This is a genomic window from Lysinibacillus sp. RS10, assembly GCF_041956855.1.
In the GTDB taxonomy this organism is placed as follows: Bacteria; Bacillota; Bacilli; order Bacillales_A; family Planococcaceae; genus Lysinibacillus; species Lysinibacillus xylanilyticus_A.
In genome coordinates this window covers 4,723,996-4,781,666 of the sequence record NZ_CP167122.1, presented here as the reverse complement: position 1 = coordinate 4,781,666, position 57,671 = coordinate 4,723,996, and the positions used below count along the sequence as shown (strand labels likewise).

Here is a 57,671-nt window from a genome sequence, read left to right as displayed (position 1 = left end):
AGAAATATTATCTCCTGATCGAAGTCTTACTACTTCACCCATATTTCAAGTATTGTTTACATTTCAAAATACGATTTCAGTAGAGGAAGAATTATTAGGACTAGATGTGACTCCTTTAGAAGTAGTAAATGAAAAAGCAAAATATGATTTATCACTATTTATGGCTGATGACAAAGAAGGGTTGAGAGGAGAAATTCAATACAATCAAGACATCTTTGACCCTTCCACTATTGAAAGAATGGCTCATCACTTTTTAAATATCTTAGATAAATTTTCTATAGACTCATCGTTTAAAGTTACATCTGTGGATTTTTTGACAAAACAAGAGAAGTTTCTATATAAAGAATTGGGTGAAGGGGGACAAATGGCGCAAAAAATTTCAGATAAGTCATTGTCTAAAATATTTGAAGAAATTGTTGAACTTCATTCTGAAAAAGTAGCAATAAAACATGGTGAAACACAAATATCTTATAAGGAAATGAATATTCAGGCAAATAGATGGGCGAGAGAATTTATTCGGTTAGGTGTAAATAAAACAAATTCAGTGGCCTTATTTATGGAACGTGGAATCGATATGATGATTGCAATGATGGCAATCGTAAAGACTGGAAGTTCTTATATTCCTCTAGATATAAAATCACCAGGCGAACGTATTGAAATAATATTAGATGATTGTAAACCCAAATTAATATTATCTAGCTCAAATTTTGAAAAGAGATTCAAGTTAAATCAGAAAAGCGTTGTAACAATTGAAGAGTTAAAAAGAGATACAGTTTCTATGGAAGTAGCTAATTTACGAATCGATTCTCATAATGAAGATCAGGTTTATGTTATTTATACCTCTGGAACAACAGGAAAGCCTAAAGGGGTATGCGCTAAACAAAAGGGAGTTAAGAGATTAGTTTTAAATATTGAGTATGTAAACCTTGGAAAAGATGATAATGTAGCCCAGATATCAAATGCCGCTTTTGATGCAATGACTTTTGAATATTGGGGAGCGCTATTGAATGGAGCCACCCTTCATATAGCAGAAAACGATACTATCCTTTCAACAATAGACTTTGAAAAGTGGCTAAAAAATAGCGAAATTTCTGTCATGTTCTCGACAGTAGGACTATTCAATAAAATTGCAAAAGAAAGACCTAAGTCATTTTCTCAAGTTCGTGAACTACTAATAGGAGGCGAGATATGTAGCGTAGAGTCCATAAATCGTGTTTTAATAAATAATCCTCCAAAAATGCTCATTAATGTATATGGACCTACTGAAACAACGACCTTTGCCCTTTCATATAAAATTGACTGTTCTGTTACAAAGAGCGTACAAAATTTCCCTATCGGAAAACCTATTGATAATACATTTGTATATGTATTAGATGAAAATATGGTTCAGACTCCGATTGGTGTTCAGGGGGAATTGTTTATTGGTGGATATGGAGTTGCCAAGGGCTACTTAAATAGAGATGAATTAACAGAAAGAGTGTTTTTGAAAAATCCTTTTTCATCTAATCCGGGCGATATAATTTATAAAACGGGCGATATAGTTAAACTTTCAGCTGATGGTAATATAAATATCGTTGGAAGAAATGATAATCAAGTAAAAATTCGCGGATTCCGTATCGAATTAGGAGAGATACAAGATGCACTACGAAAAATAGAGTCTATTTCAGAAGCGTTCGTAGTGTTCAAAGAAGTTGAAGATGGAGAGAAACGTTTAATAGCTTATTATGAATTAGATGGATTATTAAACAAAAAAGAGATTAGAAAGCAGCTTGCTTCCAAGATTCCTGATTATATGATTCCTAGCATTTTTATTGAAGTAGATACTTTCCATTTGAATGAAAACGGAAAAGTAGATATGCATTCCCTACCGTCACCCACTAAATCTGATTATTTATTTGAAGAATTTACTCCAGCAAATTCATTAATGGAAGAAATTCTAGTGGAGATTTGGCGCGATGTATTAGGTAATCAAATAATTGGGATTGACGAGAACTTTTTCGAAATTGGAGGGCATTCGCTTCTAGCTGCTCGAGTCACTACTAGAATAAATGAAGTATTAGAGTGTGAGGTAGGAGTGAGATTAATTTTTGACAATCCAACCATTAGACAAATTTCCCGATATTTAGAAACGATTTTTTTAAAAGAAGAATCGTTAGTATAGGATTAACCAATGAATATTTCTTCTAGCAAACTAATCATTTATTATACTTTTCTCTCCGAGTATATGGACACAGAAATATATAAGATATGTAAAAAGCTTTTTAAAAATGAAGATTACAATAGTATAAAACATCAATCCCAAAATCGTAAGAAGGAAAGAGCAGTAGGTAGAGAGTTATTAGGAAAAGTACTATTTACAGAAATGGGAATTAAATTAGATGATTGTAAAATTGCTAAAAATGAATATGGAAAACCTTATATAAAAAATTATAAGGGTATTTACTACAATATTTCTCACTCAAACGATATTATTGTGCTTGCATTTTCAACATGCGGTCCTGTTGGGATAGATGTTGAATTATTAAAAACAGATTATTTAGATGTAATGAATGAAGTTTTTACATTACAAGAAATAAATTGGATAAATTCGTGTAATGAGGAACAAAGATTAGAGCGATTTTTTATTGTTTGGACTAGAAAAGAGGCTGTAATAAAAGCTATAGGTAAAGGCTTCTCATTCCCGGTAAAAAACTTTTCTGTCTCTAGAGATCAGGTTAATGGGCAAGTAATTAAAGACTTGAAATACTCTACATTTTTTTTGGAGAAAGACTATGTATTATCTATTGCAGTCTGTAATTCCTCCATATCTTTTGATGGAGTTAATATCGAAAAATGGAAAGGTAGGTAGTTGTAACAATGCAATCATGGATCTTTTCATCCCCTATAGAGAAGAGAAAAAATTCTGGGAAGGTAAGGATTTTTTGTTTTCCCTGGGCAGGTGGGGGAGCCAGCTTCTATAAAGAATATTTTAGTAATATTCATCATGAAATAGAAATTTGTCCAGTTCAATTACCAGGGAGAGAGAATCGGTATGGTGAAAACTTTTATGAGAATATGGAATCTCTTTGTGAGGATTTTTTAGAAGAAATGGGAGCAATCTTAGAGGAGAAACCTTATATTTTTTGGGGACATAGTATGGGAGGGATTATTTCCTACTACTTAGTTCAAATGATTGCAAAAAGAGGTGGGAATCTACCTATTCATTTGTTTCTATCAGCTAGTGCACCTCCTAAAAAGAAAGTAATGCAAAATAAACGATCGATAAATCAACTTTTAAGAGAGAACGGCACTCAAGAGGAGATTATAAAGAATCAAGAGTTGCTAGATATTTATTTACCAATCCTTTTAGCTGATTTAAAACTTTTAGAGTCAATTAATATAAATCATTTGAATCGAGAGTTAGCAGTCCCTACAACTATATTTGGTGGAAAGAATGATTCTATGTTGCCTACTGAGGAATTAATTGACTGGAGGAACTTTGTAAAAGAGGTTAGAGATATACTCGTTTACAGTGGAGGACATATGTATATTAGAAACAATCGAGAACAGCTATTAAGGGATATTGAAGAAATATTATTGAAAACTGGTTTTTAATTGAAGAATAATATAATGAAATTTTACCTTAAAGATTTTATTTCGAATTAAGGTTAAAGGGTTAAAAGGATCACTTATTTCCTTTTTAATGAAAAATTAGATAAATAGGGATGTTGATGAAAAGTTAATGAAAAAAACTTTTCACTATCCCTATTCGATGAATGGAATAGATGAATAGGAAATTATGGTGAATGATTGTGATTGGAAGTGTTGTCTGTGATAAATATAAATTATAGTTCCAGGTTGATTGAATAATAAAATGGGGTGAGGATTTGAATTTATTGTTAAGAAATAGTAATTTTTTAAAACTTTTCATAGGAAGAATTGTTACAAATATTGGTGATAGTATATATTATATAGCTTCAATGTGGTTAGTATATGAGCTTGGAGGTAATGCATTCTATACTGGATTAGCGGGCTTTTTAATACTGTTACCTAAAGCATTACAGTTTCTAACAGGACCGTTTATTGACCGTTGCAGTATTAAAAAAATATTAGTAACGACACAGATTCTCCAATGTATTCTTGTTTTATTTATCCCGATTGCTTATTTATATGATTTTCTGAGCATACAACTAATTTTGATAGTAATGCCCCTTATTGCATTTATTGAAGAGTTTGCATATCCGGCACAGACGAAGGCTTTGCCATTAATTCTTGAGAAAGATGATTTAATAAATGGGAATTCTCTATTTGCATTTGCATATCAAGGGGTTGATATCGTTTTTAATGCTATTGCAGGGATACTTGTCGCCATGTTTGGAGTAATGGTACTTTATATTGCAGATTCAATTACTTTTGCAGTAGCTACTCTTTGTTTCGGTTTATTGAAGGTAACTCAGAGTCCGGATTCGAACCAAATAAAACCTCCTCAAAAGAGTATTATAGGTTTTGTTAAAATATACCTAATGGAAATAAAAGAAGGTTTTAAAGTAGTTTTCGGATCGCTACTATGGGCCATTCTCATAGGTACATTAATAGCGAATTTTTCAATAGGAGTAGCGATGGCAGTACTTCCCTCTTTTGCAGATCAAATTGGTGGAGTTAAAATGTATGGAATCTTTTTGGCTGCGCTTTCCATAGGTTCTTTAATAGGAGCATTAACAGGACCTTTGATAGGAAAGTTTCGTTTGGGGTATGCAACAATTATTGCTTTCACATTAGGTGGAATATGTTGGACTTTATCTGGAATCACATCAATACCTTTACTCTCTGCAATATTATTTGGACTTGCTTGGATTCCAATAGGATCAATAAATGTCCTATTTGCAGGAGTAGCCCAAGCAGTTATACCAAATTATTTATTAGGTCGTGTATCCTCTGTAATATCTAGCGTAAGTGTTGGTGTGATGCCAATTGGTTCTTTAGTAGGTGGATATTTAGCAGTGTCATTAGGAAGTAAAACGATCTTCTCTTTTACAGGTATTGGAATGCTGTGTATAACCATAATTTGGATAATTCATCCGGTATTAAGGAGATTGCCAGTTATAAATAGTATCAATGTAGAAACATTAAAAATTAAAATAAATGAAGATAATAGATAAATATCTAAGAGTGGTATTTACAATTAATGACTGATTTAACTAGGTACATATTAATATTGGATAAAGTAAGAGTTCTTTCTTAAGGAAAAAATGATGGGCTATGATAACAACTAACCCCATGTACTGGCAGTTCTTAAGTAGATAGTTAGTTAAAAATGAAGCTTCTCATGAGGTTAATTTTTGTGAGAAGCTTCTACTTGGTAAAATAAAGTATGTATTAACCACAAACAGTTTCGAGATTTTTTGTTTTAAATATTCTTCTTGAATTACTTTGAAAAGGTGGGTTCGTATCCTTCGGAAATCTTAATTTTTAAAATGTCAGGATGTTTGCACGCTGAAATGAGAAATACATTCGAAGGAGAAGAGGGAATTTCTTGAAAGATAAATTCTGTTAAAAGGTCAGTCAAAAGTTGTTAAAAGAATGTTACCAGTAAACTCTGTATTTGATGGTGGAAAAACTTTATTAAGGGATTTGATCAGGTATAAAGATTGCTAAAGACTAATAAAGGAACTAATTCCTCTGAAAAAGTTCTGTTTATAAAGAAATTATTTATTGTTTAAAGAGTTTTAAATCTTAATAAGATCGTTGGATTACCTAATTGTTTAAGGCATTGCAATGGGTTTTTTTTATGGGATATTATGTATAAAATTAAGAAATTCTTAAGGAACAGTTAATAAAAAAGTGAATTTCATTGAATATACTTTTATAGAAAGATGTAAAACGAAAGGAAAGTGGCACAATGAATAACATAATACAGACTAATAATTTAACAAAAATTTACAAGGGTAAAGAAGTTGTATCAAATGTGAACATGAATGTTAGAAAGGGTGAGATTTATGGTTTTCTAGGACCGAATGGTGCAGGAAAAACAACAGTCATGAGAATGATTACAAACTTAATAAAACCGACTAAAGGAGAAATAATGGTCTGTGGACAAAAGTTGACACCAACCTCTTATGAAATATGTAAGAGAATAGGAAATATTATCGAATATCCAGTATTTTATGAAAAAATGACTGCTCGCGAAAATTTAAAGCTTCATTGTGAATATATGGGATATTATAACAAAGAAGCTATTGATTCTGCCCTAGATATGGTCTATTTAAAGAATTTTGAAGGAAAACAAGTAAAGGATTTTTCTTTAGGGATGAGACAGCGACTTGGTATTGCGAGGGCAATCATAACGAAACCAGATCTTTTAATTCTTGATGAACCATTAAATGGCCTTGATCCAGTAGGAATTAAACAGCTTCGAACTCTGTTTAAGATTTTGAGAGACGATTATGGAATTACTTTAGTGATATCTAGTCATATTCTAGGGGAAATAGAGCAAATCGCTGATACAATTGGTATCATTAAGGATGGAAAGCTAATTAAGGAAGTATTAATGGGTAGTATTAAGTCAGAGAAAATGGAGTATATTGAGATAAAAACAGATGATATTAAGAGATCTTCATATGTAATTAATGAAATCATAAAAATTAACAACTTCAAGGTTATTGATGATCATACTATTCGTATTTATGAACTAGAAATATCTCAAGGAGAAATTTCTAAAGCACTTATTTTAAATGGAGTCCTTGTCAACGAAATTAACAAAAGAGAACATACATTAGAAGATTACTTTATGAAAATTATCAATGGAGGTGAAATAAGTGCTTAAACTAATTCAACTTGAAATAAAGAAATTCAGGCTGTTTGATTATTGGCCAGGTGTTTTGATAGCGAATGTTGGTTTTATCGCTTTTCTCAGTATGATATTTTTTATAGAAAAAAACGATGGGAATATCCCATTTGAAAATTTTGATATGGTAATGAGTATCGGTAATTCTATAATTCGGGCTACGTTTTTAATTTTTTCCTCGATTATAATGGTCAAGTTAGTAATAGATGAATATAAGAACAAGTCAATTGATATCATGTTTACCTACCCAATTAGCCGAAAAAAAATTATGTGGGCCAAGTTAATTATTATTGTATTCTTCACTTTTATAACGATTATGCTTTCTACACTGTTTATTGGAGCTTTAATTTATTTACTGGATACTATGTACAATATTATTCCTGGAGGTATTAGTGTTGAGGATATTTATAGAAATTTAATGGCGAGCTTTCTCGGTGCATTGGCCTCAGCCGGATTAAGCCTCATTCCTCTATTTTTTGGAATGCGTAAGAAGTCAGCCCCGGCTACAATTGTTTCATCAATTATTTTAGTAACATTATCAAATTCTACTGGTAATAACTTCACTTTGTTTTCATTTATTGCAATTCCTATATCGCTTGGGCTTATTGGAATCCTGATTGGATATCTAACAGTTAGAAATATTGAATACGTAGATATATAAAAATTGAATGAGTATGAAGGGAGAAATAGGGCATGAGAAAGATGCTAATAGGAGTAGTAATTTGTTTACTACTTGCAGTTGTGTATGTCGGAACATCCATTTATAAGTCTGTTTATGCAACTGTAAAAGTAGAGGAAGAAAAAATAATTGATGGTAATAAGATTGATTCCTTGAACATTAAAACATCTTCTGCAAATGTTCGAATCACATCGGATAAAACTGATCAAATAAAAGTTAAGTTGGATGGCAAGATTAAAAAAGATCTTAAAAAAGATTACAAGCTAAAAGTGGAAGAATTGAATGGTCAATTAGAAGTTCAGTATCTTTCAAATGAAAATTTAATTGGTATTAAATTAGGAAGTGAAAAGGATATAAATGTAAGTATTGTTTTACCTGAAAAAGTATATCGTAAGTTAAATGTGTCTACATCTTCTGGACTAATTGAGGTAGAAAACATAGTTGTAGATAATATGGAGTTAGCAACAACTTCGGGATCTCAAACACTTGTAGGTACCGAAACAAAAGGCGATGCTGTTTTTCAATCTACTAGTGGTGATATAAAATTGGATAGTAATATAATTACTTCATTTATAGTTAAAACAAAGAGTGGTAAGGTAGGGACCCAATTATTAGACTCTCAAAGTGGTCAAATTGAATCTTCTTCAGGGGATGTAACATTAAAAATGGGAAGTATGATTAAAGAATTAGATATAAACACAACAAGTGGTGATGTAATAGTGGATTTTGAAAAAAATCCAAATTCACTTAGTGTAATATTCAAGGGGGACTCGGGGGAATTAGATGTTAGTTTACCTGACATCATGTATAAGGACAAGGATAAAAACTCAGCTATCGGAGTAATCGGTGATGGGGAAAATTTATTGAATGTAAAAACTACTTCAGGCGATTTAATGGTCAAATAATTATTTTTCTGGAATTCATTTTCGAATTTTTATTTGAATGAGTAATATTTTCGAAAGGAGTTATCTATCATGAAAAGGGTAAGATACGCAACTGAATATAAAATCAAAATAGCTAAAGAAGCAATAGAATATGAAAATATCTCTTTAATTGCTAGGAAAAATAATTTAAGTCCGAATATGGCCAATAGATGGGTTCGTGAATATCGTGAAGGGAAATATATGAATGATGAAAAAAAAATAATGTTTTCTCAAACAGAACAATTAATCCTAGAGAATGATAGGTTAAAATTGTTACTAGGTGAAAAAAATTTAGAAATTGCTCTTTTAAAAGATCTCATAAACAAGTGAAATCCAAATGTTTATAAAAAAATAGTATTATCTAACTAAGCAGCTTTCTGAAAATGTTTACTTAAGGGATATCATAAAAAGAGGCTCTAGCTGGGAAGCAGTAGAGAAGAAGAGGTAGATATTTTAAACGTATTTTGGGAACAGCTAAACCTATGGAAGAAAGATTTCCCAAAGAGGTTCTGCAAACTTGGTTCACTTAAGCTGGAAGAGGATAACTACCAATTTTTGAAATGCTAAGCGCATTACGGGGAGTAAAGCGATGTAATCTGATTCTAATAAGGTACGTATTTATACAGAAACACTGACTGAAGGTGAGAAGGCTGTAGAAGGAATTTATTAAGTAGTGAAAATAGAGAGTTACTAGTTGCAACATAGTAACTCTCTTAAATGTGAGAAGCTAATTAAGTACTTTAAATTAAATGGATTATAGAGGAATGAAAGTTAACTCAATATAATTGAGGGCACGAGAAGAAAGTGTCCGACCATGAGTAAAAAAGTACTATGAAAAATTAATAGAAAGTGCGGTTGTCAGGCTTTTAAAAACCATGAGCTAGTACCACAGCTTTCTAAGCGCAGAACAAATCACTAGTTATAATGATGATTCGGATTAAAAGCTCATTTTATCCATATATATCCTCACCTAATAGTACACTATCAACTTTCTGTTTATAAATTCGCCATTCGGTAAGTAGCTCCAATAATCGAATACGCCCTAGTTCGGTAATACGATAATACCGCCTATTTCTTCCCTGAAATGAACAATCATACGTTGTTAATAAATCAGCCTTTTGCAAGCGGCGTAGTACAGGATAAAGCGTCGATTCTGATATATCCATAACAGATTGCACTTGTTGCGTCAACGAATAACCGTAAGCATCTTCTACTTCCACTATGGTAAGTACACAGGCGTCGAGTAAAGAAGAGCCAAGCTGAAACGTCATGTTATCTACCTCACATTCATATAAACACAAGGTTATATGTTAAATTTAGAACAAAATTAAAATGCTGTTGATGGGAACTAGTAATGACTATGACTATTAAGTTAAATACAGTTAAAGTGAAGTATTGGGCACCAATGCTTCACTTTGATAAAATTTCCTACATGTTATTAAAAACGTAAGAATATCCAAAATAGATCCACCTTTGAGCAATATTTAATACTTCCAATAAACTTTATCAGGCGTGTTGATTAAATAAAGATTTAATTGAGTGATAAAAGGGTTTTTTGTTGTCATTTCGCTAATATATTCCCACCTTTAACTGATTGTAGCGGAAGAATTGGGCTCGACGCTCGCCAGCAGGAAAGCGAGAGTATCACGTAGCGGAAATCAGCGTCTTTGAATTAACTTGAAGGATAAAAATGGCTAATCAACACACCTAAAACTTTATATTGATATGATAAAATTACAAATTCGAACTGTAGACACTTTAAATTTACTTAGAGAAAGAACTAATCGAATCTGAAAAAAATTATTTGAGAGTATACTAATAAAATTTATTATTATGTATTAGCTTACAAACAAGAATAATATTAATAATAAGTCTGAATAGATAGTTACAATAAAGAAGAATTATAGTTGAATAAATTCTAAAGGTTAAGATATTTCGTAATAACACTATAACTGCACTGTTATTATTTTAAATAAGCCGTTCTTCACAAGTTAAAATCCCTTTTTCTTCTACCGTTATTTAACTAATTTGAATTTACCATATTTCAATTTGTACTTTATCGCTCATTCATAAACGTCGTATTTTTTTCTTTAACGTTTTAAATAGGGAGGAGTACGTTGAGTGTGATTTAGGATTCATTGAGGCAGTAAGTGAACGTTTTGAAGAAATGGTGCGTGCAGTTGGCGAGATTACGGGTATATTGAGGGAAAAATGCTTCGACTGAGCAAATGTCTACTAATACTGAGGAAGTTTCAGTGTCGAAGGAGGAGATGGTGGCAACTACCAATGAAGCAAGGAAGTATGTATGTATGTATGTATGTATGTATGTATGTATGTATGTATGTATGTATGTATGTATGTATGTATGTGAGGTGACAGATGCTACAATAGAGCAGTTAAAAGCAGTAGAAACGATGAACGATCAATAGTTACAGTAAGTAATGTCGAAAGGTTTACACGGAGTAATGCAAAAGTTTAAGCTATAAACGAAGTGAGGAGTTATCTGAATAATTAGATAACTCCTATTTTGTCATTTGAAAGGTTAGTCAAGTACTTCATGCATAGCTTTAAATAATTGCTCGGTAGAGATAATATGCTCGCCACCGCCTTGTACCATCTGATCACTACCGCCACCTTTTCCATTAATGAGTGGCAGTGCCTTTGCAGCAATGTCCTTCATGCTTTTCTCAACTTTTGCACCACGAGCTGCGACAAACTGAAGCTTGTCTTCATTTTCTGAAACAAGTAATACGATAGCTTCTGTCTGCTCAGCGACAATAGTTCTTGCTAATTTTTGAAGCTCTTGCATAGTGCGCTGATTAAAGGCGGCAGTAATAATGCGCTCGTTACTTGAAACTAGCGCTGCTGCTTCATAATTTAGTAGCTCTTCTTTTGCCGCCAAAAGTGCTTTTTCTGTATTTTTCTGTGTTGTTAAGATTTTTGTAAGTGCTGTAGCGGATTCAGCTTCAGGTACGCTTAATTGTCTTGCCACGTCACCTAGTACTTTCTTTCGCATGGCAAGCTCTGCTAAAACTCGATGGCCACAAACAAAAGAAACACGAATATTGCCTTTCATTTTTTCCGTTCCAAGAATTTTTATCGCGCTGACTTGTCCTGTTGATGTTGGATGGGTACCGCCGCATCCGTTGTAATCAAAATCGGGAATGATCACTAGTCGGATGTCTCCTGTGACCGCTACCTCTTTACGTAGGTTATAGTTTTCAAGTTCCTTTTCTGTAATCCACTTCGTTTCAATTAGACGATTCTCTAAAATAATGTTATTGGCACGAGCTTCCGCGGCTACAAGCTGTTCTTCTGTAAGCGCGTCTACAGCAATATCAATTGTGACCTGCTCAGTGCCCAAGTGGAAGCTAACAGTTGGTGCATCGAAAAGCTCGACAAAAGACGCTGTTAAAATATGTTGACCTGCATGCTGCTGCATATGATCAAAGCGTCGTTGCCAATTTAATGTACCATGCACTTCTCCAGCTAAATTTGAAGCGTCGCCTTGAATATAATGACGAATTTCATCATTAATTTTCTCAACATCGATGACCTCGATATCATTTAAAGTACCCGTGTCATGAGGTTGTCCGCCTCCTGTTGGATAAAAAGCAGTGTTTGATAGCATCACGTAGTTACGGCCTTCTTCGTCAGTTCCTTTACTGACAACTGTTGCATCAAATTCTCGTAGCATAACATCTTGGTAATATAGTAGCTCTTTCAAGAAAAAAGCCTCCTTTATATGTAGAGTATCCTTAAGAGAAGCATGTCTCTAAATTAGTTCCATTTTATTGTGGCATAATTACTTATAGGTGTATATGAGTTTTCTAGTTGACCCATGCTGAATTTGATTTAATATATAAAAGAACAGGTTAACTTAAAAGGAGATAATACAATGGAAATTACACAATTCTCAGTGGAAGAAATTTTAGATCCAACAAACATTATTGAAGGTAAGCGTTATGAATTTATTTTAGATGTGGATATTGATGAGGAAGATGAGCTTTATCATGAAGCAGGAATTGAGATTCGAGTACTGATTGCTGAAAAAGGTGAAGAGTCGTTTATTTTAAATTACTTCATCATAGAAAAAGCTGAAGGTGAGTATTTAGATTTTGCATTAGAGGATGAGGAGCTAGAAGAAATTTTAGCCTTCTGCAAAGAAGAAATTACAAAAGCATAAGTGAATCGTGCAGGTAAAGAAAAATTTCTTTACCTGTTTTTTTATTAAGAATTATTTAAGCTTGCTGAAATATTAGTGTTGTGTTTAAAGGTTAAACTAAGTTATGGAATAAAATAGAGGATTTTAAACAAAGGGGTGCTTTATGTCAGTTTATACACATTCTATTATGGTAGCTTTTTTAATAACAATCATGCTATCCTTTGTGCTATTTGTACCTTGGCTGATTTATACGTATCGAAAATACGGCTACTTATCTTTTTCTAAAACAATTATTATGTTCTCATTTATTTTTTACTTTCTATCGGCACTGTGCCTAGTTTTGCTACCTTTCCCAGAAACAAGAGATACTTGCTCTCTACAATCTGCGGATACAGTTTATTATAATTTGCATCCTTTTCAATTTGTCACTGATATTTTAGAAGATAGTGGGATTGTTCTAACGAATCCATCTACATGGCTTTATATCGCGAAACAACCAGCTTTTTTTCAAGCCTTCTACAATTTCTTACTGCTCATGCCGTTTGGCGTATACTTGCGTTATTTTCTTAAAAAAAGAGAGTACTGGAAGCGTGCATTTCTATTTAGCTTTTTGCTAACATTGTTTTATGAGGTAACACAAGTTACAGGAATTTATGGCATCTTTAATTGTGCGTATCGAATTTTTGATGTGGATGATTTAATGCTTAACAGTGTTGGTGCACTACTAGGGTTCTTTTTAGCACCTGTTGTATGGGGGTTGTTTCCTTCTCATGCAGCGGTAGAGGCTAAAGCAGCAGAAATGGCCAAAAAAGATATCGTCAAGCCATTATCCATTTTGCTGGCACTAGCAATAGATCTATTTATTGCACATTGCATTTGGATGATCATAGGTGCTGTAATTGGTTATAGTAACACTTTAGAATTTTTAGTAAAAATTGCTTTGTACTTGTTGCTATTTGGCGTTGTCCCAAGCTTTACAAATGGTGCAACGTTAGGGATGAAATTTATGCGATTTACAATGGTCAGCGAAAACGGCAAAAGTATCATATATCAATCTTGGCGCCGTTGTGCGGCAATTCTCGTAGTAGTATGTATTTCTAAGATCATCGCAATTCTAGGCCATATTCAATTAGATATGGACTCACCATTCTATGTACTACAAATTGTCATTACCATGCTAGCCTTTATAGCGTCCCTTGCTCTAATGATGGTTATTGCTATTCATATAGTTCGTGTCATCATAAGTGGAGGGAGAAGACGTTTATTTATGGACCAGTATGCAGCCTTAATAGCAACGAGGAAAAAATAAGGGGGATTGTTGGATGAAATACGTAATCATCGGTGGAGATGCTGCCGGAATGTCAGCAGCAATGGAAATATATCGAAATGTACCAGGAGCAGAGATTACATCTGTAGAACGTGGATTTATTTATTCATATGGGCAGTGTGGTTTGCCCTATGTTGTAGATGGGCGTATTTCATCGACAAAGCGTCTTATCGCAAGAGACGTTGAAACATTTCGTGATAAGTATCGTATTGATGCCCGTGTTGGTCATGAGGTTAACGGAATTGATGTAGACAAGAAGCTTGTTCTTGGAACGCAGTCGTCTGGGGAAACATTTGAAATTCCCTACGATAAGCTACTTATTGCAACAGGTGCAGATCCTATTATGCCGGTGGAGAAGGGTTCAGATTTAACGGGTATACACACGGTGAAAACAATACCTCAGCTAGATGATTTACTAGCGGATTTAACGTCAGATATAGAAAATGTAACGATTATAGGTGCAGGTTATATTGGGCTTGAGATGGCCGAGACGATACATGCTTGCGGCAAAAAAGTAAGATTAATTCAACGAGGTAGCTATGTTGCAAGAATTCTAGATGAAGAACTTGCGCTACATGTTCATGAGGAAGCAAAAAAGAATGACATCGAGCTTGTGCTAAATACAAAAGTAGAGGCGTTTGAGGGAAATCAACGGGTTGAGCGTGTAATTACGGACAATGGCGAATTTGATACAGATTTAGTCATTATGGCTACAGGTATTAGACCGAATACACAGTTTTTAGAGGGAACAGGGATCGTGCTAGATAAAAATGGTGCCATTATTGTCAATCGACATTTAGAGACATCTGTCGAAAATATTTATGCTGCAGGAGATTGTGCTACCCATTTTAATATTGTGAAAGAGCGCTTAGATTATGTACCTCTTGGAACGACAGCTAATAAGCAAGGTCGTTTAGCGGGCCTTAATATGTCAGGTAAGTTTGCGCCGTTTCGTGGTATAGTGGGTACTTCAATCTTAAAGTTTTTCAATTTAACAATTGCCACGACAGGTATTAATGAGCATAATGCGAAAGAGTTAGGTTTTGAATATGAGGCATTTAAATTGTCTGCCCGTCATATTGCTGGTTATTATCCAGGTGCCCAACGGATATTTATTAAAATTGTTGTTCGTAAGCGAGATCAGCAGCTTTTAGGAGCACAAATTGTTGGACCGGCAGGAATTGATAAACGGATCGATGTGTTTGCAACAGCTTTATACAATAAAATGACGTTACCAGATTTACTAGATTTAGATTTAGCCTACGCGCCTCCATTCAATGGTGTTTGGGATCCTCTACAGCAGATTGCCAGAAAAAATGCGCGTTTATAACATAGGGGGAATAAGAAATGAGCATTTACGACATTCAAATTGCTTTAGAAGATGGTACTGAATATAGCTTAGAGCGTTATAAGGGCAGGGCAATGTTAATTGTTAATACGGCTTCAAAATGTGGTTTTACACCGCAATTTGAAGAGTTAGAAGGTTTATATAAAAAATATCAGGATGAGGGCCTTGTGATTCTTGGATTCCCATCAAATCAGTTTAAGCAGGAGGTAGCGACTGCTGAGGAAGCGTCGTCACAATGTCGCTTGACGTATGGTGTGACGTTCCCGATGCATGAAATTGTGAAGGTCAATGGCAAAGATGCACATCCTATTTTTGATTATCTGACATCTCATTCAAAAGGCTTTCTCGGCAACAGTGTAAAATGGAATTTCACAAAATTCCTTGTGAATCGTAACGGTGAGGTTGTTGGACGTTACGGATCAGCTGATAAGCCAAGTAGCTTTGAGGATGATATAAAAAAAGTATTAGCAGAATAAAGTTAGAGGATTCACGCACAATTTTGTGTGTGAATCTTTTTTAGCTCTTTGGAAGTTGGGTGTCGATAAAATTCAGAAGTTGGTTGATAAAACGTGAAAGTTAGTCGATAAAGATTAAAAGTTAATCGATAATTCATGAAAGTGCCCCGATAACTAAAAAGTTGAATGACATTTTGTTAAAACGCATGTCATGAGGATAGGTTGATCTTCGTTCTGACTGGGCGACATAATAAAGTAAAAGGATTCACCCACAATTTTGTGTGTGAATCCTTTTTTGCTTTTTGGCAGGTGGATGTCGATAAAATTTAAAAGTTAGGTGATAAAAGTAAAAAGTTGGTTGACATTTTGTTAGAACTTATGTCATGTAGATAGGTTGATTGGAGTGAAGACTGACGCCCCCAGGAAGCTTTGCTCTGTGCGAAAGCGAAGCAGTAGCAACAATGTTTTATCTGCGCGAAAGCGAAGCGTCAGCGGCAATGTTTTATCTGTGCGAAAGCGAAGCAGCAGCAACAATGTTTTATCTGCGCGAAAGCGAAGCGTCAGCGGCAATGTTTTATCTGCGCGAAAGCGAAGCGTCAGCGGCAATGTTTTATCTGCGCGAAAGCGAAGCGTCAGCGGCAAATGTTTAATCTGTAGCGAAAGCAAAGCGACAGCTACAAAGCGCCCAATCGGAACGGAAATCCACCCCACATTGTGCCTACGATTTAAGGTTGTTGTAAGCTTGCGTCAAATTTGCTGTAAGTTTGGGGTCGTATACTAAAGTCAGAAAGAAGAGGTGAGCGTTTATGACGCCATTATTAAAGGTACAAAATGTTGAAAAGACTTACGGCAAAGGCGCAAATACATTTACAGCGCTATCGAATATATCGTTTGAAGTAGAAAAAGGAGAGTTTGTTGGTGTAATGGGGCCTTCAGGGGCTGGGAAATCGACGCTACTAAATGTATTAGCCACGATTGATACGCCAACGACTGGTGAAATCGTTATTGGCGATGCAAACTTAGCACGCATGAAGGATGCAGAGTTAGCAGATTTTCGCCGTGATAATTTAGGGTTTATCTTCCAAGACTATAACTTACTTGATTCTTTAACAGTTCGTGAAAATATTGTTTTGCCGCTCGCGATTGCAAAAATGCCAACAAAGGTAATTAATGCAAGGGTGGAACGCATAGCCGCACTGTTTGGTATAAAAGAGTTACTCGATAAATATCCATATCAAATTTCAGGTGGGCAAAAGCAACGTACAGCTTCATCCCGTGCGTTAGTAACAGAGCCGAAATTAATTTTTGCGGATGAGCCGACTGGTGCTCTTGATTCAAAATCAGCAACAGACTTGCTTGAAAGTTTAAGTGATCTGAATCATTCTCAAGCTGCCACTATTATGATGGTTACGCATGATGCATTTGCAGCAAGCTTCTGTCAGCGCATACTATTCATTCAGGACGGACAGCTTTCTAAGGAAATTCATCGTGGTACTCAAACAAGAAAGCAGTTCTTCCAAGAGATTTTACAGGTGCTTGCTGGCATCGGAGGTGGAGTAAATGACGTTATTTAGTTTAGCGCGTAAAAATATTCAACGTAATTTGTCGAATTACTTTTTATATATCGCCTCGATGGTATTCAGTATCGTTATTTACTTTACATTTGTCACATTGAAATATAACGATGATCTTTCAGCCTTAAAACAATCGTCACAGCAAATTAAAGGTTTGATGAGTGCATCTTCTGTTGTGCTATTATTCTTTATCGTCATCTTTATGGCGTACTCCAACTCGTTTTTTATGAAGAAACGTAAAAAGGAAGTAGCTCTATACTCACTACTAGGTGTGCGTAAACAGAAAATCGGCTTAATGCTCTTTTTCGAGAACTTAGTAATAGGGCTTGTCTCTTTAGTATTTGGAATTATTCTAGGATTCTTTATGTCACAAGGTTTATTAATGATTTTAGTGCGTCTGATGGGCTATGAGGTTGTAGGTAGTTTAACATTTTCCTCGGAGGCACTAGTAAATACAACAGGGATTTTTACTTTACTATTTTTATTCACATCTTTACAGGGCTATCGTGTCATTTATCAATTTAAACTGATTGACCTGTTTCATGCTGAGAAGCAGGGGGAGCAAATTCCACGTGCATCGCTTTTAGTAGCTCTACTTGGGACGGCGCTAATTGCATTTGGATATTATACAGCGTCCTTAGATATTTTCACGAGTAAGATTTGGAGATTCTTCACAGTATTAGGTACTCCACTAATGGTGATAGGTGTGACAATTGCAGGGACATATCTGTTATTCCATAGTGTTAGCGTATTTGTGTTAATGACGTTGAAAAAAGCAACTTCTTGGTCGTGGAAAGGCTTGAATTTAATTGGTGTATCACAATTATTGTACCGTATTCGAGCAAATGCTAAATCGCTTTCGATCATCGCTATTTTAAGTGCGACAACGATCACAGCAGGTGGCGGCGTTTTCGGAATGTATTACAATGCGGAGGCCACTGTACGTCAAATGTTACCTAACACATTTATGTGGAAGGGCGATACGGTGAAATTTTCTCAAGAAGACGTCTTGTACAATGAATCGCTTGCCGTGAAAAATTTACGTGTCGATAATGAATTTTCATTTTTTGAATATACATTATTACAAGAATCCGATTATAATCGTTTAGCAAAATTACAGGGAAAAGATGAAGAACTGCACATTGCAGATGGTTCAACAGTTTTACTTGATGCAAGCTTCGATGAACGTTTTTCACATGATTTTACCGGCGAAGAGTTTAAATTGGAGAACGGGGAATCATTCCATGTTGCTAAAATGTATACAGAGAGTGTATTAAACTTTATGCCAGCTGGTACAGTACTCGTTGTTAATGATAAAGTGTTCGCTGCAACAAATGCAGAAGCTGTTAAAATGCAGGTAGTTGGTATGGATAATGACTTGAAGCAACAAGCCATTTCACAGGAGATTTACAATCAATTATCATCTGAACAGCAGGAAGGGTTTTCAAGTGTTCCGCAAAGTTATGAAGATAGTCTAGCTACTGTAGGATCGCTATTGTTTGTAGGAAGCTTTTTAGGATTAGTATTTTTAGCTGCGACAGGAAGTATTATTTACTTCAAAGTTTTAACAGAGGCAGAGGAAGATCAGTCTAAATATGCAATTTTAAATAAAATCGGTGTTAACAAAAAACAAATATTAAAAACAGTTGCAGGGCAGGTTGCAGTTATCTTTAGTGCACCACTCGTTGTTGGCATCGCACATAGTGCATTTGCGCTGCTAGCCTTTTCACAGCTATTTAGTATGGATATAACTAAACCAGTCGTACTGTGGATGATTGCTTATTCCGCAATTTACGGCATATATTATATCTTTACAGTTCGTTCATTCTATAAAATTGTTAGACAGGGGAATTAATATGAAAAAGGTTTTCTTAGGTATAGGAGCATTGTTCTTATTGTTTGTAGCAGGTCTTGTTGTCCTAATGACCGTGGATTTTAACCGTTTAAATAAAGAAGCATACTATGTTCATATCACTACTGATGGTGAAATAGAGGAATATAAGCTAGATAGTGGGGAAATTATGAAAATGTATTGGTACGAGATACCTGCTTATGACGAAAACGGTAAAGAGCAAACATTAAAGTTTTCAGCTCAGAAAAATTTACGCCATGATGCATACATGAAGCTTTATGTAAAAAAAGAAACGGAAGTTACATCATATGATGAAGTAAAATTCCATGAGCTACCTAAAAAAGTTCAGGAGCTAATGAAGAAATAAGAAAAAGGGGTAGTCCGCATAGGGGCTACTCCTTTTTTTCTACTGGTAATCGAATAATGACAGTTGTACCTTTTTGTTCTTCGGAGGTCATCGTTACAGTTCCTCCATGCGCTTCAATAATATCTCTAGCGATAGCAGTACCTAACCCAGTGCCAAGTGTTTGTTCAGTATTTGTACCTCGGTAATAGCGTTCAAAAATATGTTCAAGGTCTTCAGCAGAAATGCCGCTACCATTATCAGAAATCGTAATAGAATGATCATCAACATGAATATTGACTGCAACATCTGAAGGATTATGAAGCAATGCATTGTGTAAAAAATTCATCACGGCTCGTCGCATAAAGTGTTCGTCGATGTGATGCTTGATGACTTCTTCAGTTGCATTAAATTCAATATTGGCCTGCTCATATTGTGGTGTATTGAGTGTATCAATAACAATTTCGCGGATAAATTGCACCATATTTACCTCGGTTAAGCTGAGTGGAAGCTGTTGATGTCTTAATCGCATAGTTAAATTTAAATCATCCAATAAATCTTGCATATGCAATGATTGTTTTTCGATAATCTGAGCATATTCTGTTTGTTCATAAGGAGTCGATTTTCCATCATTCAGTAGCTCCGCATAACCACGGATCGAGGCAAGAGGCGTTTTCATATCGTGTGAGACATTACTGATCCATTCCTCGCGTAGTTCTTCTAGTCGCTTTCGTTCTTGTTCATGGGCAGCTAACTCCCTTGATACTTCATTTAAATTTTCAAAAACAGGCTTGTATACACCACCTGGCATTTTTATAGGCTTATGTTCATGATTCTTTAAGTGACGAATTCGTTCGATCATTGCATAAAGTGGCTTTGTTAATGTACGCCCGAAAAACCATCCTACCAATGCCGCTACCAATAGATCCGCTATGACAATAAGAAGCCCGAATTTACCAATAAATTGTAGTACAGATGAGCCGGAAAAATGCATGACGTATCGAGTAACACCACTGCCCTTAATGCCGATCAGATAACTAATACCTTCTTTACTGCCCATATACACGGTTGTATCGGCATCGAATTCTTTATATTTATAAACTTGAATCAGGTCAATCGGTGCATAGTGTGAAGGAGCTTTTTCGGGTGCGAAATGGGCATCAACGACTTGTCCGTTATGATCAAGCAATTGAATCCAAGCATTCCGCTGATGCAATTGTTGAAGCCCTTCTTTACTTACGGAAGGTGTTTCGTTATTTATATCGATATATTGCTGAAAATCACGAACGTATTTTTCCTCTGAATACTGAGAAACATTATAATTACTGAACTGTTGGAAAATAAAAAACCCAATTAAAATTGCTGTATTCACAAAAATAACAATGATGACAATGGAAAGCACAGACAGTAGAAAGCGGGCAGTTAGTTTCCATTTCATCCCTGTTCCTCTTTGGGGATGACAAATTTATAGCCCAGCCCTTTTATAGTTGTAATATACACAGGTTTTGAAGCATCTTTTTCAATCTTTTCGCGCAGTCGTCGAATATGCACCATAACGGTATTGTCTGAGCCGAAAAAGTCCTCTCCCCAAACACGCTCGAACAACGTCTCTTTACTTAATATTCGATTTGGATTGTGCATAAAGCAAGCCATCAAGCCAATCTCCTTCGCTGTTAGCTCCAATAAAACGCCGTCCTTATGTACCTCCGTTTCATCTCCATTTAACAGGAATGGTCCAACTTGTATGGTCTTCACGGGGGTAACTGGTGCAGTCTCCTGCATTTGATAGCCGGCTCTACGAAGCTGAGCCTTTACTCGATAGGCGACTTCCTTAGGACTAAAAGGTTTCGTAATATAATCGTCTCCACCAATAGCAAGTCCTAAAAGTTTATCAATTTCCTCATTTTTCGCTGACATGAAAAGGACTGGTACATGCGACACTTCTCGAATACGTCGGCATAAATCGTAGCCCTCACCATCTGGAAGCATCACATCGAGAAGTACAATATCGGGTTGTGTCTGTTGAAAACTCGTCCAAGCTTCTTGAATAGAGCCAGCCGTATGAATTTGCTGATAGCCCTCTTTTTGTAGACTGACTTTTAGCAGATTAGCTAAATCAGCCTCATCATCCACGACTAAAATAGTTGGTTCTTGCATGATTAAACACGTCCTTCCTCTTTTAATGTAATCACTAATAGTTTTTTAACAATAACGCATTGCTATTACTTTTGAAAGTAGCTTGAAGGACTTTTTCTTATTATAAATGAAACCTACTTGAAAGACGAAATGATGTCATTGTTGCTGTGGGGATACCATTTTTTGAGATGTTTATGAAAGATGAACGAAAGGGTTTTTGTGCAATCAAAAAGCACAGAGACCCTTTATTGTTGTAAATCGTCATAAGAATTTTTATGAATAGACTATTGGATCTTTTTTTAACCATTGTAGTCTTAGTATTTTTAGGGATACCAAGGTCTTTTTGAAACTTTTTACAGATGAAAAGCGTAATAATAGTATCAACCATTTAGGAGGAAAATGATGTTTAAAAAAATAGCAGCAGACGCGCTTGGACTTTCAGATATTGGGGTAGTTGTTACTCGTGAGGACTATGATAAGACGGATGCAGATGATTTTATCCTGCATGAAATTGATGAGAAAATATATTTTTTAATTAAGACGAAATCAGATGAGTATTGCTTTACAAATCGTGCAATTATTCATGTAGACGGTGAAAGCGCGATGAGCAAAAAGCGTTTACTGCGTCGTTACGACTACGCAATGCACCATATTAGTGAAGTTTTCCTCGAAACAGCAGGAACTATTGATCTTGATGTCGAAATTAAATTTACAATCGACAATACGCCATTATCAATTGACATTCATAAACGTTTTATTGATGACATTAAAGATTTATATAAAGCGTTGCATGCCATTAGCTATGAGCAAAAGCAAAATGCATACAAGTTAGAGGTGGCAGAAAAGAGTTTATCCATTGCTTCTTCATCAATTGGTCGTATCGGTAATGACAATGTCACACCATCCGCATCATTCGAGGAGATTACACGATTTGCGAATAATTGGATGATTGACCATAAGGACAAATACAAAAAAGAAGATTTCTCACACGTTTTTGATTTATACATGAATAACTAAGGAAATGTAGGGCTACTAAAAAGAAAACTAGTATGCTTGAAGATATTCTTCCATGCACAATATATGGACAGAACAAATAGGCTGTACACAATCAAATGTAAATAGCGATGATTGTGTACAGTTTAAATATATTGGTATGGTCTAATACACGACGTACTTATATATTCAGTCGTTAGTTAAAAGCAGCTATCCGAAAAAGTTCTATTGTCCAAAATAGATATTTACTACCTCGATTTTAGTATTATTAGCAATTTACAATGAAGGAAGCAGAACCTTTTGGAAAAATGGGATTTTCTTTTTAGAAAAATAAATTTTAAAAGTAATTTTTATTCATGTCGTACTTTCAATCATAACAATTGCGGTGGTCTTTCTGTGAACTTTAGAACCACTTCTATCAAATAGAGACTTCATCAATAACATTCATTTGATATTACATCTTGAAATATTTAAAATACGTTTAAATCACTCAAGGGCAATAATAAAATGTCAACACGACCGACAATATTTTCTTCTAGAATAAATCCTATTGTTTGATCACGGCTATCTGTACTATAGCGGCGGTTATCTCCCATTACAAAATAATACCCTTCTGGTATGACTATTTCGCCTGAAATATCTTCTAAAGTAAAATCCAAAGTTAATTGTACAAAATTATACACATTTTCTTTATAAGCTGCTAAATGTGGTTCATCTATCTTGTCCCCATTAATAAAAAGAGTGTCATTTTTAAATGCAATATGTTCACCGGGCAATGCGATGATTCTTTTCACATAGCCATTATCGTTTAATTTAAAAGTTACAACATCGAAACGTTCATATTGTTTTATATGTTTCTTTACTAGTAAAATACTCCATTCACCTAGTGTCGGTTTCATTGACTCACCCATTGATAGAATTGGTTTATAGAAATATAGCGAGATGACGCATACAAGATAAATACAAATGATAGAACTAATTATATAGTATTTGAAAGTTCTACTATACTTCATTAATATCAATTCCTCCTTATCAATGGTGCACACATATTTGAGTTACTGAATAATTTTTTTGGCTCATTTGTTTAATAGATTATCGTCTAAACTCATTTAAAGATTTGTCATGGCTCCTAAAAATTTTAATAAATGAAAATTTTCAGAATATAATATATTCATATTATACAATTAATTTAGAAATTATTAAATTTATAGGAGGTATTTTATGAAAAATCAAATTTCTCTAATTGTCCATTGGACCCATATGATTTTAGGATTCTTATCTGGGGTATTGGTATTTTTAGGTATAAAGTGGTTAGGGGTACCAACTTTTGATAAATTACTTTATAGAGTTCTTGGTCCACCTAATACATTCAATATTGTTTTAGCTCTCTTGTTAACCACTACACTCATTTTCATAGTACTAAAACTACCGACATATAATAAGAAATGAAGATAATTGTGGTCAAAATAAAGTGCAGACTTTTACAATACATTTGTACGAGTCTGCGCTTTTTTATGTATAGATAGCTTTAAAATAGTAGAAATACACTAATAAAGAAGTGATTTCTATACAATTTTGATTTATCAATGCATATGTGTAGTGGCATTTTCCTCGAAATGGAAGGGAATATCGATCTTAATGTCGAAATTTAACTTTATATAGGAGAATTTTTTAGACACTTTAAGTTTTTAACAAAAATCTATATACATATAATCAGAACTAGGAGCGTGACGGAAAATGATAAACGAATTGCATGTGCTTGAAAAAGAAGAAAAGGATAGTGACGACCTTGTACAGCCGCCGCAAGCCGCCGAAACATTATTCGTAAATGAGTTCATAGATGGTATTTTAGATCCACAACAGAAAATGCTTGGTCCTGTAAAAGATGGTGGGACAATTATTGCTAATACAACGCCAGGATGTTGGGGTCCGATGCTAACACCAAAGATTCGTGGTGGGCATGAAGTGACAAAGCCTGTATTTGTAGAAGGGGCAGAGGTAGGGGATGCCATTGTCATCAAAATTAAATCCATACAGGTGACATCATTAGCAACAGCATCTGGACACGATGAGGCAATTCCGGATCGATCTATTGGGGATCCATTCGTATCAGTAAAATGCCCAGGCTGTGGTAAGCTGCATCCAAGTACAGTTGTCAAAGGGATAGGTCGGCAGTCCATTCGCTGTTCGACATGTGATACAGAAACATCACCTTTTAACATGACAAATGGTTATACAATGGCATTAGATCATAAAGGTAATATTGGTGTGACTGTTGGACGAGAAGGGGCTCGCCGTATTGCTCTTGATGCGAAAAATTATATGCGCACACCTGAAAATTCTGTGCAAAATCCTGTAGTAGCATTAGCACCAAGTGATTTGATAGGTGTTATGGCAAGAATGCGTCCGTTTTTAGGGCAGCTTGGAACGACACCTTCAAAGGCGATGCCAGACTCTCATAACGCTGGTGATTTCGGTGCGTTTTTAATCGGAGCACCACATGAATATGCATTTACGCAGACGGAATTAGATACACATCGCACAGATGGGCATATGGATATAAGCCGTGTTCGAGAGGGTGCGACAATTATTTGTCCCGTAAAGGTTCCAGGCGGTGGTGTGTATATCGGTGATATGCACGCAATGCAAGGGGACGGCGAAATTGCAGGACATACAACGGATGTTGCTGGCATTGTTCAACTACAGGTAAGTGTATTGAAAAAAGTAGATTTGGCTGGTCCTATTTTGTTGCCCAATACAGAAGATTTACCATATACAGCGAAACCTTTTACAAAGGAAGAAAAACGTCGTGCACGTGAGCTTGCAGAGGAATTTGGTGTTAAACACGTGGAGGAGGCATTCCCTGTATCGGTGGTTGGCTCTGGAACGTCATTAAATGAGGCAACAACTAATGCTATAAGTCGTGCTGCAAGGCTCTTTGAGATGAGTGAGCCAGAGGTTATGAATCGAGCGACAATTACAGGCTCGATTGAAATTGGTCGTCATCCAGGAGTTGTCACAGCAACCTTCCAAGTACCTAAAACAGTACTGAAAAAAGCACGAATTTATAAGCCAGTGAAAAAACAATATGATTAAATGCATAAAGAGAGACCCGAAAAGGAAGCAAACTAGAAGTATTTTATAGTTTGCTTTTTTTTGTGTTGTAGGGAGGAAATCTGCCGCTGCGCTTTCGGTGCAGAAAAACATTTTTGCATCTGCCGCTGCGCTTTCGGTGCAGAAAAACATTTTTGCATCTGTCGCTACGATTTCGATGCAGAAAAAATACGTCAAAAACTTTGACGTATTTTTTTGTAACTATTTAGATGGTCGTTCGTCTACTGTTGTGAGAATGCTTTTTTTCTCGATTATATTGGTGAATAGTGCATAGTTTTTATTAGTTGTGCGTTTTATGGCGCTAGCTTTGACTAGCGTAGGCAATGAGCTAATTGTGACAATACAAATGGGCTACCAACTTATGAGTGATTGTCCAATGCTCATTTGCCGTTCTTTTTTTGGATATTTCATAACAGCAAGCTTAATCTTTTAACCCATCTAGAAGGTATTTGTACCTTTATAGATGGCTTTTTTTATGCGGTTGTAGCTAGAATTGACGATTTTGCACGAAAATTTTTGTAGTATCTTCTTGATGCATATTACGATTTATTTAGCATATGTTGGATAAGATTTGTTATATTGAAGAAAGAGTTAGAACATCTAGGTACGTATTTTACATGATAGGGGAAGATCTTTGTTGGTAGAATTTGATAGGGGGCTCCAGTTACATGCTGTTGGATTGTGATGAGCAGTTATTCATGACATTTAAACATAGTGGTGAAAAGGGTGCTGAAAAGTTACTTTCGAAATGGTTGGAGGCAGAGACGGACTCTCAGGTAGACCCGAAAATACTAGGTACTGCACTTTCACCAAATTTATTTTTAGTGAATGAAGAAACGGCGATGAATATTGCGTTTTCAACTGCACGAAAATATTGGGGGCGTGTAACGGCAGATATGCAAACGTTTTTTAACAAGCATGGTTTGGATACTAAATTTGTAAACGACCGTCTCGATGCTTTTTTTTATACGCAAAAAGGCAAGGAAACTTTTTTTGAGCAGCTTTTTGCACAGCATACAATGGACTTAGAACGATTGATCTGGCTAATTTTTGGGAAGCGAATGCAAATTACAATGCCAGTTAACGAGCTACAAACTATATTTTTATATAAATTTGAAAATGTATATTTGGTGCATATGATTTATAAAGAAGATGCACAATTTTGGCATTGGCTTTTCATAAAAAAGGTTTATTCACTGTTTATCCACAAACCCTTAGAACAATTCACATTTATCCATGAAATGATGGGTCATATTGAACGATCCACACGAAAAACTTATGCACATGTGAATAACTTTGTGAATAATTACAAAGAAACTCTGGATAAGTGTATAACTTATGTGGATAACCGTAATTCTACTTGTTTAGCAAAAAAACAGCTACATCTTTACCAGATTGTCACGCACTATCGTTTATCAGAAGGGGATTATCGATGTGTTAAAGCATTAATTACTTCCTTTGAAGCGGATTGGCGTTATTCGATGTATGCATTAACGGAGAAAGAAAAGGTTCTGATTGCATATCTTCTTTTTCATATAGCGCATCAGGAGCAGAATGATGAAAGTGTTATTCAATACGGTGAGTATTTGTTAGCGGATGAACGGCTTAATAATTACGCGATAGAGATTTTGTTGGAATATAAGGAGTTATTGCCTAATCGTAAGCCAACACCACCGGCCATTATTAAAAATTATGACCTGAATTTTTTAGAAAATTTATATGCTGTATTGCTTGATCATTATGTAAGAATGGAGCGTTATCAAGAAGGGCTCCTGCTTTTAAAAGAACATGTACTAGCATCCAATAAAAAAATACATGCCACTTTAGTCCAGAAAAACTATAGTAATGAGCAATTTATCGCGATTGAGGCGTCAGTTCAGCAAGATATTGCTCTCCATGTTAATAATTCATTACAGCATATAGGTTTGTCAGTGGAAGAATGGCGCCAACGTTACCATCATCCAGATACGTCTTATTATTTGGTAGCACAGAGCGCATCCTTGCATATGCTAAATATTTTAAAAGTTTTATTTGTGACGGAGCAGTATGAGGTTTTTGAAAAATTAATGGAGATTTATAAAAAATATCTACTCATTGACGATCATTTCGAAAAGCTACGAGCGTTTGTAAGTGCGTATGTTTAACTTCAGTTGCTGTCGCTACGTTAGCACTGCGCTTTCGCACAAAAAACATCATGTCGCTGTCGCTACGTTAAAGAAGTACAAAAAAGAGTGTCTAATGTGTTTTCAATGACAGCATTAGACACTCTTGTTATTTATTTCGTGTTGTTGGCGTAAGGGTGCTAATCTAAAACCCCTTTGTCCTTTAAGTCAGCAATTTGCTTGACACTATAGCCAAGAGAAGATAAAACTTCTACATTATGCTCTCCAAGCTTGGCACCGACATGCTTGTACGCGGGCTTGGCACCGTCAAACTTAAAAGCAGATGCAATTTGTTTTTGTATTGTACCATCGCTTTTGGGAATATCCACAATCATGTTACGAGCCGTAAGCTGTGGATGCTCACATGCTTCTGGAAAAGTTAAAACTGGTTCGACACATCCCTCGAAATTCTCGTTAAACACTTCAAGCCATTCATTGTAAGTCTTTGATAAGAACGCATCATGGACTGCCTCTTTAAAACGAATTTGTGTATAGTATGAATCATTGAAAGTATTATCAATAAGCTCAGGAATATCAAGTGCTTCACAAAGCAATTTGCGGAATTGAGGCTCAAGACTTCCTACTGAGAAAAATCGTCCATCCTTTGTTTTGTAAAAGTCATAGTAGCTTCCACCATTTAAAATTTCCTGTTCAGGCTGAGGCACACGACCACCGCCAATATAGGCAGACCCATACATAGCATTGAGTGAGAAGACAGCATCCGTCATACTTATATCAATAAATTGTCCTTCACCTGTTTTTTCACGATGTAAAGCTGCTGCGAGTACTCCAATTGCAGCGTGCATCGAGCCCCCTGCAATATCAGCTAGCTGAATACCCATTGAAACAGGTTTTTTATCTTGATGGCGTGAGTAATCAAGTAAGCCAGCTAATGATAAATAGTTATTGTCATGTCCTGGTCGATTGCTATATGGTCCAGTTTGTCCATAACCTGTAATAGCACAATAAATAACCTTTGGATTTATTTCTTTTAGTGCTTCATAGTCAATGCCAAGACGTTGCATGACGCCTGGTCGAAATCCTTCGATAATGACATCGTATTCTTTAACGAGTGACTTCACAATTTCTACAGCTTCAGGCGACTTTAAATTTAATGTTAATGATTTTTTAGAGCGATTCAAATGTTGATGAATATATGCCTCATGATCATCGTCGTAAGGTGGCATAATACGCGTTAAATCTACACGTTTAGATGATTCAACGTGAATAACCTCTGCGCCTAAATCAGCAAATATCATTGTCGCCATTGGACCCGGTAGTAATGCAGAAAAATCGAGAATTTTTAACCCCTTTAAAATACCCAAATCTCCCAACCCCTTTTTGTGTAGGCTACAATACCATCTTTTAAGAAGGAATTGTAGCGCTTTTCTCATTATCCCCATTTTGTGAAAAGCGTGTACCATATCTGTATTAATACAGAATAACGGTAAATTTATCAGTATTATAACAGAAGAATTGATGGCTTGACTATGTTAATTTCAATTATAAATTAATTAGTCAGAAAATTATATGTCGGAATAATAATAAAAGTAAAAAAATTTTGAATAAAGATTATCTGTCAAATTTCAGATAATAATCTTCGTTTATCCGAAAATTCTGTCGCAACAAAGGTACAAAAAATCTCTATGCAATAGATTGCGCATAGAGATTTTTTTGTGCTAATGATTATTGTCGCCATTCAAATTACTTAGAATAGAAGTTCATCGTATAATAGGGTGCACTGTTATCATTAAAACAGACACCAACAAAAATATGTGTGAATTCTTTCCTTAAAATATTTGTACGATGCCCTGTCGAATTCATCAGAGCCTCATGAGCAAATATACTATTGTGCTGTCCATGAGCTAGATTTTCGCCATACCAGAAGTAATTAACGCCACTAACAGTGAGACGGTCATTGGAATGATTACCTCTGTGATCCTTATGGCTAAAAAATTGATGTGCAATCATATTACTGCTATGCTGTCGAGCAATGTTATTACATTTTTTATCATAAATAAGTGGCTGTAATCCTTCTATAACTCGCTCATGGTTAATCAGTTCAACCATTAAATCTTCAAGCCCTGTTCGTAGTTCATTGGAAGGCGTACCATAATAACCACATTTACTTAATTCTGTTTTGGCATTAATCCAAATGATAGAACGAACCATATTATTTTTGTGTAAATCATAGAAAAAGGTAACATAGTGATGATCAATCAAATAGGTCCCATGTGTAGTACTACCTTCACAATCATTATAATCGAGTAAATAACTTGTATTTTGATAGTGTATGGCACTAAGTGGAAGACCATACTTCCTATGCACATCTGTTTGATTGGCACCGATGTGAATACCAAATACGCTATATCCAATGCGTGTTTCATACCCTCCAACCTCATTAGAATTATGTTTTCCTACGAGTGAGAATTGGGCGTAGTCTGTATTTACTCGATGCCACTTCATTTTGTATTCACTTTGAAAGCTGGATAGTGACAACGCTTTTTGTGTATTTAAATGGACTGTCTTTTTTTGATTAAGAGAAGTATTGGCCCATAATGCCATACTGAAACCAAACATAATGGGAGCTGCTTTACGTAACAACATAGTTAAACCCTCTTCTGTAAATTTATAATAAAATCTATTGAAATCTATCAAAAATATAGGAGATTCATAGATATAAAATACTATATTTTTATCTCGTTAACGATGCTAAATTTTTGGAACTATCCCTACTATATGGCTATCATTATAAAGTGTGAGATTGATTTCCGTTCCGACCGAGCGCTTACCTAGGGGTGTCCGATAAAGCCGATTGGGCCAAAAGAATGTTGGTCACGATGGCGTTTTCACAGGACATGACGCTTTTTGCCTCCAGGGTCTCATCTGGAGTCGTCTGGTCTTCACTCCAATCAACTTATACACATGGCATACGTTTTACAAATGTTATCCCAAACTTTTGAAGATGAGCATACTATATTACTTTTGTTATAAAAAAGTCTTAAGAAGCACTATTTTACAAATACTTTTCTCTTACTATACGAAATTATTCTTAATAAGGAATTTTTTTGTGCTTTAATAGACTAATAGAGAAAATGTCAAAAGGCAGTAGTTGAAAAAGGTATTGAAAAGAAATTAACTAGAGGTAAAGGGTAGAAAATGAAATCAAAACATTTAAAGTTAAAGCATTTAATCATGGGAGTTGCGTTGGCTGCCTTTTTCTTAACGAGCATTGGTAGCATTTGGAGCGGTTACCGAATGAATGTTGCCTCCATTAAAGAAAATACGCTTGAAACAAATCGAGTATATGCGCAAAAATTAGCCACCACAGCAAGTTCTTATTTAGAAGAAGCTTTTCAGATTTTTGGCTATAGTGCCAACAATATAAAGTCAAAAATGAATGATGAGAATGCACTGGAATATGAAACAGAGCGTTTGAAAATGCAAAATAATATGTTTAATTCGGTACTTATCACAAATGCAGAAGGTCTTGTATTATCTGTTTCACCACCTTCAGTAGAGGTAAAAGGTGAGGTATTAACATCCGTTGGAGCAACAGAAGCGCTAACTAAAAAGAAGCCTCTTGTCTCAAAACCTTATGAGGAGATGACGGGACGTCTTTTGATTTTTATATCATATCCTATTTTTTCAGAGAATGATGAATATCTAGGAATGGTAGCTGGAACAATTTATTTAAAGGAACGAAATGTTTTTAATGCGTTACTAGGGGAACATTATTATCATGATGGTTCGTATGTTTACGTAGTTGATTCAGATGGACGTGTTATCTATCATCAGAACTCAAGTCGTGTCAATGATATCGCTATTGATAATAAGGTCGTTCAACAAGTGGTTTCTGGAAAAAGTGGCGCTCAGCAAGTAGTGAATACTAGAGGAATAGAAATGCTTGCTGGTTATAGTACCGTTCCTTTAACGGGTTGGGGAGTAGTGGCTCAGAGACCGTTAAAAGTAGCGTTAGAACCTTCATTTGATCGTGTACAGGATGTCATAATAAAATCTATTCCTCTTATGCTAATTTCAATTATTATTGTACTTTGGGCAGCAGCACGTATTGCAAATCCTTTACAGCAATTAGCCACTTTAACAGAGGAGAGCTTGGAAACGAAAAATGTAGATGGCTTGAAATCTGTGCGGGGATGGTATTTTGAGGCTTATTATTTGAAGAGTGCTCTTATACGCAGTTTAACGTTTTTACAGGGACAGGTGTCCTATTTTAAGGATCAATCTACAACAGATCCATTAACAGGTGTAACGAATCGGCGCACGATGGATGCAATGCTAGCTGAATGGCTTGATAATAAGTTACCGCATGCCCTCATTTTACTTGATTTAGATCATTTTAAAAGTGTTAATGATACATATGGTCATGCGGTCGGGGACAAAGTATTACAATTTTTAGCTCAAAATATGCAAGCAGTAGCCCGTGATGGAGATGTTTGCTGTCGCTACGGTGGAGAGGAATTTGTTTTGTTACTGCCAAATACTACGGCTGAGGAAGCGGGACAAGTGGCAGAGCAACTGCGCCATCATTTGGCACATACTATAAGTCCTTGTGGTCGCATAGTGACATTATCTGCTGGAGTTGCTGTGTATCCACAAATGGCTGACACTGCGGAAAAGTTAATTGAAGCTGCGGATGGTGCGCTGTATCTTGCAAAACAAGCTGGACGAAATCAAGTTATGGTCGCTGAACAAGAAAATAAATAAAAAATGTATTGAAATAGGCTTATATCTTTTATTTTTTGGGTAAACGATTAATACGACAATCATTTGGGCAAGCTACTTTTAAGTCATTCCCCATATGACTTCTAAAGCATGTTCAAATGATTCGTAAACTCGGGACACATCTCTTGATCGACTTGACAAGATGTAAGGTTATCCCCCTTTCCCTTATGACATCACAAGTACGACAGATGTATGCCTATATATCGTTAAAGCCAAGCGAGCACCGATGCTCCTTGGCTTTTTTATGTGTGATATTAAAGGGATTTCAGGAAAAACGAGGCTCATCGCAATAACGTAGGGTTGATTTCCGTTCCGACTGGGCGCTTTGTCGTTGCACTTTCGCACAGAGCAAAGCTTTCTGGGGGCGTCTGATGAGCCGCTTGGGGCAACAGGATGTTGGTCACGAAGGCGTTATCACAGGACGTGATGATTTTAGCCTTCGTTCCTCTATCGCTGATCCCCAAGGAGTCGCCCAGTCTCCACTCCAATCAACTAATATACATTTCGTAATATTTATAACAAATGCCTCACCGACTTTTAGTAATGAGTTAAAAATAAGTGGTTTAGTCCTGAGAATGTACAGTGACCAGACTGTTTTTTGTGTTTACTGCTAGCCTTTATTAACGATTTTCTTCCATTATTTTAGAAATAGCTATGAAGGTTCACTGTCTACCTGTCGATATAAAGGGTATGATGAAAATGATATTTTGTACGTATCAAAATACATAAATGAAAGGAAGAGTGGGATGGATAAAACAAAAATCCAAAAAGTGAACAAAGCACTGATAGCAACTGTTTTCGCTACTAGTGGGATTGCTGTTGTAGTGCCACCACCACAAAAGGCAGCGGCGGCTACTTCACCATTTACAGATATTGACCAATATTCAAGTCATTATGACAATATTTTGAAATTGTATGCTCAAGGTGCGATTAGTGGGTATGCAGATAAAACTTTCCGACCAAATCAAAATGTAACACGTGGTCAGGCAGCAAAAATGCTGGCGACTGTTTTAAATTTAGATTTGAAAAATGTGCAAGATCCATATTTTAAAGACGTTCCACAGAGCAGTGAATATTATAAGTATGTAGCCGCATTACAAAATGCAGGAATCATGTCTGGGTATTCAAACGGAACATTTATGCCTAATGAAGTAGTTACACGTGGGCAATTAGCGAAAATTTTAGTGCTAGGCTTTAAATTTGAGGTAGCATCTAATTACAACCATAGCTTCAAAGATGTAACAAGCCAAACGAGCAACGCCATCTATATTCAAACTTTAGTGGATTTAAATATTACAGAAGGAACAACGCCTGTCACATTTTCACCATTTGATGCGGTAACTCGTGGACAAATTGCATCCTTTATTGTGCGTTCTCAAGAGAAAAAAAGCAATGCTACAACTTTCAAAATTACAGGTGTTGAAGACGATGTTGTCTACATAAACGGTGAACCATATTCAGTACCAGAAAGTCTTTCGCATATTTTTAATGAATACAATGCACCAGTATTAAAAGGTGCGTTTATTGAAGGGGATCTTTCAGGCAAAACCATTCGCTCTGTGTCGAAGCTAACATTGAATGCGAGCGGGACAAGCTCAAGATTTCTAGAGTTTGATGGTGATCATGAGTCCTTCGGTGCGACAATCGTTGTTAATGGGAACTATATTGAATTTTCAAATGTTACATTGACTGGCACAATGTATGTGAACGAAACGGTACGTCCGCCTTTACATATGAGTGTTTCTGACTATAATCCATTATCGATTGGCCGTATAGCAAGCAACAATTTTTCATTTATCGACTGGACTAATCCCGAAAATCCAAATGGTGAAAACCCACCCCCGTCCAAAAACGGTCCGACAACGGATTTTGAAAATTGGACAGATCAGAATTCTGACAAGAATCCTGATAAAAACAAGCCTTTTGATAACTGGTCTAAAGATAAAGTGACAATGAAAAATGTTGAAAAACATATTGAATTTTATAACAGTACTGTATCACGACTAGTCGTATCTCAAAGCGGTACAAAAATCGAAACGAATATGAAGTTACCACGCGTAGACATCATTAGGAATGTCCGTGAATTTGAGATTCAAGGTAATATCGGGACACTAAACCTTGATACAGAAACAAAGCTAACAATTTACGGAGATGGCAATATCGACTGGATTAACTACAATAGCTATACAGATTTAGAGCTATATATGGACGGTCGCGTAGGTACTCTGTACGTTGATAATGTATATGGTTGGGTTGATGTTGGAGATTACACGTATATTGACAAAGTTATTATACCGAAGGGTGAGTCACCGAATAATATCTTCGATGATTTCCTAGAGGATAAAGATAATATCGGCATTATTACAGATCCAGACGGTAAACCGATTGATAAGGACGATTATGATAATCAAAAACCGACCGATAAAACGAAACCAATGGTCGATATTACAAAGGTAACACCATTAAATGGTAGCGAAGCTCAGGTAGATTTTACCTCAGATGAAGTCGGAACTTACTATTATATAGTTCGTGAAAAGGGCGCTGATGCACCAACAAAACGAGAAATGGTAGATCGTATTTCTACTGAAAATGCAGCAAGTGGAACAGGTGCGGCTGTTAAAGGTACAAACACTGTTAAAGTCACTAATCTAGGTGAGAAAAAAGAATATGTCGTTTATGTAATGGTTGTTGATGGAGCGAAAAACGCTTCGGATATTAAATCACAATCATTCCAAATGAAGGATGGCTCACCGCCTGTCGTAAAGTCACTTACAGTAACGCCACTACATGGCGGAAAACGTGCTGAGTTAAAATTCACAGCGAGTGAGCCAGGGGAATATTACTACTATGTGCGTAAAAAGACGAATACCGCAGATCCAACAACTGCAGACATTATTGCTAAGCCAACAGGTAAGGGCAAGGCAGTTGCGGGTAAACTTGGGATTACTGAAATTTTAACAGGTTTAGATGCTGAAACAGAGTATCAAGTTTATGTAGTGATGAAGGATGATTCGGGTAATAACTCGAAAGATCCAGCTGTCATGAAAGTGTTTACAACAAGTGCACTTGATAACATCTATCCATTTGTTGAAAAGACGAAACTAGAACCAGCTGGTCAAGAAAACCAGTTTTATGTATATCTAAATGAAGCCTTAGATCCTGAAAGCGCTCGTAATGTAAATAACTACGATTTATCAGGAACAGTTATCGTCAATACGACAGGGCAGCAAAAAATTAAACCTTCTGCTGTAGAGTATAAAGAAGGCGATAAAAAAGTATTATTAACAATTCCATCTGAGACAGGTTTTGTCTATGGTGATACATTACGTGTAACAATATTACCTGGTGTTAAGGACTTAGCGGGCAATGAATTTGAAAATACTAATACTGTAGAACCTGGTAAAAATGCTCGAAACTATGCTGAATATGTGCATGAGAAATTTGTTAAACCAGAAATTTCTATTGAAAATGTCATTAATAAACCAGACGAATCTGATAATTTCAAACGAGTGGAAGTTGAATTCAAGCCAAATAAGGCTGGTACGTATTATTATATGGTTTTACCTGATACGATCGTAGACAATGGTGAAACAAAGACATTTAAGCAATATTTAGCTGACAAAGGGATTACAGAACGAGACTTTGTCAATGAATTTGCGAAGGATTCATCATTAAAATCAGGCTACTTCCAAATAGGTGGGAAAAATATTTATATTGAAATTGGCTCTGGTCCGGCGGATCTAGAGGCAGATACAAAGAAATTCCCTATCGCTATTTCCAAAGACAAACTAAATCCATTCTCAAGCTATTCTGTTCACATGGTCTTAAAGGATCGTGGTGGGGAAATTTCGAAAATGACATCAAAAGAAATTATTGGTGATACGAAAGCACCGTTAATTAAAGACTTAGTTGTAAAGCCTAAGGAAAATGATGATACAAAGGCAATGATCAGCTTTAATACTGATGAGACAACTAAACTGCATTATTGGTTTGTACCGAAGAAAAATGCAGATGGGACAACGAATGATTCAGCTAATTTAAAGATTGATACACCCGCAGAGCGCAAATTCTTAGAAGACAAACTTAGAACTAGCCCGAGTGTTACGAAAAGTGGAAAAGGGGCATTCCCGTTAACTGAAGCGCCAGGTGTAACTTTAAATCCACATACAGAGTATGTTGTATATCTAGGAGCAGAGGATACGTATGGTAATATTAGCGTCTACAAAGCTAAAGATGCTGGGGATAATCATGATGAATCGAATGCTGGTTGGATGAAGCAAGATTTCTATTCTGATGGTACAGCTCCACGTTTTGAAATGAAAGTGGATGGGGAAAAGAAAAAGAATATTGTATATCGTAAAGATGATACGTTTACGATTACATTCAGTGAAGCCATTATGCGTGATGAAAATGGCGATTCTTCCATTAAAGATCTAAGTTTATTAACAATTACAGACGAATCGGGTCAAGATATTACTTCGGAATATCAGTTTGTTAAATATACAAAAGGTACAAAAACAACTGATGAGAGCCAATTAATTATTAAACCAACTGGCTCAGGTACAGCGGATAAAACATTTACCGTTAAGATGAAAGATGAAGCATGTGATTACATTGTTTCAGGCAAAGGTAATAAGTTTGACATAGCTGACTTTGGTAAGTATGTATATCCAGGTTCAATTAAGAATAGAATTGAAGATGCTGTAGTTACAGGTACTAATATCGGTACAGATGATGTCCCTGCATCAAAAACTATGCGTGCTGTTGTTTATATTGATGCTGATTTATCAGTAGATCAACGATACTACTATGCAGTAACTGGGGGAGCTACAACTATCAATCCTCAGTTAGTAATAGATTTGGTAAAAGACCCTAAAACACCAAACAATACAATACTTGCATATGGTAGTGATAAGTTACACGCTCAAAGTCCTGCAAATAAACAATTTAAATTAGATTTAACTGCACCACCTGCTATTGATCCAAAATATGATCCAGTATTTACAAAAGGTAATAATTTCTTCATCTTCACAGTGGATCAATATGGAAATATTGTATGGTCTAATGATAAAAATAATCCTAACAATACCTACTTTAAACTTGGTTCTAATATTAAACCTTAATATATTGAAATCCTCATCAGTGAGGGTTTTAGAATATCAACAAAAGGCATTGAGAAGTGTACTCTCAATGCCTTTTGTCATTTTTTTATTCTTTGAAAATCCTTTGTTATGCGAGAGGTCCAGCAAACTTTTAGCTAGAGGAATATGTCCCTTCCTCCATCACACCCAACCAAACGCTCGAGCAATTGTTGCCGTTAGCCATGTTACGCCAATGGCAATGACAGTTGGAATCAAAAATGACATGAATGTCCATTTCGGACTCTTTGTTTCTTTATAAATATTAACTAAAGTCGTTCCGCAAGGGAAGTGTAGAAGTGAGAATAACATCATATTTAAAGCTGTCAGCCACGTCCAGCCTTGGTCGATAAACACTTGCTTTAGCTTCGATAAATCTTCAATCTCAAGCATCGCTCCTTGAGATAAATACGCCATAATGAGGATAGGGACCACAATTTCGTTAGCTGGTAACCCAAGAATAAAGGCGGCCAAAATAAAGCCATCCATACCAAGAGCCTGACCAAACGGATCTAAAAAGTTAACAAAATGCATTAAAATACTTGTATCACCAATGTAAATATTTGCGAATATCCAAGTCAAAATAGAGGCAGGCGCTGCAACGATAACCGCTCTTTTTAGTACATTCCATGCTTTATCAATGCTTGCTCTTAAAATCGTATTCCAGAACTTTGGTCTTCGGAATGGTGGAAGCTCTAATGTGTAATGAGTGGGTACACCCTTTAAAGCCGTTTTAGAAAGAACCCAGGATACAGTTAATGTTACAACAACACCTAACAGGACAAATCCCATTAAAATTGCTGCTGTCATAAATGTACCAGTTGCCCCCGTAAAACCCATTGTCATAAATAATGATGCTAATAAAATAAGTGTTGGCCATCTCCCGTTACAAGGAACAAAATTGTTCGTTAAAATGGCCAGCATTCGTTCACGAGGAGATTCTATTATTCTCGTAGATAGAATAGCGGCAGCATTACAGCCAAAGCCCATTGCCATTGTTAATGATTGCTTCCCGTGTCCTCCTGCTCGTTTAAATAAACGGTCCATGTTAAATGCTACGCGTGGTAGGTAACCGTAGTTTTCTAGTAAGGCGAAGATAGGGAAGAAAATAGCCATTGGCGGTAGCATAACGCTAATAACCCAACCGGTTCCTCTAAATAGCCCAAGCACTAAAATACCATGTAGCCATTCTGGTGCGTGCATTGCTTCAAAAATTATTGTTAGCTTACCCTCTAGATAGCCAAATAAATCCGCTAACATGCTTGATGGTACGTTTGCGCCAGCAATCGTAATGTAAAAGACAGTCCCAAGCAGAATAAGCATAATAGGGAATCCCCAAATGCGAGATGTGAAAATTTCATCTAATTTATCGGATCTATATAGTCCTGGCTGTTGCTCCGACACTACTTTTTTACATAAAGATTTGCTTTTAGCATAAATATCACTAACGATTTTATCTCGAATATCCTCATTCGAGACTTCTTTCACTTCAGCCAATATGTTCTTTAGTAAGCTATGATTTAACACTGACTGGGGCTCCATTTGTTATCACCTCTCCTTGTCTATTGTTTTTATGATTTTGTAGTTTTAAGATCAATTCCTCATCTCCATCAAGTAAACGAAGGGCAATCCATCTTGATGGATATTTACCATCAAAATAGCCTTTTATTTTTGATTCTACCTTTAAAATGGCTTCCTCTATTTCTTTCGAATATGTCATACGATAAGGAGTCGTAACAATTTGCCCGTGCACTAGTTGATTTAATGTATCTAATAATTGATCAATTCCTTTTTTATTTCTGGCTGATATTTTTACGACTGGGACTCCCAGTTCACGAGCCAATTTCTTGTCATCAATTCGGATACCCTTTTTCTCAGCTTCATCAATTAAGTTGATACAAATGATGACTTTATTAGTCATCTCCAATACTTGGAGTGCGAGATTTAAATTTCTTTCTAACGATGTTGCATCCAGCACAACAATCGTTGCATCTGGTTGATCAAAAATAATATAATCTCTTGCGACTTCCTCATCTGCTGAATTTGAAAATAAAGAATAGGTACCGGGTAAATCCACGAGTACATATTGTTCACCGTTATGTTCAAAGGATCCTTCTGCATGGACAACTGTTTTTCCCGGCCAGTTTCCGGTATGTTGCTTCAATCCTGTTAATGTATTAAACAATGTGCTTTTACCGGTATTTGGATTACCTGCTAAAGCTATTTTATTTACGCTCACTTTATAGCCCCCCTAACGATTTCTCCTAGAATTCTAGAGCTTTCATCATTACGTAATGCAATTGTTGTATTGCTTACACGATAAGCAACAGGGTCTCCTAAAGGACTTTTACGAAGAACAGAGATTTCTGCTCCTTTCACAAAGCCTAAATCTAATAATCTTCTTCTTAAAGGACCTTCAATATTTATTTCTTTTATTAAAAAATAATCTCCAAAAGAGCATTCTGAAAGTGGTCTCAATGTTTTTGTCATACGCCTTTTTTATTCCTTTCCTTAATAATCTTTCCCGTGCTTTATATTGTTTCTCTAAGGAAACTTTATTAAAGAATATGCCGGATTTATGACAGATGTCAATGATTTTCAATTTTTTTTTTGAAAAGTGCGATAAAAGCACTAATTGAATAAAGGATGTGACAGGGCATAATAGGCTGGACTAAGGAAAGTGGAAAAGGGGATTGTGTTTAGGAAAATGTAGATGGATAAAGCCGTTGCTGTACTGCTAAGACATAGTCCTTTTTATGGTGTGTTAATAAGATTTCGTTACATGTGCCTAATAAAATTTTCAAGAGGGTTTTGATAATGTTAAACCCTCTGCTAATAACAAAGTATCGGCAGAGGGTTATGATTTTTTTAATCTTTACTGGAGATCATGAAGGGGATTAATTTCTAACGATCTGGAATGTACCTGGTGTAGATGTTTGAATAAAATGTTGATTTCCTTCTACAGTGTAATCAGCTGGCATCTGCTCGTTAAAGTCATAGGTACGAACGATGGAGGCATTCGGTGGTAAATTCTCGAGAATGATTTCCATATCTGCCTCAAATTCAACTGGTTTATTATTTAATGTTGCTTGGAATGTTATACGATTCAAATTTCGTGTAATTTGAATTTCCATTACGCCAGTATCCTCATTAAGAAGAGTTCCTAGCGGTGGAATAATAACAGTCATATTGGATTTCGTTGTTAAAACAAAGCGCTCTGTACTATTTTCTGAGTCAGCAACATTAATTTTTGCTGTATAGGTATTTTTGTTTCTAGTCATAGCTGTGGTTTTACCAGGTAAGGCAGCTTTGTCAGAAAAAGTCGGTGTTTTTTTCGCATTTCCTTTAGCCGGCAGATCATATTTACCATTTACATAGTCTGCTAATGTCCAGACATTTGGCACAAGCTGCTGCTGCACGGGTGTTAAAGCTTCGAAAGCTGTTTTGACTGCCTGTACATCTTGAGCAGTGGACGTTTTAGGTGATAAAGCTGCAATAGCATTTTCTACTTCCTTAGCTGCTCCCTTATCCTTCACAACAAGCTGTTCAGCATCTAATAAAATCTTTTCGACGCCAGCAGGTAATGAGACGTTTGTATGTTTGCGTAGTGCATTAAGCTCGGCTCTCGCATCAGCTACATCCTGATGGAAGCTAATACGAGAAGAGTTTAACAATTGGATTTTATTGACCACTTTATCGATAGATGTATTTGGCGTGATATAGGAATTCAGTATTCTTTGTGATTCAGCACTCACAAAGGTTTTTTGCGCTGCATTTAACGTATTGTACCAATCTTTCGTTTCCATGACATTTTGATAGTAATTAACAGAAGTTGACTCCACAGAGGCTAATTTCTCATCAATTTGTGCAGCAAGCTTACGATACGCTACTCTCGTTTGTTGATGATTTGATAGTGTTGAATAATTCGTGACGTATTGTTTTTCTGTTTCAGTTAACTCGTTGTAGGCTTTGAGGGCTGCCTCAAGGTTTGCTTGGAATGAGTAATAAGTATCGTTAATGTTCGAAATAAGTTGTACAACATTTGTAACGTTTGAGTTGTAGTAATAATTATTATTGTATATGTAAGCCGTTTTTGCATGTCCAGAAACATCAGCAGCCGATGCTGACGTAGTGGGTGCAGTATAGATCAGTGAAGGGACAGCAACTAGGGCGAGTAAAGCTAGTTTTCTTTTGTTTTTCATGATATGGGAAACCTCCTGTTGTTTTGATAAGTGTAATGGTAAATCATAGGGTTTTTATCCTAGGTAAAACCTTTAATTGCCTTAAGAAACGATTGATTATTTACTTACTGAAAAGGGTCCTGTCTAGACGGAATTATCCTAATATATGTTGATAAACCAATTTTAACATAGCTTAGGATTTTTTTATGTATATTTTGGGGGAATAGGTAGATAGGTTTTGTATTTTTTTTAAGATTTTGTGTCTTATGTACTTATAAGAATACGAAATGTAAACAAGCAGATAAGTCCGTAGTCTTCTTTTTTCAATCGAGACGGATAGAACGATCAAACAAACGAACGGATAGACTCCTGGAACTGACGGATAGAACACTCATAATTAAGGGTAGAGTTTTGTTGTAATGATTCTAAGAAGGAGCAGGGGTGTTTTATTTGCAACGAAACTGGCAGAAGGTAGTTGTTGAAAAGTTAGCTACGGCTGTTAAACCAGCCTTTGTTATTGTTTTTGGTTCTTATGCGCGGGGTTCGGCACGTGAAGATAGTGATTTAGATATAGCGTATTTTGCAGATAAACCTCTCTCAAGTTACGAACGTTTTCTATTAGCCGGAGAAATTGCACAGGCTTGTAATGTTGATATTGATTTAGTCGATATGAAGATGGTTGATACAGTGTTTGCAGCACAAATTTTTTCAAGTGGTATGGTCATTGATTGCAAAGATGAAAACACCTTTGTTAAAGAACGAATGAAGGCCCTATCAATGTATGTAACGTTAAATGAACAACGTGCGGAGATTTTGAGATCAATTGAGGAGAGGGGTAGTGTCTATGGTAACTAATGATGTTGTTCTAAATAAAATTGCTACAATTGAGCGCTGTGCGAAGCGTGTCAACGAAGTGTATGGTGGTAATCCTGAAAATTTGCAAGATTTTACGAAGCAGGACAGTATCGTTTTGAATATTCAACGTGCGTGTGAAGCTAGTATTGATTTGGCCATGCATATTGTTAGTGATTTAAAGCTTGGTTTACCTAAAACGAGTAGAGAAGCATTCAAATTACTTGAGGAGAATAACATTATTGACCATGGATTAGCAAAAACATTAATGAATATGGTTGGGTTCCAAAATATTGCTGTGCATGATTATCAGGCTATTGAATTAAATATACTCCAAGCAATTATCGAGAATCATTTAAGTGATTTTAAGACCTATACAGAGGCAATATTGCTTGCATAAAAGAAACAACAGGCTGTAGAGATTCATCTAGCCTGTTGTTTTTGAATTATAAAACGGATAGAACCTTCAAAGTGACGGATACACCCCTCGAACTGATGGTTAGATCAACAAAACTTCGATAATATAAAGCCGATATCGCCTTACTCCTATTTAGGAATTGGGAACGAGATGGTCGTACCTTGTCCAATTACACTTTCTATCGTTAACTCCACGCCAAATAATTGCTTTAGGCGTTGTTCGGTGTTAACGAGACCAACGCTTGTTTGTTTTTTAGGGCCAGTGTTATCGAAGCCAATACCATTATCGGAGATGGATATTGCAAAGTGCTCCTCGGCTTCTACAATGCGAATTGTGACGGTTCCTCCTTGTATGCGAGGTAAAATGCCATGCTGGATGGCGTTTTCAACCAGTGTTTGAATCGACAGTGGTGGGACTGATAGCTCTATATTTTCAGGGATGTCCCATATTACTTGAACTCTATTACCGAAGCGTATTTGCTCGATTGCTATATAGGAGCGAACGAGCTTTAATTCGTAGCTGATAGGCACAACTAAGTCGGCATTTTGGAAATCAAAGCTCATCTGTAGATAATCACTGAAAGCTAGCAGTAATTCTTCCATTTGCTCATCGTCTACCCCGTGTAGGGATATAATTGAGTTGAGTGTATTAAAGAAAAAGTGAGGCTGAATTTGTGCTTGTAGCCATGCTGCCTCAATCCGTAGACGTTCTCCACTTGTTTGCTTGACGCGAACAAGTGCATTGACCCTAGATTTAAGTTCTACATATTCCATTGGCTTCTTAACATAATCATTTGCACCACTTAAAAAGGCAAGCTGTATATCCTCTCTTTGCTGACGAGCTGTTAAGAAAAGTATTGGCAGTTCGGAAATAGAGAATCGCTCGCGAATTCGTTGAGCTAACTCATAACCTGACATATGTGGCATCATAATGTCAGAAATTATCAAATCAAAGCTACCTTCCTGCAGCTTTTCTAGAGCCTCAGCACCACTTAATGCAGTTTCAATTTCATAAGGCTCTGTAGACAGCACGTTGGTAAGCACCTGCAAGTTTACAGCGTCATCATCAACAATTAAAACGCGTGAATGACTTGTCACAAGAGATCCTTTTTCGGTAACTGCAGTAATTTCACCTTCAAATTTGGAAAGATTGTTTAGTAATGAAACGTATTTTGAAAGAGAAGCATCGTTTTCAGCGTTTAAGTCGGCTTCATCTACAGCTAGATCTTTAGCTATCGGTAACGAGAAAGTAAACGTAGAGCCTTTTCCAACAGTTGATGATAGCGATATTGTGCCTCCGTGTAAGATAACGAGTTCCTGACATATACTTAAGCCGAGTCCAAGTCCACCACCTATAGATATCATACTCGAATCAACTTGCTCATATGGCTCAAATATACTTTCTTGCATGTCCTTTTCAATACCAATCCCCGTATCTGTAATAGAAATATATAGTTTTTTACCAACCACTTCAGCATCACATATAATAGAACCTTTTTCTGTAAATTTAATGGCATTATGAAATAAGTTCGTAAAAATTTGAATAAGCCGAGTCTCATCTGCTAATACAGGTGGTAAATCTTTAGGGATGTTTATTATTAGCTCTACTGGTTTTCCTTTTAACATAAAAAGAAAAATGTTGCTTACACCGCTTGTTAAATTATAAACATTAATCGGCTTTGGCTGAAGACGAATAGTTTTTTCCTTTAGTTTTACTAAATCTAGTAAATCATCTAGCATATAGGACATATGATTACCGATTGTCAGTAGAAGCTTTAAATCATCATTGTTTTTTTCAGCGAACTGATGATCCTGCTTAACTAACAGTGTTTGTGCAATACTCATCATGCCGTGCAGTGGGTTGCGAAGCTCATGAGAGGTATTCGCAAGAAAATCATCCTTCGTGTTAATCTCTTTTTGCAGCTTTACTGTAAGTTTTTCAGTTTGCAGCGTTGTTTGGAAATATTGCGTAAACCAAAATGATGATATAGCAGTAATGGCAATCAATAGATCGAAGGGGTAGTGACTATAAGGCAATGTAGCATTCTGCCTTAATGAGAAATATAGCGAATTAGTTACGACAGCAGTGCCCGTTAATAATAAAAATACAACCCCTTTTTTTCCTTTAATGACTATAATCAGCATAAAAATAGTTATAATAATAGGAGAAACACTAAAGAGTATTGTGAAAATAAATTTAGTGCTAATAATATACTCGATAGGAGCTAGTACAATAAATAGTAGGTACACAGCACATAGCATTGGAACAACGGTTAATATTTTGGGCTTTGAATATTCCTTGACTAAATCGCGTAGAAATAAAATAAAAAACAACATGTTATTAATATAAGAAAAGTAATAGATTTTGTATGCCCAAATCCAGTTAATGGGCATGTAAATATATAAAATTTTATTGCTCGAAACAAGCACGGTTATACAAGTAGAAATAATGATCATTGCAAAGTAAATAAGTGATTTGCTTCGAATACCTATCGCAAAAAGTAAAGCAGTGAAAAGTAAGTAAAATATAAAGACTAGGCAAACTGCCATTTGCGTTGCAATTGAAAAGAACTTTGTTCGTTCCATGGAGTGTAAATCGCCAAAAATAATATCTTTTGTAAAACCGCCCTGTGCAAATCGATTTGTTTGGACACCTTGTATGATGATCTCGCTTTCACTGGAATCTAGCGTAAAATAATGTGTAATAGGTCTACTGGCGGGGGCAGTTTTTTCATGATCTGATGTAATGTCTCCTAGACTACCGATAAGCTTTCCATCAACATAAAGCTCATAAGGTGACAGTCCTTCAGGTATGGTAATGCCATACAGTTGAGGCTTTTTGTCATCTTTCAAAATAGTTAAGCGATAAGACCCAAAATGAATATTTGTTTCGTTGTTAAAGTATTTATCCCATGATTCTGGTAAAGTGGAATAAATTTTATGACCATTCTGTTCAGATGGTTTTGGATTTTCTGAAACGAGTAGGGTGTTGGGGTAAAACTCCCATTCGCCATGTAGCTTTCTTTTAAAGTCTTTGCTTGTTTCAATACCTCTTAAATCGATAGTACCTTGTTTTGCAACTGCTCCTTCTGGGACATCAATGATATTCATCCAGGTAAATCGAAGTAATGTAAGCAAGCTAAAGAATAAGCTAACAATCAGAACAATCTTTAAATTTTTGGAGAGAATTTGCTTTTTTATCATAGAAGTTAATTTTCGACAGATTCCTTAAAAAATCCTTCAAAAGTAATGATTTTCTATCAGGTTTGAAAGAAATAGAACGATATTAATAGAAGGAGGGAATGTTATGAGAATTGTGATAGTTGATGATGAACATCTACCATTAACGAGATTAAAAACCTTACTTGAAAAAAGTAGTATCTCAGAAATTGACATAGTTGGAGAATATACAAATTCTCTAGAAGCGATTGCTCAAATACATAGTTTACAACCTGATGTTGTATTTTTAGATATTGTAATGCCTGGTATGAATGGACTTGAGCTAGGTGGAAAAATTCAAGAAATATCGCCGAACGTGGAAATTGTCTTTACCACAGGCTATGACCAATACGCTATAGATGCTTTCAATTTGCATGCTATAGATTATCTCTTAAAGCCTGTACAAAAGCTTCGTTTACATAAATCATTGGAACGGCTTCAACAGATGATCGAAAAGAATCAGCCAATCACAGCTAAACAAAAAATGATTAAGCTGTTAGGGGGTCTGAAGGTAGCGTCGCCTGATGGTAATGCACACTTAATGAAGTGGCGTACGTCGAAAGCAAAAGAATTGTTTGCTTATATGCTTAGTCATCGCAATGAAATGATTTATCGAGACACCATTTTGGAATTGTTTTGGCCAGAATCTGATATAGATAAGGCATGTAATCAGCTTTATACAGCTATTTATACAATCCGACAAACTTTGAAAAATTATGGACTTGACGGTGTTCAAATCTCAAGTCCGTTGTTGAATTCAGGCTATAAATTATTGTTGGAAGATGTAGTAATTGATGTAGAGCAATGGCTGGCTCAATTAAAATCTTTACCTCCGCTACAACAGAGTACAGTAGAAGAGCATGAGCGTGTATTCCAAGTCTATACAGGGGATTATTTGGGCGATAGTGATTACATATGGTCAGAAAGTGAAAGAGAGCGACTAAGACGTTTGTGGACACATCATGCACAGCAATTATGTGAGTTTTATACTATACATGAAAACTATCTTGCTGCGGTGAAAGTGCAAGAAAAAGTTCAATCATTTTCACCTAATGAGGAAGATAGCTATTTCACCTTGATGAAGCTCTATCATTTACTAAACAATGCCGCTGCTGTGAGGGAACAATATTGGCTGTTAAAGAAAATGTTGCAGGAGCAATTAGCAGTGGAGCCTAGTGAGGGAATTGCGAGATGGTATAAAAATTGGGAAAGAGAATATACACAAGCAGCTCAAATAGATGTTTTGGTCTAAGACTGGCTCTATATGAAAATGAAAAGGACTCTCGCGGTGTAGAGTCCTTTTTATTTTCTATTTTTGATTACCGTAACTTTGGGCTTCTTTATAAATGCTGATGGCCTTGTCTAAACTGTTAATAGCATCTGTCACTTCGTACGAAGATGCATAGGAGTTACTGGCAACAGATTGAGCGTTTTGCACTGCTCTTTCTAAGTCACGTTTTGCTCTTTCTGTTGTCCACTTTTCATAATTGGGTACGTCAGTTCCATCTCCATTAGCAGAAGTCTTTACATACTGAACAGAATTAATGAGTGACGTTAGCCAAGATTTATCAACATAATTCCGATAGTTTACACCGGATTTATGAGTACTTCTATACGTTGAAATAGCATTATATAAATAATTATATGCAGACGATATATCTGACTGAGACGAGTAGCCATTATTGGCAACACTTTGAGCGTATGAAACCGTATTGACTAAAGCGTCTTTTTCGCTTTGTGTCGTCCAAGTGACATTAGAAGATAATTCAGATCCATTGACAGAAACGGTCACATATTGAACAGAGTTAATAAGTGATGAAAGGGCAGATCGATCGGCATTAGTTTGGTAAGTACCATATTTTTGTGCATTTTTATAAACAGTGATTGCGTAGTTTAAATTGCTAATAGAATTTGAGATATCAGACTGAGTTGAATAACTATTATTTGCAACAGACTGAGCGGATGAAGCGGCAGAGACTAAAGCATCCTTCTCACTTTGAGTCGTCCACGGTGTATATGATGCTACATCATTACCGTTATTCCAAGAAACTGCAACATACTGAACAGAGTTAATAAGCGATACAAGGGCAGATCGATCGGTATTCGTTTGGTAAGTACCATATTTTTGTGCATTCTTATAAACCGTGATCGCGTAGTTTAAATTGCTAATAGAATTTGTGATATCAGACTGAGTTGAATAGCTATTATTTACAACATACTGAGCAGATGAAACGGCAGAAGCTAAAGCATCCTTCTCACTTTGAGTCGTCCAAGGTACATATGAAGCTACATCATTACCATTATTCCAAGAGACCGTAATATACTGAACAGAATTGATAAGCGATTGAAGTGAAGATTTATCGCCATAAGTATATTTTGTTCCATTCTTTTGTGCGGCTTGATAAGCTACTAATGCGTTTTTATAGTGTGTAATCGAATTGCTCACTTGTTCCTGTGAGGCGTTGGGATTATTAGCTACTGCTCCTGCACTTGCTACTACGGATTCGAAAGCAGAACGGTCAGCCTGTGTTGTCCATTTTTCAGTTGTTAAAATGTCATTTCCATTATAAGAAACTGCAACATACGGAGGTGAAGACACTAATTTACTTAGCTCTGATTTATTCACGACTGGTAAAATTACAGAGGCCTTTTTATCATCCACCTGCACTTTGTTAATTTGATGTCCTGAATCTAAAGCTACCTTCGCTCCGTGTTTGACAATTACTTGCTCAATTTTACCTTCCCCATAAAGGCTAAAATCATTTTCAACATCGATTATAAGTTTATCAACATTAGCCTTAACTTCAAATGTATTAACTTTACCTACCACATCGACTTTAGAAATAGGTTGGTCAGAAGTCACATTTATTTTAGAGCGCTCCACATTAATCTTTGAGGATTTAATATCTTTTAAAGAGACATATAACCAATTTACTTTTCTCGCCAGTAGAGGCTTGAATGTGATCGTCTCCTCAACGTCTACTCCATCGATAGTAATTGCTTTCTTTACTCGGTTCGTTATGATAAGTTCACCGTCAATATCAATATTTTGCACTTTAACATAATCCGCATTTACAGTTAGATTTCCTGCTATCTGTGCATCACCGCCATCAAAATACACTGCTTTTTTGTTTGTACCAGCTTTATTTAATGTTAGTGCCGTAACGCTTGTAATTTCACCGTTTTTCACTACGACTGTGGCTTCGGCATTCGTTAATGCTGTTTTATTCGATGTATTAAAGAGGGGCTTCAGCGACTGACTAATTTTAAATTGGCCATTGGATGTAATTACTTTATCTTTAGTGATATTGGTAATGGTAACGGTTTGACCTGATGGAACCTTTGTTTTGGCTGCTACTATCTGCTCATCAATTTGAATTGAGTGGTTTAAAGGTGAATCATTAGAAGCAGCGTTTGCAGTTGACGCTGGCAACACTAACGTTGCTGTAATAGCAGTTGCCATAAAAGTAGTGAACGCTTTATTCTTCATTTTAGTCACTCCGATCATTGTATTTAATGGATAATATATCATAGATTACTTTAATTTAGTATAAAAGCGGGTGTATTTTGTTGTTTATCATAATGAAGTAAAACAATAGTCCTTTTTTCGTAATACTTAATACTTTCCTGAAATTCCTCGATAAATTTATTAAATTCTACTTTATTCGCTAAATCTTTTATTGTGGTACAACATTCCATCCATTATTATGTTATAAAAAAGGGGTGTTGTGATGAAAAAATCTAAGAGTATTGCTTTAAAACTATCTTCCCTAATAATAGGGTTATTTTTAGTATTATTTATTACTTATACAATGATTACAGGCAATATTTTAAAGACTCAAAGTGTTGATGATGCGGAAAGTGCGACGCTTGAAACTGCAGAATATTCAGCAGCAAAGATGGGTGAACGTTTTGAGAAAGCAAATAATACATTACTGACAACGAAGCGGATAATTGAAAGTATGGAGAAAAATGGCGAGCTTTCTGCTAAAGGCGTCATAGATATGATGGAAAGTAATTTAGTTAATAATGAAGATTTACTTGGTGTAGGCGCTGTTTTTGAACAGAACTCCACAAAGGTAGATCCGACAATTCATGCTACTTTAGTGGATTCAAAAAATCGCTTTGTTCCTTACTTAAGTAAAGGTGAGAATAAAATAATAACTGCTTCTCTTGAAGGCCTGGAAGATAAGAGTGTTTCTGAGTGGTATTGGATACCGAAAGAAGAAGGACGAGCAGTTTTAACGGAGCCTTATGATTATAATGTAAATGGAAAAACAGTACTAATGACAACGATTTCTGTCCCATTAGTCGATGCTTCAGGATCATTTTTCGGCATATTGACGGCAGATTTGGCTATTGATTATTTAACTGAATTGACAGAGTCCGTAAAGCCAGATGGTGGCTATGCTGCAATTATTACTAATAATGGGGTTTTAACTGCAAATAGCTTTGGTGAGGCTTTAAAGGGATTAAATATGCAAGATCATATGGATTGGACAAGCATTAAGCAAACTATGGATAATGGTGAGCTAAAAAGTATGTATATGGATTCGGCAGAACTTAAGGAAAATGCATTTAATGTTTTTGCTCCGATGATTTTAGATGGAATTGATGAGACATGGACTGTGCAAATAGTGCTACCGAAATCCAAAATATTAGAAACTTATAATCATGTACTTATTTTTACAATTATAGCATCAATTATTATAGTCGTTTTAATGACCGTTGCTAGTGCCCTGTTTATCTATAAACTATTGAAGCCATTAAAGTTTTTACGTACTTCTATTGAAACGGCGGCTGAAGGAGATTTAACTCAAAAAGTAGATGAGAAATATATTAAGTCTGATGAGATTGGTATGGTTGCACTAGCTTATAATAATATGCTAGATCAAACGAATAGTGCCATTCAAACGGTACTGAATTCGACGACATTGCTTAATCAATCATCCAATCATGTTCATGAAGCATTTAATGAAATAGTAGCTTCGAGTCAAGAGGTTTCTGTAGCTATTAATGAAATTGCACAAGGGGCATCAAAACAATCTGAGGATACAGAAGAAACAAATTATCGCATGATTGATCTATCCGATCAGATTGATGCCATTACATCGCTTTCGAATGAAATGGATGAGCTATCGAATAAAACGAAAGCAACTACAGACAAAGGAATGAAAGAAGTCGAAAGCTTACGTGAACGTAATGCAGAAACAAATACAATGAATGGACGTGTTCAACAGCAAGTCGAGTCTTTGGCGTCCAATATTGCCAATATTAATCAAGTGATCTCGTCTATTCAAGGTATTACCGAGCAAACAAATTTATTAGCTTTAAATGCAAGTATAGAAGCAGCCCGAGCTGGTGAACATGGTAAAGGTTTTGCAGTTGTTGCAGAGGAAGTGCGAAAGCTAGCAGAGCAATCAAAAAATGAAACAGAGGTCATAAAGCGAACAGTCGATAGTATTCTTGTAAATTCTCAGCAAACAGTTGCTGTTATTGCTTCAAACGCGGGCTTAATAGAAGCTCAAAATGAATCAGTACAAGGCACGGAGCTTGCGTTTAAAGATAATAGTGAGCTTTCTAGTTCTATCGCAACTTCAATTAATGAATTAATGACTCAGCTTTCTCATATGTTAGAGCATAAAAATCAAGCGATTATGGCAATCCAAAGTATTTCAGCTATTTCAGAGGAGACTGCTGCATCTGCGGAACAGGTAAGTGCGTCTGCTATTGATCAGCAAGCAGAGCTACAAAAGGTTGCAGATTCCATTAATAATATGAAAGAGATTTCAAATGAGTTACAAGCGGTCGTTAATCGATTTAAGCTTGCTTAATGTTAAAGGATGAATTTTAAGAAAGATTGCCTGATATCGGAGGCAGTCTTTCTTTTTGCGTTTTTTCCCGATAAAAATCACTGGATTAGTATTGTGCATTTCTGAAGAAAATACCTTTCATGAATGATGAGATAACATTGAGGTGCATTGACCGAGCGAAAAAACAGCACTACTATAGGTAAGGAAAGGGGGACATCACTATGATGTATCTCGGTATGATTTTCTTCCGGATTGTCGCTCCTATTTTGGTGCTTCTAGTACTTGGCGCAGTTTTACAAAAGAAATTTCACTTTAATTTAAAGGCATTATCTCAGCTTATTACATATTGCTTTATGCCAGCAGCAGTTTTTGTGAATTTATATGAAACGCATATAGAGTTGCCAGTTCTTGTAGAAGTTGCATTATTTATTTTACTCTTTATCGGCAGTCAAATGGTGCTTAGTCACTTTATAGCAAAGGGACTTGGTTTAGTAAAAACAGAGGCTGCAGTGTTTAAAAATAGTGTAGTCCTTATTAATTCAGGCAACTATGGTATTCCAGTTGCACAAATGATTTTCGTGACGCAGCCGATTGGAGTAGCGATTCAGGTCATTCTCGTGATCTTTCAAAATATGACGACTTATACATACGGCTTGTACAATTTAATTTCTTCAACAAAATCAGGCATGTCTATTGTGAAAGATTTCCTCAAAATGCCTATTATTCATGCCCTTATTATTGGTATAGCGATGAACTATTTTGATATCACTATGCCACAGTTTATAAAAATTCCGATAGACCATGTGGCAGATGGCTTTATCGCTGTAGCGTTAATAACGTTAGGGGCACAGCTATCACAGCTTGAAATCAAATCGATGTTCAATAAGACGGTGTTTATTAGTTGTTTTACACGACTAATCATAGGGCCAGCTGTAGCTTTACTGATTATTTTTACACTTGGCTTAGATGGTGTCGTGGCACAATCACTTTTTATAGCTAGTTCTTTCCCGACATCACGTAATAGCTCTAGTCTAGCATTAGAATATGATGTGGAATCGGCAACTGCTGCACAAACTGTTTTATTCTCAACGATTGTAAGCTGTATTACCGTGACGATTGTGATTTATGTAGCGGAACTGTTATTTACCTAACAGTTAGGTGCTATTTGGAATAAGAGGTGAGATCCTCTTATCTGAAGTAGCGGCTTAACAAATAAAAGTTTATTGCCGAAACGTGTGGTTGATTTCCGTTCCGACTGGGTGCTTTCCTGGGGGCGTCCGATGAGCCGCTTCACTCGCGTTGCTCGCTCCAGGGTCTCATCTGTGACGCTAATCCCCAAGGAGTCACCCAGTCTCCACTCCAATCAACTAATATACATGGTATACGTTTAAACTTCTTTCAGTAGAGGTCTCCCGTCTCTATAGGTCGTAAGATAAAATTCGGGTTTAAGTTACTTTTCAGCGGATGTCCAAGTATCAGCTAAATACGGAATCGGAAAGGAATTAATATATGATGTTAGCCTAAAATCATCACATCCATACGATAACGGCTAACTGACCCAGTATCGGTAAAAACGCCACGTCCTGTGGCATTACCAAAATGACTGACATCGTGCCGTCCCCTATGTAGGCCTAAGCACAAAGCCGATCCCGACGCATTATGCCGAGGCAATTGGTCAAATGTTATCGCCAACTTTTGGTGATAAGCCAAAAATTATCAAATGAAGCTTCCATCTCTTAGCAATATCTGCTACACTAGCATCAAACTTAATAGCATTAACTAGGGGAGTCCGATGAGTCGGGCTGAGAGAGAAACGCATAGAGGTTTCTTGACCCTTTGGACCTGATCTGGCTCATACCAGCGTGGGAAAGTTAACCTTTATTGCAATATAAGCTCTTTGCGATAACTATACCTTTACATTCTTAGCCGGATCCAAAAAAAATTTTGGATTCGGCTTTTGTGTGCGCCCGGCATGCGTATGAACTATAGGGTGCAAGTCCCGAACCTCGAAGACAGAAGTAGAGGTTAGCCAAGAGCAAGGGTGTCCGTGGCGACGCGGAATCTGAAGGAAGCTGGAGGCAAAACACCGGTCCGAGGAACACAAATCTCATATAAGGCTAGGTATGATTGGATGAGTGTGCACAACAACACAAAGTCCTTTCTGTCGAAGGTCATATCGAGTAAATGAGGCGGATAGATGGTGTGAAAGTGCATACGCTTACCCGGGGAGGTCTGATGGAAACGCAAAGTACACTTTGTAACCTACTTAGCGATAGGTAGCTGAACCATCAGAAGTCAGCAGAGGTCATAGTACCATTCACTTCTAGAATGAATGGAAAGGACCGAACAATTCGGAGAGAATAGCCCTTGGCATGCAGTTTTCTATGATAAACACAGAAAATCCAGAAGGACCGACTTAATGGAGGTAATGGTGAATCCCATGAGGGACATTGAGCGGGTGCAGTAGAAACTGTTATAAGAAGACAAGCTATTCACGGAGGAGTCGAACGAGATGTTAATGAATCAAATTTTATCACGAGAGAATCTGCTTCTCGCACTCAAACGGGTGGAACGAAACAAAGGGAGTCATGGAGTAGACAAAATGCCCGTAAAATTCCTACGACAGCATGTAGTCGAAAACTGGCTAACGATTAAGAAGCAAATTCTTGAGGGAACCTACCAACCACAACCAGTTCGCAGAATCGAAATCCCGAAACCTGACGGCGGTGTGCGACTATTAGGAATCCCAACCGTGACAGACCGACTCATTCAACAGGCAATTGCCCAAGTGCTATCCAACCTATACGACCCGAACTTCTCGAATCATAGTTACGGATTTCGACCAAAACGAAGTGCTCACGATGCAATCCGAGAAGCCAAAGGCTATATAAAAGAAGGATATCGCTGGGTAGTAGATATGGACTTAGAGAAATTCTTCGACAAAGTAAACCATGACCGTCTAATGAGTACATTAGCGAAGAAAATTTCTGATAAACCTCTACTCAAGCTGATTCGTAGATACTTGCAATCGGGTGTCATGATAAATGGTGTCGTTTATGATACAGATGAAGGAACACCCCAAGGGGGTCCACTGAGTCCACTTCTCTCAAACATTGTGCTGGATGAATTAGACAAAGAATTAGAGAAACGTGGTCATAAATTTGTCCGTTACGCCGATGACTGCAATATTTATGTGAAAACAAAACGAGCAGGAGAACGAGTGATGGCAAGTATCAAAACCTTTATTGAGAAGACGCTGCGATTGAAAATAAATGAGAAGAAATCCGCAGTGGCTCGTCCTTGGCAACGTAAATTCCTAGGATTTAGCTTTACCTCCCGCAAAGAACCACAAGTTCGAATTGCGAAAGAGAGCATAAAGCGAATGAAGAACAAAATTCGGGAATTAACAGCTAGAAAGAAGCCATTTCCAATGGAGTACCGAATTCAACAATTGAATCAATACTTAATTGGGTGGTGTGGCTACTTTTCATTAGCGGATACGAAATCAATATTTGAATCACTGGATGGATGGATTAGAAGAAGACTTCGCATGTGTTTATGGAAGAATTGGAAGAAGCCTCGTACGAAAGTGCGCAACCTTATTCGCTTAGGAGTTCCAGACTGGAAGGCTTACGAATGGGGCAATACTCGCAAGAGTTACTGGCGTATTTCGAAAAGTCCAATATTACACAGAACCCTTGGTAACTCTTATTGGAGTAACCAAGGGCTCAAAAGTCTGCAAGCTCGTTATGAAATCTTGCGTTATTCATCTTAATTGAACCGCCGTATACGGATCCGTACGTACGGTGGTTGGAGAGGTCGGGAGTTAGTCACTCCCTCCTACTCGATTTTTTGAGGGGTGAGCTAGATTTGGTCCTTGTATAAAAATACGTAAAAACGGGAGCGAAATAGTTCATGACAACAGTTAGCGAAAAGAATATTACGATTATGTCAAATTTTGATGGAAGCAAAAAAGTGTATGTGGAAGGATCGCGACCAGATATTTTAGTGCCAATGCGTGAGATTGCTTTAAGTCCAACGACAGGTAGCTTCGGTGAAGAGGAAAATGCGCCAGTTCGTGTCTATGATACGAGTGGTCCGTATACGGATCCTGCATATAAGGTAGATATTACGAAAGGACTGCCAGCTTTACGTAGTACATGGATCAGAGAACGTGGTGACGTCGAGGAATACGAAGGGCGTACAATCAAGCCAGAGGATAACGGTTTCCGTAATGCGGATGATCCACGTATTCAAGAAAATGTTTTTCCGGATTTATCTAGAAAACCTCTACGTGCTAAGAAAGGTGGAAATGTAACTCAGCTTCACTATGCGCGAAAAGGAATTATTACGCCAGAAATGGAGTTTGTAGCGATTCGCGAAAACATAGACCCTGAATTTGTGCGCTCAGAGATTGCTGCGGGTCGAGCTATTTTGCCTTCTAATATTAACCACCCTGAGGCCGAGCCAATGATTATTGGACGTAATTTCCATGTGAAAATTAACGCCAATATTGGAAATTCAGCGGTGTCATCCTCTATTGCGGAAGAGGTAGAAAAAATGACGTGGGCTACACGTTGGGGTGCTGATAACATTATGGATTTATCGACTGGTAAGCATATTCATACGACGCGTGAATGGATTATCCGTAATGCCGCAGTGCCAGTAGGGACAGTACCGATTTATCAAGCGCTAGAAAAAGTAAATGGTGTGGCAGAGGATTTAACGTGGGAAGTGTATCGTGATACGTTGATTGAGCAGGCTGAGCAAGGTGTTGATTACTTCACAATTCACGCAGGGGTACTGCTGCGCTATGTACCATTAACGGCGAATCGTGTAACGGGTATAGTGTCCCGTGGCGGTTCGATTATGGCACAATGGTGTTTATATCACCACCAAGAGAGCTTCTTATATACGCATTTTGAAGAAATCTGCGAAATTATGAAAACATATGATGTTGCCTTCTCTTTAGGTGACGGTTTACGTCCAGGTTCTATCGCAGATGCTAATGATGAGGCGCAGTTTGCGGAGCTAGAAACGCTAGGGGAATTAACGCAAATTGCCTGGAAGCATGATGTACAGGTGATGGTAGAAGGACCAGGGCATGTACCAATGCATCTTATTAAAGAAAATATGGACAAGCAGTTAGAGGTGTGTAAGGAAGCTCCTTTCTATACTTTAGGGCCGTTGACAACAGATATTGCTCCTGGCTATGACCATATTACATCAGCTATTGGTGCTGCAATGATAGGCTGGTTTGGTACGGCAATGCTGTGCTATGTAACACCTAAAGAACATTTAGGGTTACCAAATCGGGAGGATGTCCGAGTAGGGGTTATTACGTATAAAATTGCTGCACACGCAGCTGATTTAGCGAAAGGGCATCCGGGAGCACAGCAGCGTGACGATGC

General features: G+C 36.4%; 43 protein-coding genes and 1 riboswitch (2 of these 44 only partly in view). Of the genes, 30 read left to right on the top strand and 13 right to left on the bottom strand.

Annotated elements, in window-relative coordinates; all coding sequences use genetic code 11:
• The 8 genes from ACB089_RS23855 to ACB089_RS23820 form a co-directional block, all read left to right on the top strand.
• Nucleotides 1-2,161, top strand: the 3' portion of a protein-coding gene (locus ACB089_RS23855; protein ID WP_374964210.1) for an amino acid adenylation domain-containing protein. The gene continues 1,094 nt to the left of window position 1, outside the view; only the last 2,161 of its 3,255 coding nucleotides appear in the window; its start codon lies beyond the left edge, outside the window; the stop codon is at nucleotides 2,159-2,161.
• A gap of 9 nt (nucleotides 2,162-2,170) precedes the next feature.
• Nucleotides 2,171-2,848: a 4'-phosphopantetheinyl transferase family protein gene (locus ACB089_RS23850; RefSeq protein WP_374964209.1), complete on the top strand. Its 678-nt coding sequence runs from the start codon at nucleotides 2,171-2,173 to the stop codon at nucleotides 2,846-2,848.
• A gap of 8 nt (nucleotides 2,849-2,856) precedes the next feature.
• Complete coding sequence (locus ACB089_RS23845) at nucleotides 2,857-3,594, top strand: thioesterase II family protein (RefSeq protein WP_374964208.1); 738 nt, start codon at nucleotides 2,857-2,859, stop codon at nucleotides 3,592-3,594.
• Between the two features lie 272 nt (nucleotides 3,595-3,866).
• Entirely contained in the window at nucleotides 3,867-5,138 is a 1,272-nt protein-coding gene (locus ACB089_RS23840) for an MFS transporter (protein ID WP_374964207.1), read from the top strand.
• A gap of 740 nt (nucleotides 5,139-5,878) precedes the next feature.
• Complete coding sequence (locus ACB089_RS23835) at nucleotides 5,879-6,802, top strand: ABC transporter ATP-binding protein (RefSeq protein WP_374964206.1); 924 nt, start codon at nucleotides 5,879-5,881, stop codon at nucleotides 6,800-6,802.
• Nucleotides 6,795-7,484, top strand: a complete 690-nt coding sequence (locus tag ACB089_RS23830; protein ID WP_374964205.1) for an ABC transporter permease — start codon at nucleotides 6,795-6,797, stop codon at nucleotides 7,482-7,484. The genes ACB089_RS23835 and ACB089_RS23830 overlap by 8 nt, the downstream gene beginning before the upstream one ends.
• Nucleotides 7,485-7,516: 32 nt before the next feature.
• Nucleotides 7,517-8,407 carry a DUF4097 family beta strand repeat-containing protein gene (locus ACB089_RS23825; RefSeq protein ID WP_374964204.1) on the top strand — a complete coding sequence of 297 codons (891 nt, stop codon included), beginning with the start codon at nucleotides 7,517-7,519 and terminating at the stop codon, nucleotides 8,405-8,407.
• Between the two features lie 69 nt (nucleotides 8,408-8,476).
• Nucleotides 8,477-8,755 carry a transposase gene (locus tag ACB089_RS23820; protein WP_374964203.1) on the top strand — a complete coding sequence of 93 codons (279 nt, stop codon included), beginning with the start codon at nucleotides 8,477-8,479 and terminating at the stop codon, nucleotides 8,753-8,755.
• A 620-nt stretch (nucleotides 8,756-9,375) separates the two neighbouring features.
• Here ACB089_RS23820 and ACB089_RS23815 read toward each other — a convergent pair.
• The gene (locus tag ACB089_RS23815) at nucleotides 9,376-9,696 is read right to left on the bottom strand and encodes a PadR family transcriptional regulator (RefSeq protein WP_374964202.1); all 321 of its coding nucleotides are present in this window, start codon (nucleotides 9,694-9,696) and stop codon (nucleotides 9,376-9,378) included.
• 1,002 nt (nucleotides 9,697-10,698) lie between these two features.
• Here ACB089_RS23815 and ACB089_RS23810 point away from each other — a divergent pair.
• On the top strand, nucleotides 10,699-10,854 hold the full coding sequence (locus tag ACB089_RS23810; protein WP_374964201.1) for a hypothetical protein: 156 nt from the start codon (nucleotides 10,699-10,701) through the stop codon (nucleotides 10,852-10,854).
• 113 nt (nucleotides 10,855-10,967) lie between these two features.
• Here the strand turns inward: ACB089_RS23810 and ACB089_RS23805 are convergent, their stop codons facing one another.
• Nucleotides 10,968-12,152, bottom strand: coding sequence for a DHHA1 domain-containing protein (locus ACB089_RS23805; RefSeq protein ID WP_374964200.1), 1,185 nt, complete (start codon nucleotides 12,150-12,152; stop codon nucleotides 10,968-10,970).
• Nucleotides 12,153-12,323: 171 nt separating this feature from the next.
• On the opposite strand from ACB089_RS23805, the gene ACB089_RS23800 reads away from it, so the two are divergent.
• The 8 genes from ACB089_RS23800 (at nucleotide 12,324) to ACB089_RS23765 (ending at nucleotide 19,513) form a co-directional block, all read left to right on the top strand.
• Nucleotides 12,324-12,611 (top strand): DUF6509 family protein, encoded by a 288-nt coding sequence (locus tag ACB089_RS23800; RefSeq protein ID WP_374964199.1) that lies wholly within the window; start codon nucleotides 12,324-12,326, stop codon nucleotides 12,609-12,611.
• 142 nt (nucleotides 12,612-12,753) lie between these two features.
• Nucleotides 12,754-13,899, top strand: a complete 1,146-nt coding sequence (locus ACB089_RS23795; protein WP_374964198.1) for a VanZ family protein — start codon at nucleotides 12,754-12,756, stop codon at nucleotides 13,897-13,899.
• Between the two features lie 13 nt (nucleotides 13,900-13,912).
• The gene (locus tag ACB089_RS23790; RefSeq protein ID WP_374964197.1) at nucleotides 13,913-15,247 is read left to right on the top strand and encodes an FAD-dependent oxidoreductase; all 1,335 of its coding nucleotides are present in this window, start codon (nucleotides 13,913-13,915) and stop codon (nucleotides 15,245-15,247) included.
• Between the two features lie 17 nt (nucleotides 15,248-15,264).
• Nucleotides 15,265-15,741: a glutathione peroxidase gene (locus ACB089_RS23785; RefSeq protein ID WP_374964196.1), complete on the top strand. Its 477-nt coding sequence runs from the start codon at nucleotides 15,265-15,267 to the stop codon at nucleotides 15,739-15,741.
• A gap of 440 nt (nucleotides 15,742-16,181) precedes the next feature.
• On the top strand, nucleotides 16,182-16,370 hold the full coding sequence (locus ACB089_RS23780; protein ID WP_374964195.1) for a hypothetical protein: 189 nt from the start codon (nucleotides 16,182-16,184) through the stop codon (nucleotides 16,368-16,370).
• A gap of 156 nt (nucleotides 16,371-16,526) precedes the next feature.
• On the top strand, nucleotides 16,527-17,294 hold the full coding sequence (locus ACB089_RS23775; protein WP_374964194.1) for an ABC transporter ATP-binding protein: 768 nt from the start codon (nucleotides 16,527-16,529) through the stop codon (nucleotides 17,292-17,294).
• On the top strand, nucleotides 17,281-19,149 hold the full coding sequence (locus ACB089_RS23770; protein WP_374964193.1) for an FtsX-like permease family protein: 1,869 nt from the start codon (nucleotides 17,281-17,283) through the stop codon (nucleotides 19,147-19,149). The genes ACB089_RS23775 and ACB089_RS23770 overlap by 14 nt, the downstream gene beginning before the upstream one ends.
• Nucleotide 19,150: 1 nt before the next feature.
• A complete protein-coding gene (locus tag ACB089_RS23765) occupies nucleotides 19,151-19,513 on the top strand; it encodes a YxeA family protein (protein ID WP_374964192.1) in 363 nt (120 codons plus the stop codon).
• Between the two features lie 25 nt (nucleotides 19,514-19,538).
• On the opposite strand, the gene ACB089_RS23760 is transcribed toward ACB089_RS23765, so the two are convergent.
• Both ACB089_RS23760 and ACB089_RS23755 read right to left on the bottom strand, forming a co-directional pair.
• Complete coding sequence (locus ACB089_RS23760; RefSeq protein WP_374964191.1) at nucleotides 19,539-20,927, bottom strand: sensor histidine kinase; 1,389 nt, start codon at nucleotides 20,925-20,927, stop codon at nucleotides 19,539-19,541.
• Complete coding sequence (locus tag ACB089_RS23755; RefSeq protein WP_368638026.1) at nucleotides 20,924-21,646, bottom strand: response regulator transcription factor; 723 nt, start codon at nucleotides 21,644-21,646, stop codon at nucleotides 20,924-20,926. Before ACB089_RS23755 ends, ACB089_RS23760 begins: the two co-directional genes overlap by 4 nt.
• Nucleotides 21,647-22,027: 381 nt before the next feature.
• Here ACB089_RS23755 and ACB089_RS23750 point away from each other — a divergent pair, with 381 nt between their 5' ends.
• The gene (locus ACB089_RS23750; RefSeq protein ID WP_374964190.1) at nucleotides 22,028-22,642 is read left to right on the top strand and encodes a PH domain-containing protein; all 615 of its coding nucleotides are present in this window, start codon (nucleotides 22,028-22,030) and stop codon (nucleotides 22,640-22,642) included.
• A gap of 446 nt (nucleotides 22,643-23,088) precedes the next feature.
• On the opposite strand, the gene lepB is transcribed toward ACB089_RS23750, so the two are convergent.
• Nucleotides 23,089-23,631 carry a signal peptidase I gene (gene lepB / locus ACB089_RS23745; protein WP_374964189.1) on the bottom strand — a complete coding sequence of 181 codons (543 nt, stop codon included), beginning with the start codon at nucleotides 23,629-23,631 and terminating at the stop codon, nucleotides 23,089-23,091.
• A gap of 208 nt (nucleotides 23,632-23,839) precedes the next feature.
• Between lepB and ACB089_RS23740 the strand changes: the two genes are divergently transcribed.
• From ACB089_RS23740 to ACB089_RS23730, 3 genes are all read left to right on the top strand, one after another.
• On the top strand, nucleotides 23,840-24,067 hold the full coding sequence (locus ACB089_RS23740) for a hypothetical protein (RefSeq protein ID WP_374964188.1): 228 nt from the start codon (nucleotides 23,840-23,842) through the stop codon (nucleotides 24,065-24,067).
• Nucleotides 24,068-24,355: 288 nt separating this feature from the next.
• Entirely contained in the window at nucleotides 24,356-25,714 is a 1,359-nt protein-coding gene (locus ACB089_RS23735; protein ID WP_374964187.1) for an acetamidase/formamidase family protein, read from the top strand.
• Nucleotides 25,715-26,400: 686 nt separating this feature from the next.
• Complete coding sequence (locus tag ACB089_RS23730; protein WP_374964186.1) at nucleotides 26,401-27,876, top strand: hypothetical protein; 1,476 nt, start codon at nucleotides 26,401-26,403, stop codon at nucleotides 27,874-27,876.
• Nucleotides 27,877-28,034: 158 nt separating this feature from the next.
• Here ACB089_RS23730 and ACB089_RS23725 read toward each other — a convergent pair whose 3' ends face one another.
• A complete protein-coding gene (locus tag ACB089_RS23725; RefSeq protein ID WP_374964185.1) occupies nucleotides 28,035-29,219 on the bottom strand; it encodes a CaiB/BaiF CoA transferase family protein in 1,185 nt (394 codons plus the stop codon).
• Between the two features lie 379 nt (nucleotides 29,220-29,598).
• A complete protein-coding gene (locus ACB089_RS23720) occupies nucleotides 29,599-30,501 on the bottom strand; it encodes a CAP-associated domain-containing protein (protein ID WP_374964184.1) in 903 nt (300 codons plus the stop codon).
• 552 nt (nucleotides 30,502-31,053) lie between these two features.
• Between ACB089_RS23720 and ACB089_RS23715 the strand changes: the two genes are divergently transcribed.
• Both ACB089_RS23715 and ACB089_RS23710 read left to right on the top strand, forming a co-directional pair.
• Nucleotides 31,054-32,622 (top strand): diguanylate cyclase, encoded by a 1,569-nt coding sequence (locus ACB089_RS23715; protein ID WP_374964183.1) that lies wholly within the window; start codon nucleotides 31,054-31,056, stop codon nucleotides 32,620-32,622.
• Nucleotides 32,623-33,386: 764 nt separating this feature from the next.
• The gene (locus tag ACB089_RS23710; protein WP_374964182.1) at nucleotides 33,387-37,763 is read left to right on the top strand and encodes an S-layer homology domain-containing protein; all 4,377 of its coding nucleotides are present in this window, start codon (nucleotides 33,387-33,389) and stop codon (nucleotides 37,761-37,763) included.
• Nucleotides 37,764-37,922: 159 nt separating this feature from the next.
• Here the strand turns inward: ACB089_RS23710 and ACB089_RS23705 are convergent, their stop codons facing one another.
• The 4 genes from ACB089_RS23705 to ACB089_RS23690 form a co-directional block, all read right to left on the bottom strand.
• Nucleotides 37,923-39,320, bottom strand: a complete 1,398-nt coding sequence (locus ACB089_RS23705; RefSeq protein ID WP_374964181.1) for a nucleoside recognition domain-containing protein — start codon at nucleotides 39,318-39,320, stop codon at nucleotides 37,923-37,925.
• Entirely contained in the window at nucleotides 39,292-40,017 is a 726-nt protein-coding gene (locus tag ACB089_RS23700) for a FeoB small GTPase domain-containing protein (RefSeq protein WP_374964180.1), read from the bottom strand. The genes ACB089_RS23705 and ACB089_RS23700 overlap by 29 nt, the downstream gene beginning before the upstream one ends.
• On the bottom strand, nucleotides 40,014-40,268 hold the full coding sequence (locus ACB089_RS23695; protein ID WP_068986092.1) for a FeoA family protein: 255 nt from the start codon (nucleotides 40,266-40,268) through the stop codon (nucleotides 40,014-40,016). The genes ACB089_RS23700 and ACB089_RS23695 overlap by 4 nt, the downstream gene beginning before the upstream one ends.
• 407 nt (nucleotides 40,269-40,675) lie before the next feature.
• Entirely contained in the window at nucleotides 40,676-41,980 is a 1,305-nt protein-coding gene (locus tag ACB089_RS23690) for a hypothetical protein (RefSeq protein ID WP_374964179.1), read from the bottom strand.
• A gap of 420 nt (nucleotides 41,981-42,400) precedes the next feature.
• Between ACB089_RS23690 and ACB089_RS23685 the strand changes: the two genes are divergently transcribed.
• Nucleotides 42,401-42,814, top strand: coding sequence for a nucleotidyltransferase domain-containing protein (locus tag ACB089_RS23685; protein WP_374964178.1), 414 nt, complete (start codon nucleotides 42,401-42,403; stop codon nucleotides 42,812-42,814).
• Nucleotides 42,804-43,211, top strand: a complete 408-nt coding sequence (locus ACB089_RS23680; RefSeq protein ID WP_374964177.1) for a DUF86 domain-containing protein — start codon at nucleotides 42,804-42,806, stop codon at nucleotides 43,209-43,211. Before ACB089_RS23685 ends, ACB089_RS23680 begins: the two co-directional genes overlap by 11 nt.
• A gap of 146 nt (nucleotides 43,212-43,357) precedes the next feature.
• On the opposite strand, the gene ACB089_RS23675 is transcribed toward ACB089_RS23680, so the two are convergent.
• Nucleotides 43,358-46,432, bottom strand: a complete 3,075-nt coding sequence (locus ACB089_RS23675; protein ID WP_374964176.1) for an ATP-binding protein — start codon at nucleotides 46,430-46,432, stop codon at nucleotides 43,358-43,360.
• 103 nt (nucleotides 46,433-46,535) lie between these two features.
• Between ACB089_RS23675 and ACB089_RS23670 the strand changes: the two genes are divergently transcribed.
• Complete coding sequence (locus tag ACB089_RS23670; protein WP_374964175.1) at nucleotides 46,536-47,699, top strand: response regulator; 1,164 nt, start codon at nucleotides 46,536-46,538, stop codon at nucleotides 47,697-47,699.
• Between the two features lie 57 nt (nucleotides 47,700-47,756).
• Here ACB089_RS23670 and ACB089_RS23665 read toward each other — a convergent pair whose 3' ends face one another.
• The gene (locus ACB089_RS23665; protein WP_374964174.1) at nucleotides 47,757-49,937 is read right to left on the bottom strand and encodes an S-layer protein; all 2,181 of its coding nucleotides are present in this window, start codon (nucleotides 49,935-49,937) and stop codon (nucleotides 47,757-47,759) included.
• 241 nt (nucleotides 49,938-50,178) lie between these two features.
• Between ACB089_RS23665 and ACB089_RS23660 the strand changes: the two genes are divergently transcribed.
• The 4 genes from ACB089_RS23660 to thiC form a co-directional block, all read left to right on the top strand.
• Nucleotides 50,179-52,281, top strand: a complete 2,103-nt coding sequence (locus tag ACB089_RS23660; protein ID WP_374964173.1) for a methyl-accepting chemotaxis protein — start codon at nucleotides 50,179-50,181, stop codon at nucleotides 52,279-52,281.
• A gap of 200 nt (nucleotides 52,282-52,481) precedes the next feature.
• Nucleotides 52,482-53,411, top strand: a complete 930-nt coding sequence (locus ACB089_RS23655; protein ID WP_374964172.1) for an AEC family transporter — start codon at nucleotides 52,482-52,484, stop codon at nucleotides 53,409-53,411.
• A 620-nt stretch (nucleotides 53,412-54,031) separates the two neighbouring features.
• A riboswitch (TPP riboswitch) is annotated at nucleotides 54,032-54,146 on the top strand.
• A gap of 626 nt (nucleotides 54,147-54,772) precedes the next feature.
• The gene (ltrA, locus tag ACB089_RS23650; protein ID WP_374963429.1) at nucleotides 54,773-56,035 is read left to right on the top strand and encodes a group II intron reverse transcriptase/maturase; all 1,263 of its coding nucleotides are present in this window, start codon (nucleotides 54,773-54,775) and stop codon (nucleotides 56,033-56,035) included.
• A gap of 140 nt (nucleotides 56,036-56,175) precedes the next feature.
• On the top strand, nucleotides 56,176-57,671 hold the 5' portion of the coding sequence (thiC, locus tag ACB089_RS23645; protein WP_374964171.1) for a phosphomethylpyrimidine synthase ThiC. Its footprint extends 283 nt past the window's final position; the window shows 1,496 of its 1,779 coding nt (coding positions 1-1,496); its start codon is at nucleotides 56,176-56,178; its stop codon lies beyond the right edge, outside the window.

What these genes read in the sequence shown, in the direction of transcription:
- ACB089_RS23665 (WP_374964174.1), bottom strand. Translation starts at nt 49,937, where the DNA reads ATGAAGAATAAAGCGTTCACTACTTTTATGGCAACTGCTATTACAGCA.
- ACB089_RS23750 (WP_374964190.1), top strand. Translation starts at nt 22,028, where the DNA reads ATGTTTAAAAAAATAGCAGCAGACGCGCTTGGACTTTCAGATATTGGG.
- ACB089_RS23835 (WP_374964206.1), top strand. Translation starts at nt 5,879, where the DNA reads ATGAATAACATAATACAGACTAATAATTTAACAAAAATTTACAAGGGT.
- ACB089_RS23825 (WP_374964204.1), top strand. Translation starts at nt 7,517, where the DNA reads ATGAGAAAGATGCTAATAGGAGTAGTAATTTGTTTACTACTTGCAGTT.
- ACB089_RS23760 (WP_374964191.1), bottom strand. Translation starts at nt 20,927, where the DNA reads ATGAAATGGAAACTAACTGCCCGCTTTCTACTGTCTGTGCTTTCCATT.
- ACB089_RS23660 (WP_374964173.1), top strand. Translation starts at nt 50,179, where the DNA reads ATGAAAAAATCTAAGAGTATTGCTTTAAAACTATCTTCCCTAATAATA.
- ACB089_RS23675 (WP_374964176.1), bottom strand. Translation starts at nt 46,432, where the DNA reads ATGATAAAAAAGCAAATTCTCTCCAAAAATTTAAAGATTGTTCTGATT.
- ACB089_RS23655 (WP_374964172.1), top strand. Translation starts at nt 52,482, where the DNA reads ATGATGTATCTCGGTATGATTTTCTTCCGGATTGTCGCTCCTATTTTG.
- ACB089_RS23680 (WP_374964177.1), top strand. Translation starts at nt 42,804, where the DNA reads ATGGTAACTAATGATGTTGTTCTAAATAAAATTGCTACAATTGAGCGC.
- ACB089_RS23790 (WP_374964197.1), top strand. Translation starts at nt 13,913, where the DNA reads ATGAAATACGTAATCATCGGTGGAGATGCTGCCGGAATGTCAGCAGCA.
- ACB089_RS23775 (WP_374964194.1), top strand. Translation starts at nt 16,527, where the DNA reads ATGACGCCATTATTAAAGGTACAAAATGTTGAAAAGACTTACGGCAAA.
- ACB089_RS23705 (WP_374964181.1), bottom strand. Translation starts at nt 39,320, where the DNA reads ATGGAGCCCCAGTCAGTGTTAAATCATAGCTTACTAAAGAACATATTG.
- ACB089_RS23780 (WP_374964195.1), top strand. Translation starts at nt 16,182, where the DNA reads ATGTTTTATCTGCGCGAAAGCGAAGCGTCAGCGGCAATGTTTTATCTG.
- ACB089_RS23770 (WP_374964193.1), top strand. Translation starts at nt 17,281, where the DNA reads ATGACGTTATTTAGTTTAGCGCGTAAAAATATTCAACGTAATTTGTCG.
- ACB089_RS23785 (WP_374964196.1), top strand. Translation starts at nt 15,265, where the DNA reads ATGAGCATTTACGACATTCAAATTGCTTTAGAAGATGGTACTGAATAT.
- ACB089_RS23755 (WP_368638026.1), bottom strand. Translation starts at nt 21,646, where the DNA reads ATGCAAGAACCAACTATTTTAGTCGTGGATGATGAGGCTGATTTAGCT.
- ACB089_RS23845 (WP_374964208.1), top strand. Translation starts at nt 2,857, where the DNA reads ATGCAATCATGGATCTTTTCATCCCCTATAGAGAAGAGAAAAAATTCT.
- ACB089_RS23850 (WP_374964209.1), top strand. Translation starts at nt 2,171, where the DNA reads ATGAATATTTCTTCTAGCAAACTAATCATTTATTATACTTTTCTCTCC.
- lepB (WP_374964189.1), bottom strand. Translation starts at nt 23,631, where the DNA reads ATGAAGTATAGTAGAACTTTCAAATACTATATAATTAGTTCTATCATT.
- ACB089_RS23695 (WP_068986092.1), bottom strand. Translation starts at nt 40,268, where the DNA reads ATGACAAAAACATTGAGACCACTTTCAGAATGCTCTTTTGGAGATTAT.
- ACB089_RS23815 (WP_374964202.1), bottom strand. Translation starts at nt 9,696, where the DNA reads ATGACGTTTCAGCTTGGCTCTTCTTTACTCGACGCCTGTGTACTTACC.
- ACB089_RS23730 (WP_374964186.1), top strand. Translation starts at nt 26,401, where the DNA reads ATGCTGTTGGATTGTGATGAGCAGTTATTCATGACATTTAAACATAGT.
- ACB089_RS23710 (WP_374964182.1), top strand. Translation starts at nt 33,387, where the DNA reads ATGGATAAAACAAAAATCCAAAAAGTGAACAAAGCACTGATAGCAACT.
- ACB089_RS23720 (WP_374964184.1), bottom strand. Translation starts at nt 30,501, where the DNA reads ATGTTGTTACGTAAAGCAGCTCCCATTATGTTTGGTTTCAGTATGGCA.
- ACB089_RS23670 (WP_374964175.1), top strand. Translation starts at nt 46,536, where the DNA reads ATGAGAATTGTGATAGTTGATGATGAACATCTACCATTAACGAGATTA.
- ACB089_RS23715 (WP_374964183.1), top strand. Translation starts at nt 31,054, where the DNA reads ATGAAATCAAAACATTTAAAGTTAAAGCATTTAATCATGGGAGTTGCG.
- ACB089_RS23735 (WP_374964187.1), top strand. Translation starts at nt 24,356, where the DNA reads ATGATAAACGAATTGCATGTGCTTGAAAAAGAAGAAAAGGATAGTGAC.
- ACB089_RS23800 (WP_374964199.1), top strand. Translation starts at nt 12,324, where the DNA reads ATGGAAATTACACAATTCTCAGTGGAAGAAATTTTAGATCCAACAAAC.
- ACB089_RS23690 (WP_374964179.1), bottom strand. Translation starts at nt 41,980, where the DNA reads ATGAAAAACAAAAGAAAACTAGCTTTACTCGCCCTAGTTGCTGTCCCT.
- ACB089_RS23820 (WP_374964203.1), top strand. Translation starts at nt 8,477, where the DNA reads ATGAAAAGGGTAAGATACGCAACTGAATATAAAATCAAAATAGCTAAA.
- ACB089_RS23795 (WP_374964198.1), top strand. Translation starts at nt 12,754, where the DNA reads ATGTCAGTTTATACACATTCTATTATGGTAGCTTTTTTAATAACAATC.
- ACB089_RS23765 (WP_374964192.1), top strand. Translation starts at nt 19,151, where the DNA reads ATGAAAAAGGTTTTCTTAGGTATAGGAGCATTGTTCTTATTGTTTGTA.
- ltrA (WP_374963429.1), top strand. Translation starts at nt 54,773, where the DNA reads ATGTTAATGAATCAAATTTTATCACGAGAGAATCTGCTTCTCGCACTC.
- ACB089_RS23740 (WP_374964188.1), top strand. Translation starts at nt 23,840, where the DNA reads ATGAAAAATCAAATTTCTCTAATTGTCCATTGGACCCATATGATTTTA.